Below are 53,483 nucleotides of genomic sequence, written 5' to 3' on the forward strand. Positions count from 1 at the left end.
GCCCCAGACTTCCTTGAGCAACACGTCGCGGGTGATGGTCTTAGGCCCCTGGCGATACAGGTATTTGAGGATCGAGGTTTCCTTGTCGGTCAACCGCACCTTGCCGCCATCATTGGCTTCCATCAGCTTGGCGGCTGGCTGGAAGGCGTAATGGCCGATGGTAAAGACCACGTCCTCGCTCTGATCATGCTGGCGCAACGCCGCATTGATCCGTGCCAGCAACACGGGATAGCGGAATGGCTTGGTCAGATAGTCATTGGCGCCTGATTCGAGGCCCTTGATCTCGTCGGCATCGCTGTCATGGCCAGTCAGCATCAGGATCGGGCTCTTGAAACCCTCTCCACGCAAGACTTTAACCGCCTCGCGGCCGTCCATATCGGGCAGGCCAACGTCGAGAATCATCAGGTCGATGTGGCTGGATCGGACCGCCTTGAGCGCATCATTGGCGCTCCCAGCTTCCACAATCTCGAATTCGCGTTCCTGTTTGAGCTGATCGACCAAGGTCTGGCGCAGGTCGGCATCATCATCGACCAGCAGAATACGACGCTTGTTCATTGTTCTCTCCGGACGCTAGGGCTGCCGTTGTTCCGATCACACTATTGCGACCGGTTTTGGGTTACCCCATCACAACCGCGTTATTGCTTCAGCAACGGAGCAGCGGCGCAGAAAGTTGCATGCGTTCAAACAATTGCGGCGCGCTGACCAAAAATTGCCGACCCAACGCGCACGTCAGTTGCTCCCATGGCGATGGCAGTTTCGTAATCGCCGCTCATCCCCATGGACAAGCGTTCCACACCCGCCTGCTTTGCCAACACTGCCAGCAGCGCAAAGTATGGCCCAGCCGGTTGCCCGTCGGGCGGGATGCACATCAGGCCAACGATATCGAGGCGGTGCTGGTCGCGGCAGTGGTTGACAAAGCTCACCGCTTCACCGATCGCAATACCGCTCTTTTGAGCCTCTCCGCCGATATTGACCTGCACAAAGCAGGGTAGTTCCCGTCCCGCCCTGTCCATCTCGTCGCGCAATACCGCAGCGAGCTTTTCCCGGTCCAGGGTCTGGATGCAGTCGAACAGCGCGATGGCCTCGCGCGCCTTGTTGGTCTGCAATGGTCCGATCAGATGCAGCTCGATGCCGTCGAACTGTTCCCGCAGGCTCGGCCACTTGTCCTTGGCCTCCTGCACCCGGTTTTCTCCGAAGACGCGCTGCCCCGCGACCAGAAATGGCCGCAACGCCTCAGTCGGAACGGTTTTGGAGACGGCCACCAGCCGCACCGCTTCAGCCGGCGGGCCAAACCGCTGCTGCGCCCGCGCGATGCTCTGGCGGACGGCATCGAGGCGTTCTGCTGGCTCGTTTGGCGGCTGCACCACGGTTTTGACCTGTTCCTGTTGACCTTAAAGGGGTTTTCTGATGATGGTCCGGTAACCAAAATCCCGGTAAAAGGCAAGCAAACGCGGCGCTCCGAGCCGCCCGTTCCGCCCCTTATTGCATGGCTTCAAGGAATAAGAGCAGTGAGCGCTGAACGCTACAATCCGCGTGAAATGGAACCGCATTGGCAAAAGGTCTGGGACCAGAACCAGTCCTTCGTCAGCTCCAATGACGATCCGCGCGAGCGCTATTATGTGCTTGAAATGTTTCCCTATCCCTCGGGCCGCATCCATATGGGGCACGTCCGCAATTATTCGATGGGCGACGTCGTGGCGCGCTATCACCGCGCCCGCGGCAAGAATGTGCTGCATCCCATGGGCTGGGACGCCTTCGGCCTGCCCGCTGAAAACGCCGCCATCGAGCGCAAGACCCATCCGGGCACCTGGACCCGCCAGAACATCGGCGCGATGAAGGCCCAGCTCAAATCCATGGGGCTGGCCATCGACTGGACCCGTGAAATCGCCACCTGCGAGCCGGAATATTACCAGCACCAGCAGGCGCTGTTCATCGACATGCTGGCCGCCGACCTGATCACCCGCAAGAAGTCCAAGGTGAACTGGGACCCGGTCGACATGACCGTTCTGGCCAATGAACAGGTCATCGACGGCAAGGGCTGGCGCTCCGGTGCCCCGGTTGAGCAGCGCGAGCTGACCCAATGGTTCTTCAAGATTTCCGACTATGCCGAGGATCTGCTCGACGGGCTGGACGGACTGACCGAATGGCCGGAAAAAGTGCGGCTGATGCAGCGCAACTGGATCGGCAAGTCCGAAGGCATGCGCCTGCTGTTTGAATTGACCGGCGCGCAACAGACCAGCGCGACCAGCATTGATGTGTTCACCACCCGCCCCGATACCATTTTCGGCGCGTCATTCATTGCGCTGTCCCCAGACCATCAATTGACCGGCGAACTGGCGCTGAACAATCCGGCTTTGACCGCCTTCGTTGCCGAATGCCACCAGCTTGGCACCGCCACCGAAGCCCTGGAAAAGGCGGAGAAGAAGGGGCTGTTCACCGGTCTTCACGTGAAACATCCGGTGATCGAGGGCGCGACCCTGCCGGTTTACGTCGCCAACTTCGTGTTGATGGAATACGGCACCGGTGCCATTTTCGGCTGCCCCGCCCATGACCAGCGCGACCTGGATTTTGCCCGCAAGTACGATCTGCCTGTGGTGCCTGTTGTTTTGCCGCCTGGCGTCGATGCCGACACTTTTACCGTGACCAACGACGCCTATGTGGATGGCGGCACCATTTTCAATTCGGGCTTCCTGACCGGCCTCACCATCGACGCCGCCAAACAACAGGTCGCCGAGTATTTCGGTGCACGCCGGGTCGACGGCCAGGCGCAGGGCAAGGTCGAAGTCAACTACCGCCTGCGCGACTGGGGCATTTCGCGCCAGCGCTATTGGGGCTGCCCGATCCCGGTCATCCATTGCGAAGTCTGCGGCACCATTGCCGTGCCCAAGAAAGACTTGCCGGTCGTCCTGCCCGAGGACGTGAGCTTTGATAGGCCCGGCAACGCACTTGACCATCACCCGACCTGGAAGCACGTCAATTGCCATCAGTGCGGCGGCGCCGCGACGCGCGAAACCGACACCATGGATACCTTCGTCGACAGCTCCTGGTATTTCGCTCGCTTTACCGCGCCCAATGCCAAGACCCCGACCGATCCGAAAGCCGCCAATGAATGGCTGCCGGTGGATCAGTATATCGGCGGCGTCGAGCACGCGATTCTGCACCTGCTCTATTCGCGCTTCTTCACCCGCGCCATGAAGGCAACTGGCCATGTTGCCATGAACGAGCCGTTCAAAGGCCTGTTCACCCAAGGCATGGTGACCCACGAGACCTACAAGTCCGCCGAAGGCGACTGGGTGCCGCCAACTGACATCGTGCTGGAGACTTTTGGCGAAGGCCGGCGCGCCAAGCACTTCAAAACCGGCCAGCCGATCACCATCGGCTCGGTCGAAAAGATGAGCAAGTCCAAGAAGAACGTCGTCGATCCGGACGAAATCGTCGCCACTTACGGCGCCGATACCGCCCGCTGGTTCATGCTCTCGGACTCACCCCCGGAACGCGACGTGCAATGGACCGAATCCGGTGTCGAAGGCGCCAGCCGGTTCCAGCAGCGCATCTGGCGGCTGGTCGGTGAAACGATCGAGATTGTCAAACAATCTGCCGCAATTGCGGTTGTTTCAGACGACAGTGAGGCCGTTGCGCTGCGCAAGGTCGCTCACCGCGCGGTACACCAGATTTCCGGCGACATCGAGGGCCTGCGCTTTAACCGTGCCGTAGCCCAGATCTACGAGTTGACCAACGCACTGGTGCGGACGGCCGGGATCGCTGCGGCTGCTCCGGCCTCGCGGATCGCAGCCCTCACCGATGGTGTGGAGCGCCTGATCCAGTTGCTCGCGCCGATGATGCCCCATCTGGCCGAGACCTGCTGGCAGGCGCTGGGCAAATCCGGTCTGGTGGCCGATGCGCCATGGCCTTCGGTTGATCCAGCCATGCTGGTCGATGACGAGGTCATCATCCCCATCCAGGTCAACGGCAAGCGACGCGGCGAGATCACCGTGCCCAAGGGGACACCTGTAGCCGAGATCGAGCGCCAGGTCTTGTCTATGGAGGTGATTGCCCGCATGCTGGACGGCAACCCGCCCAAGAAATTGGTCATCGTTCCGGACAGGATCGTCAATGTCGTTATCTAAGCGCCTGCTGTCATTGAGTTTTCGGGGTCTGTTCGTTCTTGTTGCCCCGTTGCTGGTGGCCTGCACGCTGACGCCGGTCTATAGTGAAAACAGCGCCGCGAAGGCGAACCTGCAGCTGGCCTATGCCCAACCGGTCAATCGGCTCGAGCAGATTGTCTATCAGGATTTGGCTTTCCGCTTGGGCGGCAGCGATTCGGAAACCGCTGTTTTAGCGTCGGTTTCCGTCGTGAGCAGCATTCGTGCCGTGGCAGCATCGACCACGGTCAATCCCAATAAGCCCTATGACGTCACGCTCACCGGAACATTGACGCTTACCGTCCGTGACGGATCAAACGCTGAGCCCATCACCCTCATCCGCCGCGCCACGGCCAGCTATACCCAGAACGGTCAGGTTGGGGCCGACGCATCCGCTGAAATTGGTGCGACGGAACAGGCGGCGCATGCGCTGGCCGAATCGCTGCGCCTCGCGGTGCTGGCCACGATGTCTCGCTAGGCGATGACAGCGCTGAAAGCCCATGAGGTTGCGCGATTTCTGGCGCATCCAGATCTGGACGAAGGCATTTTCCTCGCCTATGGCACCGATCCTGGCATGGTGCGGGAAACTAGCCAGCGGCTAATCAGGTATTTTTCCGCCGACGATCCGCAAGCGTCTGGCGCCGTGACGCTGGACGGGGCGGAAATCGACGCCGATCCGTCAATTCTGGCTATTGAAGCCAAAACCATCTCGCTGTTTGGCGGCAAGCGCATCATCCGCGTCCGCAATGCTGGCAAAAGCCTGGTGATGACCTTGACCGAGCTGGCCGACGATCCCGCCGGCGCCGTTATTATTCTGGAGGCCGGCAATCTGTTGCCCAAGGACGCGCTGCGGGCCTTTGTCGAGGCGGCCAGACGCGGCCGCGCCCTGCCCTGCTTTCCCGATAGCGACGAAACCCTGTCGGCACTGTTTCGCGAGACCTTCGCCAAGGAGGGCATTCGCGCCGATGCCGACGTTATCCAGACCATGCGTGAGATTTTTGGCAATGATCGCGAGATCACCCGCCGGGAGCTGGAAAAGCTGACGCTGTTCGCGGCGCAAAGCAAAGTTCTGACGCGCGATGACGTGCTCACGCTGTGTTCGGACAATGGCGCGCAGATCACCAATACCATCATTGACGCCGTCGGCACCGGACATCCCGAAAAGCTGGAGCTGGCGCTCAACCGCGCACTGAACTCCGGCATCGATGTTCAACGGGTCTTGCGGGTCGCAGCGCTGCATTTCGCCGAGCTGCGGCAATGGCGTACCCAGGTTGATGCGGGCAAGTCCATCCGCGACGTGCTTGGCGGCGCCCGTCCCAAACCACATTTTTCCAGAACGAGCGTTCTGGAACAGCAGCTTAGGCTATGGTCAGACGGCGCCATCGCAACTGGTTGTGACCGGCTCCATCAGGCGACTTTGGAAACACGCCGTCGCCCCGCTCTCGCCGAAGCGACGACGCGGCGCGTACTGCTGTCACTGTGTATGACGGCAGCGGCGCATTAACTGCGGCGTTTCACGTGAAACGTTATCAGTTATGCCCGGTCAGCTTTACACAGATGCCGTCGAGCTGTTCCAGCGTACGATAGCGAATTTCCAGCTTGCCGCCGTTATCGCCATGCGACAGGACCACTGACAGGCCTAGGGCGTCCGACAGCCGCCGTTCCAGCGCCACAGTATCGGCGTCGCGTTCGGTATCGGCCGCCTTCTTGCGCGGCGCACCGACATCCCGCTGCTGACTCAACGCTTCGGCTTCGCGCACCGACAGGCCACTACCAACGATCTGGCGCGCCAAAGCGCCTGGATCTTCAGCCGTTATCAGCGTGCGCGCATGGCCGGCCGTCAATTCACCACTGGACACCATATCCCGCACATCTTCAGGCAAGCGCAATAGCCGCAAGGTATTGGCCACATGCGAGCGGCTCTTGCCGATCACCTGCGCCAGATCTTGCTGGGTATATTCGAACTGCTCGATGAGCTGGCCATAGCCCATGGCTTCTTCGAGCGGGTTAAGATCAGCGCGCTGGACGTTTTCGATGATGGCCAGCTCAAGCGCTTCCTTGTCGTCCACTTCGCGGACGATCACCGGAACTTCATGCAGGCCCGCCTTTTGCGCGGCGCGCCAGCGGCGTTCGCCAGCGATAATCTCAAAGATATTCGGATCATTGCTTGGCCGCACCAGCAAAGGCTGCATCACGCCCTTCTCGCGGATCGAGCTGGTCAGCTCTTCCAACTGTTCCGCGTTGAACACGCGGCGCGGATTGGCGCGATTGGCAATAATGAACTCGACAGGCAGGCGCTTGAGCCCGTTGCTGTTCTCGGCGAACCGGGCGCCGTCCATCGTCGCCATGTCACCAATCAGTGCCGCCAGGCCTCGCCCCAAACGGGATGGTTTTTCATTCATCGTTCAGTCCTCACGCCGCTGCCAATTGCCGCTCGCGGCGAATTACTTCGGTTGCCAGACGCAAATACGCCTGGCTTCCGGCACTTTTAAGATCGTAGAGCAAAGCCGGCTTGCCATAGGACGGCGCCTCGGCCAGCCGCACATTGCGCGGGATCACGGTTTCATAAACCAGATCGCCCATTTCATTGCGCACATCCTGCAACACCTGTTCGCTGAGGCTGTTGCGCTTGTCGAACATGGTCATCACCACGCCCTGGATGGATAGCCGCGGATTCAATGTCGAGCGAATTTGCTCAATGGTTTGAAGAAGTTGGCTCAAACCTTCGAGCGCAAAAAACTCGCATTGCAGCGGCACCAGCACGGCATCGGCCGCCACCAGCGAGTTGACCGTCAGCAGGTTCAAAGATGGCGGGCAGTCGATCAGCACGTAGCTGACCGGCTTTTCATTGATGGTCAGCTCATTGATTGCCTTGAAGGCATTGCGCAGCTTGAAGGCACGATCGGCCTGGTTGGCAATGGTCAGCTCAACCCCAAGCAAATCCATGGTCGATGGGACAATCGCCACGTTGGGCACGCTGGTCATCACCGCAGCCTGCGCCACCCGGGCTTCACCCAGCAACAGGTCATAGGCCGAAATCTCGCGATCGTGGCGCGAAATGCCCAGCCCGGTGGATGCGTTACCCTGCGGGTCCAGGTCGATGATCAATACTCGTTCACCCACCGCAGCAAGAGCAGTGGCCAGGTTGATCGCAGTAGTGGTTTTGCCCACGCCACCCTTTTGGTTGGCGAGCGTCAAGATGCGCGGAGCCAAATTGGCCTCCAAGGGTGTTTGCCGCTAACGAACTGTTTTCGAGCGCAAATTCCTGAGCTCGATCAGCACACCATCTTCGCTGGTGTCGCTTGATGTTAATAGCACGTCGTAGTCCCATTGCGCACGGCTTTCCGCCAGTTCTTCAACATGTTCCCGACCTTTGTGCAGCAAAGCCCGGGTTTTCGGCCGAAAAAAAGGCGCCAACATGCCGCACAGGTCGGGCAGACTCGCCAGGGCGCGGGAGGTAATGACATCGACAGCCAGTGTTTCACGTGAATCAATCTGGTCGCTGCGCACGCCTTCAACGGTGACCGCAAGCCCAATTTCACGCGCCACAGTCCGAAGGAAGCTGACCTTGCGGCTGTTTGGCTCCACCAGCACAAAACGTGCCGGTGAACCTTTGAGCGCTATGGCCAAAGGCAGTGCTGGAAATCCCCCGCCGCTACCCAGATCAAGAAAGAGCACGTCGGCCGCGTTGGTTAGTTTCAAAATCTGCAGGCTATCGGCGAAATGCCTTGTCCACAGCGAATCCAATGTTTCACGTGAAACAAGATTCTGCACCCGCTGCCACCTCTTGAGCAGCACAGAAAATGATTCCAGATCGGCTGCAACGGCCTCAACAGGCCGGGCCATCCATTGCGCATACGGCGCTATAGAGCTCAACTGGCTGGATTGGGCCATCAACTGGCCTTGCGCAACCCGCCACGGCGGATCACTGCGAGCAGTAGGGTAATTGCCGCCGGTGTCATCCCCTCGATCGACTGGGCCTGGGCGATGGTCTGTGGTGCTCGCGCTTTGAGCTTAAGGCGTAGTTCCATGGACAGGCCAGGAATAATGTCGAAGTCCAACCATTCCGGAATGTCTTTGGCTTCATCACGGCGCACCGCTTCAATATCGGCCTTCTGGCGGTCGAGATAGACAGCGTATTGTGCGTCCACCACAAGCTGCTCCAGGACTGGCGGGTCGATCTCGCCAATTTCCGGCCAGATCTTGATCACCGAGGCCGGCTCCATGCCGGGATAAGAGAGAAGCTCAAACGCCGTGCGGCGCTTGCCGTCTTCATTGATCGCCAGACCGCGCTTGTTTGCCCCGTTGGGTGTGATGCTTAGATGGGTCAAGAGCGAGCGACCTTCGGAAAGCTTTCGGGCCTTGGAAGCAAACAGATCGGCTCGGCGATCACCAACAAGGCCAGTGTCCACACCGACAGCGGTCAACCGTTGGTCCGCATTGTCGGCACGCAGATGCAGGCGAAACTCCGCACGCGACGTGAACATGCGATATGGTTCGCTGATGCCGCGCGTCACCAGGTCATCCACCATCACACCCAGATAGCTCTCGGTGCGCGACAGGACCAGTGGCGCAGCGCCCCTGGCGCGCAAGGCAGCATTGGCGCCAGCGAGAAGGCCTTGGGCTGCGGCCTCCTCATAGCCAGTGGTGCCGTTAATCTGCCCGGCAAAGAACATGCCCGGCAGACTCTTCAGTTCCAACGTGGCACGCAGCTCCCGAGGGTCGACGTGATCATACTCGATCGCATAGCCCGGTCGAATGATCTGAACATTTTCCAGGCCAGGCATAGACCGCAAAAAGGCTTCCTGCACATCGGCTGGCAGCGAAGTCGACAGTCCGTTCGGGTAGATGGTCGGATCATCAAGCCCTTCGGGCTCAAGAAAGATCTGGTGACTATCCCGATCTGCGAAGCGGACGATCTTGTCCTCGATCGAGGGGCAATATCGTGGACCGCGGCTCTGGATACGGCCCGAATACATTGCCGAACGATGGATATTATCGGCAATGATCTTGTGAGTCTCGGCAGTGGTGCGCGTCACAAAGCAGCTGATCTGCGGCGTGGTGATCGTCGCCGTCAAAGCCGAGAACGGCTCGGGCGGCGTCTCGCCCGCCTGCTCCTCCAGAGTCGAGAAATCAATCGTACGACCATCAAGCCGTGCGGGGGTGCCAGTCTTGAGACGGCCAAGCCGCAACCCCATGGCTTCAAGCCGGGTCGACAGACCAAGCACTGGCTTTTCGCCAACGCGCCCAGCCGGCGTCGTCTCTTCGCCGCGATGAATAAGTCCGCGAAGAAAAGTCCCAGTGGTCAGGACGACAGATTGCGCGCCGAAGGCACGGCCATCCAGCAGTACCACGCCGCAGACCTGGCCACCGACCACCGTGATGTCGTCAACCTCACCTTCAATCACATCAAGGTTGGGCTGGGCGGTGATCGCCGCCTGCATGGCCTGACGATAGAGCTTGCGATCGGCCTGGGCGCGGGGTCCGCGAACAGCAGGGCCTTTCCGGCGGTTGAGGACGCGGAACTGGATTCCAGCAGCATCGGCGACCACGCCCATCAGGCCATCGAGCGCGTCGATCTCACGCACTAGGTGACCCTTGCCCAGACCACCGATCGCCGGGTTGCAGCTCATTTCACCAATGGTCGCAAACTTGTGCGTAATCAACGCCGTCGGCACACCCAGGCGCGCTGATGCGGCCGCGGCCTCGCAACCGGCATGGCCTCCGCCAACGACAATAACAGCATAATCGCTCATGGCAATTTCCTATGATCGGCTCGTTTAGGCCAATGTTTCACGTGAATCAACCTCGGGCAGGCCCGACCGTGTTTCACGTGAATCATTTTCCGATGCAGAAGCTCGCAAACAGCCGGTCAAGAACGCGCTCCGCATCGATACGCCCGATCAGCCGCTCAAGCGACTGCGAGGCGATGCGCAACGCTTCCGCCGCAAGCTCGGGGCTATCCACCTGAGCCAGAGCCGCCTCGGTAGCCTTGACCGCATGCGACAGAGCGACCCGGTCCCGTTCCCGACTAAGCAAAACTGGTTCGCCGGCGCCAATGATGCTCGCCGCAAACTCAGCGAGACGCTCGGTGAGTTGTGCAATGCCTTGCCCGGTGGTTACAGAGATCGCCAGATCTACCCCGTCTGGCACTACACCCAGGTCAGACTTGGTGCCGACGAGCCAGATCGGCGTTTCTCCCGGAAGCGGTTTGGCGCCCTCGCCATCGATCGCCGACAACCACAACACCAGATCGGCGCGTTCGATTTCCTGCAGGGCGCGCCGAACTCCCTCGGCCTCGGCTTTGCTTTCGGTCTCACGGATGCCTGCCAGATCGAGCAGCGTAATCAACTGCCCGCCGATATCGATCGGAACCTCCCGCACGTCGCGGGTCGTCCCTGGCTCATCGGTTACAATGGCAATATCCGACTTGGCCAGCGCGTTGAGGAGGCTGGACTTCCCGGCATTGGGCGCACCGGCCAATGCAACACGGAGGCCCTCGCGGGTAATGCGCCCTCGCTCCACCGAGGTGAGCGCATCCAATAATTCAGCATGCAGCGACAAGACGCCGTCGGCAAAGCTGTCGGGCAGTTCCCCAACGTCGCCTTCATCGGAAAAGTCCAGCTGCGCTTCGATTTCGGCCCGCAAATCGAGCAATTGATCGCGCCAGCCGTCCACTTGCGCAGTCAGCCGACCTTCAAAGCGTGACAAGGCCTGCCGGTGCTGATTTTCGGTTTCAGCTTCGAGCAGATCCCCAAGCCCTTCGATTTCGACCAGGTCAAGCTTGCCATTGATGAACGCGCGGCGGGTAAACTCGCCGGCTTCAGCTAGGCGCGCGCCTTGTGCTGTGATCATCCGCAAGATCGCGCGGACGCCGGCCGGGGACCCATGAACCTGCAACTCAGCGCAGTCTTCGCCGGTAAAGCTATTGGGTGCGGGGAAGTAGGCAACCAAGCCGCGATCGAGCAGGCTATCGGTGCCAATGGGCCGGAGCGTCAGGCGGCGGGGCTCGGGAACCCCGCCAGCAACATTGTCCACAATCGCGCGAACCTGCGGCCCTGAAATCCGGACTACCGCCACGCCGGACGGCAAGGCGCCCGAAGAGAGCGCGACGATGGTGTCGCCGTCGCGCATCTGCGATTTAGGTATTCATGGAATCGAAGAAGTCGGAATTCGTTTTGGTCTGACGGATCTTGTCGGTCAGGAATTCCATCGCGTCGATCGTGCCCATTGGGGTCAGGATGCGGCGCAGGACGTACATCTTCTTTAAGATATCAGGTTCGACCAGCAGTTCTTCCTTGCGGGTACCAGACTTGGTGATGTCGAGGGCTGGGAAGATGCGTTTGTCCGCAACCTTGCGATCAAGAATGATTTCCGAGTTACCGGTGCCCTTGAATTCTTCAAAGATCACTTCGTCCATACGCGAGCCGGTATCGATCAGTGCAGTCGAAATGATCGTCAGCGACCCACCATCCTCGATATTGCGGGCCGCACCGAAGAAGCGTTTCGGCCGCTGCAGCGCATTGGCGTCCACGCCGCCGGTCAAAACTTTGCCCGACGAGGGCACGACAGTGTTGTAAGCGCGACCGAGACGGGTAATCGAATCGAGCAGGATCACCACGTCACGCTTGTGTTCGACCAGGCGCTTGGCCTTTTCGATCACCATTTCGGCGACCTGGACGTGGCGCGATGCTGGCTCATCAAAGGTCGAAGAGATGACTTCGCCCTTCACCGAGCGTTGCATGTCCGTCACTTCTTCTGGACGTTCATCGATCAGCAGCACGATGAGGTAGCATTCGGGATGGTTGGTGGCGATCGATTGTGCGATATTCTGCAACAGTACCGTTTTACCGGTACGTGGAGGTGCAACAATCAAGGCGCGCTGGCCCTTGCCGAGTGGGGTCACCAGATCAAGAATACGCGCTGAGCGATCCTTGATGGTGGGATCGGGCAATTCCATCCGGAGCCGTTCTTCGGGATAAAGCGGCGTCAGGTTATCGAAGTTGATCTTGTGACGCACATTCTCGGGGTCTTCGAAATTGATCGTATTGACCTTGAGCAGCGCAAAGTAGCGTTCGCCTTCCTTGGGAGAGCGAATCTGGCCCTCAACCGTATCGCCGGTGCGCAGCGAAAACCGCCGGATCTGCGACGGCGAAACATAGATGTCGTCGGGGCCTGGAAGATAGTTTGCGTCGGGCGAGCGCAGGAAACCAAAACCGTCCGGCAGGACTTCAACGACGCCTTCGCCGGTAATGTCCACGTCCTTGGCGGCAAGTTCTTTCAAAATGGCAAACATCAATTCCTGTTTGCGCATGGTCGAGGCGTTCTCGACCTCGTGTTCTTCGGCGAACACCAAAAGCTCTGCTGGAGTTTTGGCCTTGAGCTCGCTGAGCTTCATATTCTGCATGTGGAGGATGACCCTTTAGGGAAATCAGAGAGGCGGGAGGGAAATTTGGGGAGGGACGCACCGCGGCGGCGACCAGCTTGGTCGAACTCAGTGGATGCGATGGCTTCAAATAGCGCGAACCCGGCCCAGTTTCAAGATTGAAACGGTTAGGCACAGGCCAGACAGAACAGATTCACGTGAAACAGCCCATTAGAACGGCTTCACGATCACCATGATGACAATGACGATCATCACCACAGTGGGAATTTCGTTGATCATCCGGAAATATTTAGACGACTTGTCGTTCGAATCGCTGGCAAACGCCTTGAAGTGCCGAGTCAGCACGCCATGAAAACCAAGCAAAACGATGACAAACGCCGCCTTGATCCAGGGCCAGGCCTGATGCCAGTCGACCACACCCATGCTCAGCATGCCGATACCAAAGATCAGGGTCCCGATCATTGCCGGATTGATGATCCCACGCAGCAGCCGACGCTCCATCACCTTGAAGGTTTCCGACTGCACCGAGCCCTTTTCAGCATCAGCGTGATACACGAACAGCCGCGGCAGATAGAGCATTCCGGCCATCCAGGCGATAACCGAAATCACATGCAGCGCCTTGATCCATTCCAGCATGATCAGCCCTCCTTCACCAGCTCGACGAGGCGCGCCACATGCTCGATCGGCGTTTGCGGCACGATGCCGTGCCCCAGATTGAAAACATGCGGCCGATCGGCAAAAGCCGCGATGATGTCTCGCGCCCGGTCTTCCATCTGCTCGCCCCCTGCCACCAACCGCAATGGGTCAAGATTACCTTGGACCCCAAGCAATGGGGATAGGTTAGATTTGGCAAAATTCAGCGGAGTTGCATAATCGAGGCCAACCATGTTGACCTGGGTCGCATCGGCATAGGCCCGGATCATTCCAGCGGCGCCGCGTGGAAAACCGATGACCGGCGCATTCGGGACCTTTTTACGCAGACCTTCAACGATCCGCCGATTGGGTTCGATCACCTGGGCGGCAAAGGCCACCTCGTCCAAATTCAATGCCCAGCTTTCAAACAGCTGCACCACATCGGCGCCCGCCGCAAACTGGGCGGCCAGATAATCAATGCTGGTTTCAACCAGAATATCGATCAAGGCCGAAAAGGCCTGCGGGTGCTGCAAGGCGAACAGACGGGCCGCAGCCTGGTCCGACGATCCCTTGCCGCCCAGCATATAGGTCGCCACTGTCCAGGGAGACCCACAGAAGCCGATCAGCGCCTGTTCTGGCGCAATGGCTGCTCGCAACCGCTTGAGCGTCTCGAACACCGGTGCCAGATGATCTAAAGCCCGTTCCGGTTTCAGCGTCGCGATGGTTTGGACGGTCAACGGCTCCAGCACTGGACCTTCGCCTTCGGTAAAGCGCACCGACTGGCCCAGAGCGTCCGGTATCACCAGGATGTCCGAGAATAGGATCGCTGCATCGAGCTCGAAGCGGCGCAGGGGCTGCAGGCTGACTTCGACGGCCAAATCTGGGGTGTAGCACAGATCGAGGAAACCTTTGGAGCGAGCGCGCGTTTCTCGATACTCGGGCAAATAGCGGCCGGCCTGGCGCATGATCCAGATCGGCGGTCGCTCCTGGCGTTGGCCCAGCACGGTTGCCAGCAAGGGTTTGTGAGCGCTCATCGCGCCTGCTCTTTCCAACCCAAAAGGACTCTTAGTCTTAGTATCTTCTTTATCATGGCAGTGTTTTGCCCCAATTCATGGCCGTCCACAATCGGCCTGCTTCGCGGCACAACGGCGCAGCATCATGGTAAATAGGGTGTTAACAGGCGGCGCTCGTGATGTGCATACGGCCGCCGGATTGACGGACATTAACGAAGTGTTAACGGCAATTTCTCGTCCAATGCGGGAGTCGACAAGCCTGTGCATAATCGCCTTCAGCTTGAACCCGCGCCGGGACACTTATCCCCAGAGCTGTCCCAGCCAAATCGAACGACCCCCATCGGGCTCAATTGTTAACGAATTATGAAGCTGGTCGAACAAGTCTGCACCAAAGCCAAATCCATGCCCGTTACGCACAATCTGGCCTTGAGCTGGGGATGACAGTGTGGAAAACCTGTCGTCATGTTGATCCTTGCCTCGCAAAGCGCCACGCGAAAAACCCTGCTGCAACAGGCCGGTCTGGTCTTTTCCACCGCGCCCGCCAGCGTCGACGAACGCGCGCTGGAAACCCAAGCTTTGGCCAATGGCGCCGATGCCCGGGATATCGCCGCGCTGCTGGCAAAATCCAAGGCCGCCGCTATCGCTGCCATCCATCCTGGCGCTTTGGTAATCGGCGCCGACCAGACTTTGGCCCTTGGCACGGAGCTTTTACACAAGCCCACCGATCGCGCCGATGCTGCGCTGCAGCTCGACCGCCTCGCTGGCAAAACCCATCGCCTGCATGCCGGCATTGCCCTGGTGCGCGACGATCTGCTGGTCTGGTCCAGTGTTGAGACCGCCGAACTGACGATGCGCAGCTTTGATGCTGGCGAACGCGATGCCGTGCTCGACCTCGAAGGCGAAGCCGTGTTGGGCTCGGTGGGTGGGTATCGGCTCGAAGGGCCGTCGATACGGCTGTTTGAAACCGTCATCGGCGACTATTTTACCATTCTGGGCCTGCCGTTGCTGCCTTTGTTGGCAGCGTTGCGACAGTTCGCTCCCGAACTTTTAGCCGGAGTGCGTCAGGTTTGACCCGCAAAGCCTTCGTCATCGGCCATCCGATCAACCATTCACGCTCGCCGCTGATCCATGGCGACTGGCTTAGCGAGCATCAGATCGACGGCAGCTACACTGCCATTGACGTCGCGCCCGTAGAGCTGCCGCAATTTTTCGACCGGCTGCGCTCGGGCGAATTTGCCGGCGGCAATGTGACGATCCCGCATAAGGAAGCCGTGTTTGCCCTCTGCGACAGCGTCGATCCGCTGGCGCGCAGCATTGGTGCGGTCAATACCCTGGTGGTCGACGACAATCGTGTTCACGGCACCAATACCGACTACCTGGGATTTCTGGGCAATCTTGATGCGCTGGCGCCGGGTTGGTCGGATAACCTACCCCAGGCTATCGTTCTGGGTGCCGGTGGCGCGGCGCGGGCGGTGCTGGTCGCGCTCGCCAGTCGTGGCATCGGCACCGTGCATCTGCTCAATCGCACCCTGCCCAACGCGCAAAAACTGGTCGCCGAAATTCCTGGTCCATTCCAGACCCATGAAATGAGCGCCTTCGCCCGGTTGGCCCCGGGCGCCGGTCTGGTGGTCAATACCACCTCGATCGGCATGCACGGCACCCGTTTTGACGATCTCGATCTGTCGTTGCTGCCCAAAACCGCGCTGGTCACCGATATCGTCTATACTCCGCAATTGACCCCGCTATTGGCCGATGCGCAGGCGCTGGGGCTTAAAACCGTCGATGGCTTGGGCATGTTGCTGCATCAGGCGGTCCCTGGCTTTGAAGCCTGGTTTGGCGTACGTCCGACCGTCACGGCGGCGCTGCGCGCCAGGATCGAAGCGACGCTGGAGCATTGAGCATGTGGCGGATCGGCATGACCGGATCAATTGCCACCGGCAAATCTACGGTGCTTGATGCCTTCAAGGCTCTTGGTGTGCCAGTGTTTTCCGCTGACGCGGCCGTTGCGGAACTCTATGCGGGTGAGGCTGTAGCGCCAGTGGAAGCGGCGTTTCCGGGCAGTTCCGTCAATGGCGCCATAGATAAAGTCCTGCTGTCCCAAAAGCTCGCGGCAAATCCTGCAGGCTTTCAGCGTCTTGAAGCCATTGTGCATCCGCTGGTGCGGGCGCGGATCAGCAATTTCATGGATGAAGCCCAACAGTCTGGCGCGGCGCTGGCGGTGGTCGAGGTGCCGCTATTGTTCGAGAGCGGGTATGACTATGGCTTTGATGCCATCGGCGTCACCGTCGTCGACGATGCCATTCAGCGTCAGCGGGCGCTGGCCCGTCCGGGCATGACCGTGGAAAAACTTAACGCCATCCTTGCCCGCCAGCTGCCACAGGCCGAAAAGAGGGCGCGCGCCACCTATCTGTTCGATACCGGCCATGGCCTCAAGCCAACCCTTGAAATGGTGGCGGCCCTGGTGGACGGGATCAAGGTGCGACAGGGAAGCTGATGAACCGCGAAATCGTCCTCGATACCGAAACCACTGGCCTGTCACCGACAACGGGTGACCGGCTGGTTGAAATCGGCTGCGTCGAGCTGGTCAATCACCTGCCCACCGGGCGCACCTATCACCAATATATCAATCCGCAGCGCGACATGCCCGAAGAGGCGTTTCGCGTCCATGGCCTGTCGGCGGATTTTTTATCGGACAAACCGCTGTTTGCCGAAGTGGCCAATGAGTTTCTGAGCTTTATCGGTGATGGCACGCTGGTGATCCACAATGCCCCGTTTGACATGGGATTTCTCAATGCCGAGCTGGAGCGGGTCAAGCGCCCGAAGCTGACCAATACGGTGATCGATACTGTCATGCTGGCTCGCCAGGTCCACCCCGGCGCCCGCGTCAGTCTCGATGCGCTGTGCAAGCATTATGGCATCGACAACGCGCGCCGAACCCTGCATGGGGCGCTGCTCGATAGCGAGATTCTGGCCGAGGTCTATCTCGAGCTCAAGGGTGGGCGGCAGGTCGGCTTCGCGCTGGTTGCTGAAAACCGGGTTTCAGCCGCCGAAGCTGTCGCCAATATCGCCGTAGCCGCCCAACGCCCGGCGGCACTGGCATCGCGGTTGAGCGAGGCAGAAAAAGCAGCGCACCAGGCGCTGGTCAAGGCGCTCGGTGCGGATGCGGTGTGGAATCAATATCTGTCGTAAGGCTTTAGTTCGGTCTGGCGGCCTCGGCCTGCTGCGCGGCGAGCTGGGCCAGGTTCTGGCGATAGATGGCGGCAAAATCCACTGGTTCCATCATCAGCGGCGGGAAGCCGCCCTGCTGGGTCACATTGGCCAGCACCTGCCGAGCAAACGGGAAAATCAGCCGCGGGCATTCGATCATCAACAGCTGGGTGAGCTGGGCTTCGGGAATGTTCTGCAGCCGGAACACGCCGCCATAGATCAGCTCGACATTGAACAGGATCTTGGTTTCGCGGGTCGCTTTGGCGATCAGGGTCAACTCGACCGCATAGATTTCCTCGGACTGCTTGCGCACGCCCACATTGATCGAGACGTTGAAGGCAGGCTGAGTGCCGCCAAGCATGATCGAGCCGGGCGCATCCGGGTTTTCAAACGAAAGATCGCGCGTGTACTGCCCGACCATGTTCATCGATGGGGCATTGGCTGCGGTGGCGGCCTGGTTATCGTCAGCCATTGTCTTGTCCTTTGCGCAAAAGCTGGGGCGCTGGCTAGCACCTTTGCGATCACGCGACAAGATTGTCGGCAGTGCCAGGCTTAACGGGCTTCGTAGTCGTCCTTGTCCAGATCAATGGTTCCCGGTGGCGTCACGCGTGGGCTTTCCCGCTCCATCGTCCCGCCGCCGCTGGTGGTGCGAACCACCACCCGGCTGGCCAGTCCCTGATAGATCCAGCCGCGCACCGGCGGCAGCAGCAGCAGGATGGCCACCGCATCCGAAAAGAACCCCGGCAGCACCAGGAACAGCGCCGCCAACCCGATCATCATCGCGTCGGCGACCGTGCGCGCCGGCATGCGGCCGCTGTTGACGTTGGAGCGGAGCTGGTTGAGCACTGCCAGCCCCTGATGGCGCAGCAGCATCGCACCGGCGACAGCCGCCAGGATCACCAGCGCCAGCGTCGGGAACAGACCAATGGCCTGTCCAACCTTGATGAACAGGGCAATCTCGAAGATCGGCAGCAGCAAAAATCCCAAAATGACGAAGCGGACCACGGTTCAATCCAATTTATTAGCCAGTTCAGCGGACAACAGTGACAATTCGCCCAATCGTGAACTGGTTTCAGGGTGAAGCATTGCCTATATATACGAACACATAGCTGCGCTGCGAGCGCCCTGCGGCAATTGCCGCATTCTGACAGGTATCAGGCCAATGGACGAATTTTTCGACATCCCCACTCTTATCGTCATCGGGCTGGCGATTGTCATTCTGTTCCGTCTGCGTTCGGTGCTCGGCACCCGCACCGGCAATGAACGCCCGCCCGTGGAACGCAGCAAAGCGCCCGTCGCCGAAACACCGGTTGAGGACACAGTCGTGCCGATGCGCCCGCGCGGCGCGGGCAACCCGGATCTGGATGACGAGCGCCGCTCCCGCAAGATCGATGCCGAAATCGAGCAGATGACCAAGGGCAATCCAGATCTGGCCGCCGGCCTCAAGGCCGTGGCCGAGGCCGACCCGACCTTTACCCCGAAGTCCTTCCTTGAAGGGGCCAAGCAGGCCTACGAGATGATCGTCACCGGCTTTGCCGCTGGCGACCGTGCCACGCTGCGCAATCTGATCGAAAAGGACGTGTTCGAGGGCTTCCAGACCGCCATTGCCGAACGTGAGGCACTCAAGCACAAGGTGGATTTCACCTTTGTCGGCCTGCCCAAGATTGAGATATCGGACGCTGAATACGACAAGAAGAACGTCACGGTCACCGTCCGCTTCCATGCCGAAGTGGTTTCGGCCACCCGCGACAAGGATGGCAATCTCGTCGAAGGCAATGCCGATCAGGTGCAGTCGATCGCCGATGAATGGACCTTCGCCCGCAGCCCCAAGTCGCGCGATCCGAACTGGAAAGTGGTGGCCACTAGCCAACTGAGCTGATCGTCGCGGCAGGTTCCGGTCATGTCCAAGCGCGACCCCAGGCGCCTGCACGATTTTCACTTGTGGACGGCGGTCGCAGAAACCGTTGATCCGCTGCGTCCCAAACGGTTGATGAAGCTGGCCATTGGCCCGCTGCCACTGCCCGAGCCAGTGGACAAACGACCATCGCCTCCGGCGCCGTTGAAGAAAAAGGCCGCCAAGCCGGCCTCGACCATGCCGTCCTACCAGGCCAGGCACAATGGCAAGGCAGAGCCCGGACATGGCATCGAGCCGCGCCTTAACCGCAAGGTGGCGCGCGGCCGTATCGAGATCGATGGCACCATTGATCTGCACGGCATGCGCCAGGCCGAAGCCCATCAGGCGCTGCATCGCTTCATCAATGCCCGCGTCGCGCGGGGCGATCGGACCCTGCTGGTGATCACCGGCAAAGGTGGTCGGGCCAAGCTGGACGATTTTGAAACCAGCTTTCTCGAACGCGGCATTCTGCGCGCCATGCTGCCGACGTGGCTGTCCGAGCCCGGCATTGCGCCGATGATCGCGGGCTGGAATTTTGCGGCGCAGGGCCATGGTGGCGAAGGCGCCTATTATGTGAGGTTGCGCCGGCTATGACCCCTCTCGGCGCGAAATTGCGGGCGATGCGTGACGAACGCGGCATTTCGCTCAAGCAAATGGCAGCGGCGTTGAATGTTTCGAGCGCTTATCTTTCGGCGCTTGAGCACGGTCGCCGCGGCACGCCGACCGGCTTTCTGCTGCATCGTATCATCGCCTATTTCAACGTCATCTGGGACGAGGCTGAAGAGCTGCAACGCCTTGCCGAAATGAGTGATCCCAAGGTGAGTATCGACACCGGCGGCCTGGCGCCCGAGGCGACGGAACTGACCAATCGACTGGCTGCCGACATCGCCAAGCTCGAGGTCGAAGATCTGGTCTTCCTGCGCAACGAAGTGATGCGCCGTTCGGGCAAGACCAAACCCTGAAAAGATACCGCCCGGCGGGAGGGACACCGGACGGCTTGATCAGCATAACCCCCGGCCAATGGTCCGGGGATAAGTTGGATTGGGGTTATAGCACGAACCGGCTGAGATCGACGTCGGCCGCCAGCACGCCGACCTTTTCGGCAACGAACGCCCGGTTGATCTCGATGGTCTGCCCCTGCTTGTCCGGGGCTTCGAACGAAATGTCCTCGACCAGCCGTTCCAGCACGGTCTGCAACCGGCGCGCGCCGATATTTTCGACGCTGGAATTGACCTTCACCGCCGCGTCGGCAATAGCCTCGATGGCGTCGGCGGTGAAGTTCAGGATCACCCCCTCAGTGCCCATCAGCGCCACATACTGCTTGACCAGGCTATTGTCGGTGTCGCTGAGGATGCGGATGAAATCCTCACGGGTCAGGGCTTTCAGTTCTACCCGGATCGGCAGGCGGCCCTGCAATTCCGGCAGCAGATCCGAAGGCTTTGAAACGTGGAAAGCACCCGAAGCGATGAACAGGATATGGTCGGTTTTGACCGGGCCATACTTGGTCGACACTGTGGTGCCTTCGATCAGCGGCAACAGATCGCGCTGCACGCCTTCGCGCGATGGACCGCCCGAGACGCCACCCTCGCGGGCCGCGACCTTGTCGATCTCGTCGATAAAGACAATGCCGTGGTTCTCTACCAGATCGATGGCCTCGGTCTTGAGCTGTTCCTGGTCGAGCAGCTTGTCGGCCTCTTCGGCGATCAGCGGCTCATAGGCGTCCTTGACCCGCAGCTTGCGCTTGACGCCGCGCCCGCCCATCGCCGATTTGAACATGTCGGAAAGGTTGATCATGCCGATGCCGCCATTGGGCATGCCGGGAATTTCAAAGCCGCCGGTGTTCGGCGAGGGCTGCATTTCGATCTCGATTTCCTTGTCGTCGAGCTCGTTGTCGCGCAGCTTCTTGCGGAACGTGTCGCGGGTCGACGGCGTCGATGAGGTGCCCACCAGCGCGTCGAGCACGCGCTCTTCGGCATTGTGATGGGCCTGCGCCTGCACATCGGCACGGCGCTTGTCGCGTAGCAGCGAGATACCCGCCTCCACCAGATCGCGCACGATCTGTTCGACGTCACGACCGACATAGCCCACTTCGGTGAACTTGGTGGCTTCCACCTTGATGAACGGCGCCTGGGCCAGACGTGCCAGACGGCGCGCGATCTCGGTCTTGCCGACGCCGGTCGGTCCGATCATCAAAATATTCTTCGGCGTCACCTCGCGGCGCATGTCCGGCGACAGCTGCTGGCGCCGCCAGCGATTGCGCAGGGCCACGGCAACGGCGCGCTTGGCGTCATGCTGGCCCACGATATTGCGGTCGAGCTCGGAAACGATCTCGCGGGGGGAAAAATTAGTCTCGGTCATGGTCTGTCTTTCCTGGTGCCTCATCGAGGTAGCGCACCATCAAATGATCGCCATAAAACCGCCCGTCCAAATGATAGGCCCGGGGGTCGCTGGCATAGATTGTAAAGCCCGCCTTTTGGTAAAAGCGGATGGCGACCGGGTTTTCATCCCAGACGCCGAGGTGCACCTGCAGGACCTTGCCCTGCGCGTGTGCCAGAACGGTTTGAACCAGCGCCAGCGCACAGCCGGTGCCGCGCATTTGTGGCTGCACATACATCTGGATCAGCCAGCCGCGATGACGGTCCTTGTCACCAGTGCTCGGCATAAACCCGACCAGCCCCACCATCTCACCGTCCGCGTCAAACGCTCCGAACATGGTCAGTGCGCTTAACGTATCGGCCCAATCCTTATCGGGCCGGCGCACCGCATTGTCATACGTGGCGCCAAACGACTCGGGATGGTTCTGCAGGGCTTCCAGCCGCACCGCGCGATAGACCGCGGCGTCGGTCGGGGTCAGGGTGCGGATCGAGTAGCTCAACTTTCGATGCTTTCCAGCGTCACATTGCCATTGGTGTAGATACAGATCTCTTCGGCGATTTTCATCGCCTTGCGGGCAATGTCCTCGGCGTCCAGGTCGGTATTCTGTGCCAGCGCCAAAGCCGCCGACTGCGCATAATTGCCGCCCGAGCCAATGGCGATGACGCCATGGTCGGGGGTCAGCACATCGCCGGTGCCGGTCAGCACCAGCGTATCGCTCTTGTCGGCGACGATCATCATGGCTTCGAGCTTGCGCAGGTAGCGATCGGTGCGCCAGTCCTTGGCCAATTCGACCGAGGCCCGCATCAGCTGATCGGGATATTGCTCGAGCTTGGCTTCGAGCCGCTCGAACAGCGTAAAGGCATCGGCGGTAGCGCCAGCAAAACCGCCGATCACCTTGCCACCGGCCAGCCGCCGCACTTTTTTGGCGTGGTGCTTCATCACCGTGGCGCCGACCGAAACCTGGCCATCACCGGCAATCACCACCTTGTTGCCCTTGCGGACGGCAACGATCGTCGTGCCGTGCCAGCCGGGGAATGCACTATCACTCATGGGGAGATACTCCAGAATTGTTGAGTGATATTTAGGTGGGGCTGGCCCGAATGCAATGCGCCGCACCTCACTGCGCGGTTCGGCGGGCCATCCCTCAACCCAATCTTTATCCAAACCGCGCTACATGCTAGGGAACCCGCGCATTCCGGAGACTGCCATGCGTACCGCCACCATTTCCCGCAAGACCAACGAGACTGAAATCGGCGTCACGCTGAACCTCGACGGCACCGGCGCGCACGCCATGTCCACCGGCATCGGTTTTTTTGATCACATGCTGGACCAGCTGTCTCGCCACTCGCTGATCGATATGGATGTGAGCGCCAGGGGCGACCTGCACATCGATTTTCACCACACCGCCGAAGATGTCGGTATTGCCATCGGCCAGGCCATCAGCAAGGCGCTGGGCGATAAGAAGGGCATCCGCCGCTATGCCAGTTGCGACCTGCCGATGGACGGCACGCTGACCCGCGCCGCGTTGGACGTGTCCGGCCGGCCATTCCTCGTCTGGAAGGCGCAGTTCTCCGCCCCCAAGGTCGGCGAAATGGATACCGAACTGTTCCGCGAATTCTTCCAGGCGCTGGCCATGAATGCTGGCATCACCCTGCACATCGAAAACTTCTACACCGACAATAACCACCATCTGGCGGAGTCGATGTTCAAGGCCGTCGCGCGCGCCCTGCGCGACGCGGTAGAGATCGATCCGCGTCAGGCCGACCGGGTGCCATCGACCAAGGGCACGCTGTAAGGCTTTCGCTTTCAGGGCTTTTGCACTAAATCACCCCGAAACGCGGTGTCACCCCGGCCGGGGCCCAGCCTGAAATCTCAAGATGGATTCCGGCCTTCCCCGGAATGACATCGGGATTGTGGAGTGTCTGATGACCCTTTTTGCGATCTTCGAACGCCCCACCAACTCGGTTCCCATCGCCGTGCCCGAAACCTTTTCGTGGTTTGCCTTCCTGCTGCCGCCAGTTTTCGCACTGCGCCATGGCCTGTGGCTGGAGCTTGGCGCCTATGCGCTGACGCTCGTGGCGCTGGGGTTGCTCAAACCCTATATCGGCGGCAGCGCCGCGTTCTGGCTTTACGCGGTCCTGGCCCTGTGGCTCGGTTTCGCCGCGCCGGGCGTGCTGCGGGCCAAGTTGACCCGCACGGGCTGGCGACACCGCGACGATATCATCGCTCCCAATGCCGACCTTGCCGCACTGACCTTTCTGGACCGTCCATGACCCTGGTTACCATCATCGATTACGGCTCGGGCAATCTGCGCTCCGCCGCCAAGGCCTTCGAGCACCAGGCGGGCCTGCTCGATCATCCCCCTGAAATCGTTGTCACTGCCGATCCGGAAGTCGTGCGGCGCGCCGACCGCGTCGTGCTGCCGGGCGTCGGCGCTTTTGCCGATTGCCGCTCCGGGCTCGATGCCGTCACCGGCATGGTCGAAGTGCTCAACGAACGGGTGCTCAAGGGCGGCACGCCGTTCCTCGGCATCTGCGTCGGCATGCAATTGCTCGCCACCGAAGGCCGCGAAAAGGCGATTACCCAGGGTCTGGGCTGGATTCCCGGCGCGGTCGTCAAGCTGGCGGTCAATGACCCGGCGCTCAAGATTCCCCATATGGGCTGGAACACGCTATCGATCATCAAGCCGCACAAGCTGCTGGCCAATATCCCCGATGGCGACAACGGCCTGCACGCCTATTTCGTCCACTCCTATCATCTCAAGACCGATGCGCCCGACACAATGATCGCCACCGCCCAGTACGGCGGCACGGTCACCGCTGCGGTCGGCCGCGACAACATCTTCGGCACCCAGTTCCACCCCGAAAAGAGCCAGGCGCTCGGCCTGACCCTGATCGGCAATTTCCTGCAGTGGGCGCCGTGAAACAGGTCCAACCCTTCTGTCTTCCTTTTCCCCTTGTGGGAGAAGGTGCCCCGCAGGGGCGGATGAGGGGGTTTTTCTCCCCGTACGTCGGTGGTATTCACCCCTCCCCCGTGTCGGGCTTTGCCCGATCCACCCTCTCCCACAAGGGGAGAGGGAAAGAAGGTAAGACGACATGATCCTCTTCCCCGCCATCGACCTCAAGGACGGCCAATGCGTGCGCCTCAAGCTGGGCGACATGAACCAGGCCACCGTATTCAACGACAGTCCGGCCAATCAGGCCAAGGCCTTCGAGGATCAGGGCTTTGAATACCTGCACGTCGTCGACCTCAACGGCGCCTTTGCCGGCGAGAGCGTCAATGGCGAGGCGGTCGAGGATATCCTGCGTACCGTAAAGTTTCCGGTGCAGCTGGGCGGCGGCATCCGCACACTCGATCATATCTCGGCCTGGCTCGACAAGGGCCTCGCCCGTGTCATCCTCGGCACCGTGGCGGTGCGCGATCCGGCGCTGGTCAAGGCTGCGGCCAAAAAGTATCCCGGCCAGATCGCCGTCGGCATCGATGCGCGCGGCGGCAAGGTGGCGGTCGAGGGCTGGGCCGAAACTTCGGAACTCGATGTGATCGAGCTAGCCCGGCGCTTCGAGGGCGCTGGCGTGGCGGCGATCATCTATACCGATATCGACCGCGATGGCGTGCTGGCCGGCATCAACTGGCCCTCGACCATCGCGCTGGCCAATGCCACGTCGATCCCCGTGATTGCCTCTGGCGGCCTCGCATCGATGGACGATATCGAACGGATGACCCAAGCCGACACCCAGGTGCTCGAAGGCGCCATTTCCGGCCGCGCACTCTATGATGGGCGAATTGATTCACGTGAAGCATTGGCGCGCTTGAAGGCGATCGCGGCGTGAGCGCGGAGGTCGCAGCGCTCAGGAAGTTCCCGTCCAAACTCTATGCATGGAGCTTTGCCGCGATCGTGCTGCTGGGCATTTGGCCGCTGCTTTCGGTGCTGGTGACGTCGAGCCTTGCCGAGGCCCATGGGTGCTTGGTCGATGAGGGGAGCGTGCATCCATGCATCATCATGGGGTCAGATTGGGGTGAGGCGCTTTACGCGATGGGCGTTATGGGCTGGTTCATGCTCCTGACCTTTCCACTGGCGGCGGGGCTCTCGATGATCTGGGCCATCGCATTGATCATTCATCACAGTGTCTGGCTCAGGCGCCAGCGGAGTTCGGCATGACCAATCAGCCCAAGCGCATTCTGCTCTCGCAGGTCAACCTGCTCTGGTACGTGCCAGCGCTGGTCGTGATCGTCGCTTTGTTCTATCTCGGCGGCAGCGGCGTGTTTCCGTCCTGGGTTGCGGTGATCTCGTTTTTTGCCTTCTTCATGTGGCTGTTTTCGCTGCTTTTCGCGCTGATCGCGCTGGCCCGGACGAACAAGGATGCTGGGCAATGACCCCAATGCCGGGCAAGTTTCCGGGCCGTTCCTATTGGTTTGTGCTGGCAGGCGTGGTTGTTTTCGCGGTGTTGCAGCTTGTCGCTATCGGGCTGCTGGGCACCTTGATGGCGCCTAGCGGTCTGCCGATCGATACCGCTGACATAAATCCCTGCATGATCTGGGCTTGCGAGTGGAGCCAGATGCCCCATTTCGGAGGCATATTGGACTGGTTCCTGCTGTTGACCCTGCCCTTCCTTGGTGGCGCCGCAGCGCTGTTGATGATCGTTCTGGCTATTCACTATGCCATCTGGACCAAGCGGCACCGGAGTTCCCGCAAATGACCCTCAAAACCCGCCTGATCCCCTGCCTCGACGTCAAGGATGGCCGTGTGGTCAAGGGCGTGCAGTTCGTCGATCTGCGCGATGCCGGCGATCCGGTGGAAGCCGCTATCGCCTATGACGCCGCCGGCGCCGATGAATTGTGCTTCCTGGACATCACTGCCAGCCATGAAGGCCGCGACACCATTTTCGATGTCGTCGCCCGCACGGCCGAACATTGTTTCATGCCGGTCACAGTCGGAGGCGGTATCCGCAGCATCGAAGATATCCGCAAGCTGCTGCTCTCGGGCGCTGACAAGGTCTCGATCAATTCGGCAGCGGTGAACGATCCAGATTTCATCTCCCGCGCTGCCGACAAGTTCGGTGACCAGTGCATCGTGGTTTCGGTCGATGCCCGCCAGCGCCTGACCCAGACAGTGGGTGGCGACAATCGCTCGGAGTGGGAAATCTTCACCCATGGCGGCCGCAATGCCACCGGGTTAGACGCAGTAGAGTTTGCCGCCCGTATGGTCGAGCGCGGCGCCGGCGAATTGCTGGTGACCTCGATGGACCGCGATGGCACCAAGTCCGGGTTCGATCTGAAGCTGGTCCGCGCCATCACCGATGCCGTCAATGTACCGGTGGTTGCCTCCGGCGGCGTCGGCACGCTCGATCATCTTGTCGAAGGCGTCACCGAGGGCCATGCCAGCGCCGTGCTGGCGGCCTCGATTTTCCACTTTGGCACCTTCACCATTCCCCAGGCCAAGCAATATCTGCACGATCATGGTATTGCCGTGCGCATGGATCGCGCCGCGCCATAGTTCCTCCCGGTGATAAAAACATGAGCTTTACCCTCGAAGACCTCGACGCCCGCGTTGCCAGCCGGGCTGCTGCTTCGCCTGACGAAAGCTACACCGCCAAGCTGCTGTCGCGCGGCGTGGAAAAGTGCGCGCAAAAGCTGGGCGAAGAAGCCACCGAAGCGGTGATCGCCGCTGTGGCGCGCGACAAGACCGAACTGGCCAAGGAGGCCGGCGACGTGCTGTTCCACCTGCTGGTGTTGCTGCGCGCCGCCGATGTGCCGCTGCTGGCGGTGATGATGGAGCTCGAAGCGCGGCAGGTCCAATCCGGTCTTGCCGAAAAAGCCGGGCGGAAGCCCGACTGATGAGCAAGCGCAACAAGCCCAGCGCCCCCTACCATCACTTCACCAAGACCCAGTGGTCGGCCCTGCGCGCGGACGAACCGATGACGCTGACCCGTGAGGACATCAAGCGCCTGCGCACACTTTCCGATCCGATCTCACTCGAAGAAGCGGAGGAAATCTATCTGCCGCTGACCCGTCTGCTGTCGTTTTATGTCGAAGCGGTGCAGGGCCTGCACAACGTCTCGACGCGGTTTCTCGATACGCCGGACCAGAAGGTGCCGTTCATCATCGGCGTCGCCGGGTCGGTGGCGGTGGGTAAATCCACGACCGCCCGTATCCTGCGGGCGCTGCTGCAGCGTTGGAAATCCAGCCCCAAGGTCGATCTGGTGACCACCGATGGCTTCCTCCATCCTAATGCGGTGCTCAAGGAACGCGGCCTGATGGAGCGCAAGGGCTTTCCCGAAAGCTATGACCGCAGCCGCTTTGTGTCCTTCCTGTCCGACATCAAATCAGGCAAGGCGCACGTTGCGGTGCCGGTCTATTCGCATCTGGTCTATGACGTGGTGCCGGGCGAAGAGGTGGTCATCGACCGCCCCGATATCCTGATCGTGGAGGGTCTCAACATCCTGCAGCCGGGCGAATTGCCGCGCACCGGCAAGCCGATCCTGTTCGCCTCGGATTTTCTGGATTTCTCGATCTATATCGACGCCGATGAGGCCGACCTGCGCGACTGGTTCATGGAGCGCTTCTTCCGCCTGCGCGAAACCGCATTCCAGGACCCAACCTCGTTCTTCCATCGCTTCAGCCAGATGAGCGAGGCGCAAGCCGGTGCACTGGGCAAGATGGTCTGGGAAACTATCAACCTGCCCAACCTTTTGGACAATGTGTTGCCGACGCGAGGCCGCGCCGACCTGATCCTCAAGAAGGGTCAAAGCCACATGATCGAGGAAGTTCGCCTGCGGCGGGTCTAGGCTGCCACGTCCCGGTGCTCAACGCTTGCAGGTCTTCTGCACGTCCTTGATGCGCTTGCCCGCGTCGGTCAGCTCGAAGAAGGTGGTATATTCGAACTCGGCGTCCACGGTTTCCCAATTGGCCCAGTCGCCTGGCTTGGCCGCGACCATGGCGGCAAGGAACCTGGGATGACTGGCGAGATCGATGGTGCTTTCGCCATGGCCCATGTGATCGAACATGATTTTTTCCGCATAGCCGTTGCCGATGGTGACGTTCATGCCATGCACCTTGTCTGCATCCATGTCGGGCTGGAAGACGAAGACTAGTTGGCCGGCGTCGCAGCGCACCATGTAGCAATCAAAGTCGGTATCACTGCCATCGAGCCCCGCACAGGTGCCGGCCGCGCCGGCGTTCTTGCCAGTCATCTGCGCCCACGGCGCGGGTGGCTCCACTTCCTGGGCGACGCTAGGCGCCACCAGAGTGATGGCGGCGAGCAAGGGCAGCGCGCGTTTTGCAAACATCGGTCTTCCTCCCAGAACGCGCCTATCTAGACGCGGATCAGATCGCCAATGCCAGTCGAATCTAGCCGACCAGTCCGTGGTGCTGCGCCATCGCCTGCAGATCCAGCACCGGGCGCGCGCCAATATGCGAAATCACCTCGGACGCTGCCAGGCACCCGGTCTTGAGCGCCGATTCCAGCGTCTGTCCGCGGGCGATGGCCAACAGGAACCCCGAGGCAAACAGGTCACCGGCACCGGTGGCGTCCTCGACCTTGGCGACCGGGAACGCCGGCACCGAAACGATCTCGCCATTGTGGATCGCCATGGCGCCTTCGGCACCCATGGTGATCGCCGCCATTTCCGCATCCTTGGCGATTTCGCGCACCGCACTGGCAAGATCGTCGGTTTGATACAGCGACTTCAGTTCGTGCACATTGGCAAACACATAGTCGATGGTCTTGGATTTGATCAGGTCCAAAAATTCATCGCGGAAGCGGTCGACGCAGAATGGATCGCTCAGCGTAAAGGCAGCGGCACGCTCATGCTTGTGCGCATAGTGGGCGGCGAGGACAAAGGCTTTCTTGGCTTCCTGCGGGTCCCACAGGAAACCTTCCATATAGGTCACCGCCGCGCCGCCGATTTCGTCTTCCTTGATATCGGCTTCGGTCAGCTGATGGCAGGCGCCCAGATAGGTGTTCATGGTGCGCTCGCCATCGGGCGACAGGAAGATCATCGAGCGCGCGGTGAGCGCGCCATGGATTAGCCGGCTGGTGTCGTAATGCACGCCGATCGATTTCAGGTCGGTTTCGAAAACGTCGCCCAGCGGATCGTTGGCGACCTTGCCCACGAAGGCGGCGCGTCCGCCGAGCGAAGCCACGCCCGCCGCTGTATTGGCAGCGCTGCCGCCGGAAATCTGCCGCTTGTCGGCGGGCATCTTGCCATAAAGGTAGGCGGCCCGATCGGTATCGATCAGATGCATGATGCCTTCGCTCATCCCCTCGGCGTCGAGAAATCCTGGCGCCAGTGGCGCGATGACATCGACAATGGCGTTGCCGATGGTAAGGACGTCGAAGCGGGTCTGGGCCATGGGTCCGAGCTCTTTGAGAATGACCCAAGCGATGTAGAGGATGTAAAGCTCAGGCGCAATCTTTGGCATGGGGCGCTTCCAGCAAAAGTGGCCACCACTTTTGCGTTCCGGAAGCGCGACCAAACGAGAGCGCTACGGATTGCGCCCAAGGATTTCCACGATCAGCGCTTCGGTATCGTCGCCGGCACGGATGGCGATCTGGCCATCCAGTAGCAACACGGCCAGTCCATGCACCTTGGCCCAGGCCGCCAGCGCCGCGACCCGCCCGCCGCTGCCTTCGCCCGAAACCAGTTGCAGCGTCTCAAAGGCGGCATCGGCGGCCATTTTCAACCCCGGCCGCCCTTCGCGCTTGAGTTGGGCCGAAAACATCAGCCGGAACAGATTGGCGTTATCCAGCGCAAACAGCACATAGGCTCGCCCCATGGCGCTCAGCTTCTGGTCGGGTGTTGTCTCCTGCAGCGATGCCATCATCCGCGTGAACTTTTGAAAGCCGATCACCGCCAGTGTTTCCAGCAGGGCAATCCGGCTGTCGAAGTGCCGGTATGGCGCTGCCGGGGAAACGCCGACCGCCCGCGCCAGATCGCGAAGACCCAGGCCGGCCTCGCCCTCACGCTCGAGCATGACCAGCGCTGCATCGACCAGGGCACGGCGCAGATCGCCATGATGATAGGGCGGCGAGTTCGTCGATGTTGACATTGTTTACTTTGTCCTGCACGTATGTGAGCATTGTTAACATAGCCTGATCCGGGAGCAAAGCTATGGATATCGATTTGCTATTGGCCTGCTTGCATCACTTAGCGGTGTTTACATTGGTCGGCATTGTAGCCGCCGAATTCGCTCTGCTGCGGCCCGGCATTGCCGGTGCGCAGTTGTCGCGCCTCGGCATGATCGATGGCGCCTATGGCGCAGTTGCCGGCCTGGTGCTGGTGGCCGGGGTGCTCCGGGTGTTCTTCGGCGCCTCTGGCATAAACTATTACGCGCACAACTGGGTGTTTGGGCTCAAGATGGCAGCCTTCCTTGGTGTGGGGCTGCTATCGATCCAGCCGACGCTTGCCATCCTGCGCTGGCGTAAGACGCTCAAAACCAATCCCGGCTTCGTGCCGACGGATGCCGAAGTGAAACGCTCGCGCAATTTTCTGCACGGTGAAATCGCGCTGCTGGTGTTTATCCCGCTGTTCGCCGCCGCCATGGCGCGGGGTTATGGAGTCTGATCTACCTGACCTTGGGCAATGGCGTCTTGGGTTCAAACCGGCACCACTCGGCGATGATACAGCGATAGCATTCCGGCGTGCGGGCCTTGCAGACATAGCGGCCATGCAGGATCAGCCAGTGATGGGCATGCAGCATGTAACGCTCCGGCACCGCCTTGAGCAGTTTGAGCTCCACCGCCAGCGGCGTGGCGCCACTGGCCATCCCGGTGCGATTGCCGACGCGGAACAGATGGGTGTCTACCGCAATGGTCGGCTGCTTGAAGAAAATATTGAGCACCACATTGGCGGTCTTGCGCCCGACGCCAGGCAGCGCTTCCAAGGCCTCGCGATTGTCCGGCACCTGTGAGTCATGCCGCTCGATCAGCAATTGGCTCAGCGCCAGCACGTTCTTGGCTTTGGTGCGATAAAGCCCGATGGTTTTGACATCGGCCTCAATCTGCTCCAGCCCCAGGGCGACCATTGCCTCCGGCGTTGAGGCGGCCGCGAACAGGGCCTTGGTGGCCTTGTTGACGCTGACGTCTGTCGCTTGCGCTGACAGCACGACGGCAACCAGCAGCGTATAGGCGTTCACATAATCCAGTTCGCCCTTCGGCTCGGGGTCCATCGCCTCGAACCGGGCAAAGATCGCCTCGATATCGGCCTTGGGCAGGCTCTTCACTTTTCTCGATCCGGGCATTCTCTCGTCCGTGTTTCTGGGTTTATACTCGTCGGGCGAGTCGAAACCCAATGCAAGACACAACCACAAAACCGCTGTTTTCCGCCGACCTGACCCCACACCGCTTGATGGGCGCGCGGGAGCGCTGGGCTGTGGTTGGATTGGCCAGCCTGCTTGGCGCCATTCCGGGCCTGATTTCGCTGTCTGCAGGCGCCTGGCCGATTGCGGTTTTCATTGCCATTGCGGTCGCCGGCATGGCCATCGCATTGAAATTTTCTAATGCCGAAGGCAAGCGTCACGAGCGGATCACCTTGTGGTCGGATCGGCTCGATGTGGATCAGTTCGACATCAAGGGCGCCGTGCGCCGACGCCAGTTCAATCCCCGGGCCGTACGATTGATCATCGATCGTGATTTCGACGAACAGACCACTCGCCTGCGGCTGCGCAGCGGCGATGGCGATCTGGAGATCGGCGAATTCCTCAACAATGACGACAAGTCCAGCTTCGGCAAAGTGTTCGGCACTGCGCTGAAAAAGGCCCGCATTACCCCCGTCAAAACCGGGTCGTAAATCCCACATCGCGGGCCTATTGCTATGGCCATGAACACACACGCTCTGCCCACCACTCAAAACGATTACGAAACCATCCAGTCGGCAATTCGCTATCTGAGCGAAAACGGCCCGGATGAACTCGATTTGCCCTGTTTTGCGCGCGCCCTGGGGCTGAACGAGCGGCAGTTGAGCGATCTGTTCCGGCGCTGGTGCGGGCTCAGCCCCAAATCCTTTGCCCAGGCCGTGGCGCTCGATCATGCCAAGTCATTGCTGCGGGAAAAAGCCAGCGTCCTCGACACCACCTATGAAGTGGGCATGTCCTCGACTTCGCGGCTACACGACCTATTCGTCGCCTATGAAGCCATGCCGCCCGGCGCGTTCCGCGCCAAGGGCGAAGGCATGGACATGATCTGGGGCGTCGCACCCTCCCCATTCGGCACCGCGGTAATCACCGCTACCGATTACGGCATTTCCGGCCTTGGCTTCGCCGATGGGTCCGTGACCGTGGAGCAGGCGTTTCAGGATCTGGCGCAGCGTTGGCCCAATGCCCGCTTCAGCCGAGACGATGCGCGGGTCGCGCCGCTCTCGGCGGAAGTGTTCGATCCAACCCGCTGGGCCGCCGATCGGCCAGTGCGGGTGGTGCTGATCGGCACCGATTTCGAGGTCAAGGTCTGGGAAACATTGCTCAAGATCCCGGTTGGCTGCGCCACCACCTATGGTGAAGTCGCCAGCCATATCGGCCGGCCGTCAGCCTCGCGCGCCGTCGGCGCCGCAGTAGGCAAGAACCCGATTTCCTTCGTGGTGCCCTGCCATCGCGTCGTCGGTACATCCGGCGCGTTGACCGGCTACCACTGGGGCGTTCCCCGCAAACGAGCCATCATGGGCTGGGAAGTCGGAGTGGTTTCGGGGCGCTAGGCTCCGTCTTCCTTCTCCCTCGAGGGAGAAGGGGCCCGAAGGGCGGATGGGGGGTTCTTTTCTCGTCACCAGGCATGGGAGCGCGCACAACCCCTCACCCTGCAATTCTGCTGAACGCGGAATTGCGGTGCCTCTCTCTTGAGGGAGAGGATAGAAAGGGATTCACGTGAAACTTAAATCTCTACCCGATGATCGAGCGAACCATCATCTTTCAGCTGATAAATCGTCGGCTGGCCGGTGGCGATTTCGCGTTTCAGGATCTGCTCTGGCGTCAGGCCCTCAATGGCCATCACCAGCGCCCGCAGCGAATTGCCGTGGGCGGCGATCAGCACCGATTTGCCGGCAGCGACCTTGGGTCGAATTTCCGCCGCAAAGTAGGGCAGCGTCCGCGCTGCAGTATCCTTCAGGCTCTCGCCGCCAGGCGGGGGCACATCGAACGACCGGCGCCAGATCAGCACCTGCTCCTCGCCCCACTTGGCGCGGGCATCGTCCTTGTTGAGACCCGACAGATCACCATAGTCGCGCTCGTTGAGCGCGGTATTGCGGGTGATGGTCAGGTTCAGGATGCCCATTTCCTCAAGCATCAGGTCCAGCGTATGCTGGGCGCGGCGCAGGCTGGAAGTATAATAGAGGTCCGGCACAAAGCCCTTGGCCTTGAGCAGCTTGCCGGTGCCGCGGGCTTCGCCCTGGCCCTTCTCGGTCAAATCCGGATTGCGCCAGCCGGTGAACAGGTTTTTGAGGTTCCACTCGCTCTCGCCGTGGCGCACGAGGATCAGGGTGCCGGTCATAACTCTCTCCAAAATTGCGTTGGTCTATTTCAGGCCAAGCACGTCGTTCATGTCGTAAAGCCCTGGCGCCTGTCCCGCAGCCCACAGCGCCGCGCGTGCGGCACCATCGGCGAACATCGAGCGGTCCTGGGCCTTATGGCTCAATTCGATCCGTTCGGCCGGGCCGGCAAACATCACCGTATGATCGCCCACCACTGCGCCACCACGCAGCGTGGCAAAACCAATACTGCCCGGCTCGCGTGCGCCGGTATGGCCATCCCGCACGCGCACGGCCTTGTCGGCCAGCGCTACGTCGCGGCCATCGGCAGCGGCCTTGCCCAGCATCAATGCTGTGCCTGAAGGCGCATCGACCTTCTTGTTATGGTGCATTTCGAGCACCTCGATATCGTAGTCCGCCAGTAGCGCTGCGGCCTGCCGCACCAGGCTGGCGAGCACCGCGATGCCCATCGAGTAATTGCCGGATTTGACGATTTTTGCGCCGGCCTTGGCGGCGGCGGCGATTTCAGCGTCTTCCGCGACCGAGCAGCCCGTAGTGCCAATGACATGGACCAGGCCGAGCGCGGCGGCGCGCTTGGCCAGCGCCACGCTGGCAGCGGGAGCGGTGAAATCGATGACTGCGTCAGCCCCCTTGAGCGCCACTTCCAGATCGTCGGTGATGATGACGCCCAGTGCGCCGATGCCAGCGAAAATCCCCGCATCCTGGCCGATGGCCGGTGTGCCCGGACGATCGACGGCGGCGTGCAGCGTGAGGCCGGTGCCGGCAACGGCGCCATGCAGTTTGAGGCCCGAAAGCGCCGCGACGGACCGAATATTGGCCGCGCCCATGCGCCCGCCTGCCCCGGCAATCACCACCTTCAAATCGGCCATCTGCTCAACTCCCCGTCTGCATCTGCTCTAGCAGCGCCAGCCCCTTACGCCAATCGCGTTCCACCAGCCATTTCGGCAAGGATCACCCGAGCAGCCGCCGCCGGATCCGGTGCCTGCACGATCGGGCGGGCCACCACCAGATGGGTCGAACCGGCATCAAGGGCTTCGCGCGGGCTCATCACCCGCTTCTGGTCACCATGGGCGGCGCCCGATGGTCGAATGCCGGGGGTGACGATGGCCATTGTCGAGCCGATGATCTGCCGGACCATCGTCGCTTCATGCGGGGCGCAGACCAGGCCGCCGATCCCGGCGTCATGCGCTTGCTGGGCGCGCAGCGCCACCAGCCCGGCAGTGTCGCGGGCAAAGCCGGCCTCGGCCACGTCGGTGTCGTCCATCGAGGTCAAAACCGAAACGCCCAGCACGATCAGGCCCGAGCCAGCCGCGCCCCGCACGGCGGCGCGCATGCACTGCGGATAGGCATGGACAGTGAGCATGGCAGCGCCGGTCGCGGCAATCGCGGCAACGCCCTTTTCGACGGTGTTGTCGATATCGAGTAGCTTGAGGTCAAAAAACACCTGCTTGCCCGCGGCGATCAGCGCCTTGCCCAGCGCGTAGCCATCGGCGCCGTAAAAGCACTGGTAGCCGATCTTGTAGAAATTGACGGTATCGCCCAGTGCCTCGATGATGGCCTCAGCTTCACCGCGCGTGTCGACATCGAGGCCAACGATCAGTTGTCCGCTCATGGCTTGATTCTCCGGGGTTCAACGGTTCAATCGCACAACCGGGACAGCGAGGCAATGTGGCGCTAGCTGCTCACGCGCGCCAGTTGCTCCATCGGGGTCCATTCGCCCAACAGTCTGCGCCCCTCGAAATCAAAGGCAAAGCCATTGCCACCGCCCGTCAGGCCCGCGCCAATCTGGTCTTCCGTGCGGGCCACCGGCCGTCGCCCCAGATAGCATTTGAGCAGCGTGCCAACCGCGCCATGGCCGCAGAACACCACGCGCTGGCTGGGCGGGACCTGTTTCAGGCCATCACGCACCGCAGCGACAATGCGTGCCAGCGCCGCATTGGCAGTTTCCCAACCGCCAACGCTCTGGTCGGGCTGGGCAAAGAATGCGTCGGCGTGTCGTTCAAACTCTTCCGGCGGTAGAAAGCCGGTAGCCGAACGGTCATTCTCGCCAAAGCTCTCATGGGTGATAATCGGCGAGCGCGAGACTTTTGCCAGTTCGGCGGCAAACTGCTTGGCCTTGGGTTCAGCGCTGGTAAAGATCGGCGTGCCCCGGCCGATCAGGTCACGTGCCGCAAAGGCTTTGGCCCGGGCCAGCCCTTCGGCCGACAAATCCCATTGCGGCACGGGCACGCCCGGATCGATCTTGACCTGGGGATGGCTGAGATAGAGGCACAGTCTCATTTGCCGGCTCCACGCGAAAAATGCGTCAGTTCTTCGACAATCGTGTCGACCTTGCGGACGATCGCCGGTTCGGAAAAATTGCCCTCGGCATCAAAGGCTTCGGCCGCAGGGCCAATCCCCAACAGCGTCGGCACCACCAGGGCACCGATCTTGGTCAGCGATTCGCGCAGATGGCTGAGCCCCCAGATAGTGCCGTATTTGCCCGAGCTGATGCCGCCAATGCCAAACACCGCGTGGCGGAACGGGCTGGGCTTCTGCCGGCTGAGCCAGGCAACGGTATTGACGGTGAGCGGAGTTAGTCCGCCATTATATTCCGGGCTGGCGATGAACACGATGTCATGGTTGCGAAACAGCCCTGCCAACCGCGCCGCAGCTTCGGGCACATTGTCCGGCTCCAGATCTTCGTTGAACAGCGGCATATCGAAATCGGCGAGGCTGATTTCGGTGACGGTCACGCCCGCCTGCGCCAGCTTGCGCCCGACGATTTGTTGCAGTTTGCGGTTTTCCGATCCGGCCCGGATCGAACCGGAAAGCGTGAGAGCGGTAGTCATCAATGATCGTTCCTGCTTGATCTGCGGCGTGACAATGCCCGTGACGTGTCAGCGCCGCAAGCAGTCCCAGCATCGCAGTGCCATGCCCTCGAACCACCCTCATCCTGAGCTTGTCGAAGGAGGCGCGATGAAAGCTTAAGCCTCAAACATCTTCTTGAGCTTGGAGAAGAACCCGTCCGAGGTCGGATTGGTCTCGCGCGTCGTCAGGTTCTGGAACTCTTCCAGCAATTCACGCTGACGCTTGGAGAGGTTTTGAGGCGTTTCGATATCGAGCTGCACATAGAGGTCGCCCATATCCTTGGCGCGCAGCACCGGCATGCCCTTGCCCTTGAGCCGCACTTGCTGGCCCGGCTGGGTGCCGGCGACGACCTTGACCTTGGCGCGCGTGCCTTCGAGCGTCGGTACTTCGAATTCACCGCCCAAAGCTGCCGTGGCCATGGCAATTGGCACGCGGGCATAAAGATCGGCCCCGTCGCGCTGGAACAGCTCATGGGGCCGAATCGAGATAAAGATATACAGATCGCCCGGCGGGCCACCGCGCAGCCCGGCTTCGCCCTCATTGGCCAGGCGAATGCGGGTGCCGTCCTCAATGCCCTTGGGAATGGAAACGCTGAGCTTGCGGTTTTCCTGGCGGCGCCCCTGGCCACCGCAATCGGTGCAGGGTTCGTCCATCATTTCGCCGCGCCCCTGGCAGACCGGGCAGGTGCGTTCAATGGTAAAAAAGCCCTGTGCCGCCCGCACCTTGCCATGGCCATTGCACTGGCGGCAGGTATGCTTGCCGGTGCCCGGCTTGGCGCCCGAGCCCTCGCAGGTGGTACAGCCAACCAAAGTGGGAACGTCGATCTCGACAGTGCGGCCGAGGAAGCTTTCCTCGAGCGAAATTTCAAGGTTATAGCGCAGGTCCGAGCCGCGCAGCTTGGCCGCTCCACCGCCGGTACCGCGCCGCTGGCCGCCAACGAAATCGCCAAAGATGTCTTCAAAAATATCGGACATCGAGGACGCAAAATCCGGTCCGAAACCGGCGCCCGGGCGCTGCCCACCGCCGCCATTTTCAAACGCGGCATGGCCAAACCGGTCATAGGCGGCGCGCTTCTGGCCGTCCTTGAGCGTATCATAGGCCTCGCTGATTTCCTTGAACTTGGCTTCCGATTCCGAATTGCCCGGGTTCTTGTCCGGGTGGTGCTGCATGGCAAGCTTGCGGTAGGCACTTTTCAGCGCCGCTTCGTCGGCGCCCTTTTGAACGCCCAGCACTTCATAGAAATCACGTTTGGCCAAGTAACCGGTCTCCGGGCGCTCCAGCCGAATCACGGCGCGCCTATGAGGTCAAATCAAACAACAGCGCCGAGGCGCCAAAACTCTGTCCCCTAGATGGCAATCAACCCCACGTTCCGCAAGGGAAGATGGGGTTTGCGCATCCGCAAAGCTTATTGAACCGCTCATAGCAAGGTGAAGCGGCTGGATCAATGCTCTGCGCGGGCTGGACAGCCATGCCACCACGGCAAGAAAAAGCCCGGCGCGAAGGCCGGGCGGGTGATTCACGTGAAACTCTGACCCTGCCCTTTGGGCAAATCGCTCCAGTGGAGCGATTTAGGGTCAGAGGCCACGAGAGCTAGTCTCGAATGGCACGAACGTTCAGGCTTTAGGCCCCGACGCCCTCGGCGCTATTGACGCCATGCTCCATCAGCTTCTTGCGCGCGGCATTGACTTCGTCCACCGAGAACTCGTCCTCGTTGCGCAGCACGATGGCTTCGCCGGTCAGATCGCTGCGGCCGTGCGCCACCAGCACGTCAAAACCTTCGGAAACGGTTGGCTCCATGGCCATGTCGCCCAGCATCCGCTGCGCGCCGACGCGCTTGTGCTTGGTGCGCAGCTTGGCCAGACGCGTGGTCTTGCCATTGGCGGCAGTCTTGAATTCTTCGGCAGCGGCGAGCGCGGTCCAGAACTCGCGTTCGAGCCCCTTTTCGTGGCCGGCGCCAACCAGCTGGGCAATGCGCAGCTGGCAATTGAAAGCGAGGTCCGGATGGCCCAGGCGGACAGCATTAGCCATCAACTTGCGCAGCTTTTCGGGATCGGTGAATGTCTGGGGGTCTGGAATGTTCATGGGCCATCATAGGACAGTTTGGCCCAAAGACCTAGGACAAAGGCGGAATTCGCGAATCGGTGTGATGTCAAGGCGATGACGGGACCGGCCATCTGGCGCCATGGCAAACAAAAGGGCCCGGTGTTGCCACCGGGCCCTCCTGAATTCACTCAACCAGGCTTAGGCGCGCTTTTCGTCGTCCTTGACCTCTTCGAAGTCGGCGTCGACGACGTCATCGTCTTCATCCTCGTCGGCGCTGCCATTGGCCTTGGCTTCAGCTTCGGCCTGCGATGCCTTGTACATGGCCTCGCCCAGCTTCATCGAGGCTTCGGCCAGCGCGCTGGTCTTTTCCTTGATCAGGTCGGCATCGTCGCCATCAAGCACGGCCTTGAGGGCGGTGATCGCCGTTTCGATCGCCGCAAGTTCGCCAGCGCCGACCTTGTCGCCATATTCCTTGACCGACTTCTCGGTCGAGTGGATCAGGCTTTCGCCCTGGTTCTTGGCTTCGACGGCTTCGCGCTTCTTCTTGTCGGCGTCTGCGTTCTGCTCGGCTTCCTTGACCATCTTTTCGATATCGGCGTCAGACAGACCGCCCGAGGCCTGGATGCGGATCACCTGCTCCTTGCCGGTGCCCTTGTCCTTGGCCGAAACGTTGACGATGCCGTTGGCGTCGATATCGAAGGTCACTTCGATCTGCGGCACGCCGCGAGGTGCGGGCGGAATACCGGAGAGGTCGAAATTGCCCAGCAGCTTGTTGTTCGCGGCCATTTCGCGTTCGCCCTGGAACACGCGAATGGTCACCGCAGACTGGCTGTCTTCCGCGGTCGAGAACGTCTGGCTCTTCTTGGTCGGAATGGTCGTGTTGCGATCAATAAGCCGGGTAAACACGCCACCAAGGGTCTCAATACCCAGCGACAACGGGGTGACGTCGAGCAGCAGCACGTCCTTGACGTCGCCCTGCAGCACGCCGGCCTGAATGGCAGCACCCAAAGCCACCACTTCGTCCGGGTTCACACCCTTGTGGGGTTCCTTGCCGAACAGTTGCTTGACGACTTCCTGCACCTTGGGCATGCGGCTCATGCCGCCGACCAAGACCACTTCGTCGATCTGCGCGGCAGTAACGCCGGCATCCTTGAGCGCCTGCTTGCAGGGCTCGATGGTCTTCTGGACCAGATCGTCGACCAGCGATTCGAACTTGGAGCGGCTCAGCTTCAAGGTCAGGTGCTTCGGACCAGACGCATCAGCGGTGATGAACGGCAGGTTGATTTCGGTCTGGGTCGAGGCCGACAGTTCGATCTTGGCCTTTTCGGCAGCTTCCTTGAGGCGCTGCAGGGCCAGCTTGTCGCTGCGCAGGTCGATGCCCTGTTCTTTCTTGAACTCGTCGGCAAAATAATCGACCAGACGCATGTCGAAGTCTTCGCCACCCAGGAACGTATCGCCATTGGTGGATTTGACTTCAAACACGCCGTCGCCGATTTCCAGCACCGACACGTCAAAGGTCCCGCCGCCAAGGTCGTACACGGCAATGGTGCCAGCGGCCTTCTTGTCGAGGCCATAAGCCAGCGCCGCAGCGGTTGGCTCGTTGATGATGCGCAGCACTTCCAGACCGGCGATCTTGCCCGCATCCTTGGTTGCCTGGCGCTGGCTGTCATTGAAGTAGGCCGGAACAGTGATCACCGCCTGGGTGATGGTCTCGCCGAGGTAGCTCTCGGCGGTTTCCTTCATCTTCTGCAGGATCATGGCCGAAACCTGCGAGGGCGAATACTTTTCACCCGAGGCTTCCACCCATGCATCGCCATTGTCGGCCGGGACGATCTTGAACGGAACCAGGTTCTTGTCCTTGCCCACCACCTTGTCGTCGTAACGGCGCCCGATCAGGCGCTTGACGGCAAACAGCGTGCCTTCGGGGTTGGTCACGGCCTGACGCTTGGCCGGCTGGCCCACGAGGCGCTCACCATCCTTGGAAAATGCCACCATCGACGGCGTGGTGCGCGCGCCTTCGGCGTTTTCGATCACTTTGGGATTGGAGCCATCCATCACTGCAACGCAGCTATTGGTGGTGCCAAGGTCGATACCGATAACTTTAGCCATTACTATGCCTCTCTTTTAGCAAACCCGTTCGAAACCCCTCTGTGGAAGCAGTCTCTTGGCCAGCGTGTGGCCGGGTTCCTATTCCTAGATTGTGCCCTGCTCAAGGGCTTGGGGGCTATATAAGGACGCCTGCACATCGCTTCAAGCAGTCTTGTCGCACAATCGCCGCGTCTGCCGGGGCTTTGGGGTCGCGTCCGGCGCAGAATCTGGGTGTGTTTGGGCCCGGTTCAAGGGGCCGGTCGCGCAATTCGCTCGCCCGCCCGGAAAGGCGGCTATCGGATCGCCGCCAGCAGCGCCAACAGCCGGTCCCGCCCGTCGAGCAGGCCCTTATAGGCCAGCTCAGTGTCCGAAAGCGCACCGATCTGTTCTCCAAGGCCGGCGGCCAGTTCGCCTCCGTTGGGTTGTTGGGCCAGCAGTGTCAGCGCGTTCAGGTGAATGCGGATCGAAAACACGATATCGCCGCTGACCGGCAGCTTGCGCAGGGTCTGCCGCTCGACGCGGATGAATATGTCCGCCTCGTCGCCAAACCGGCGCATATCCTCGCTCGAAGCCGGGTGATACAGCGCCGCGTCTTCGTAAATGCCCCAGTTCCAGCGCAGCACCGAATGATCGGGGCGCAGATTGTCGAACATCCGATCGATCAGCTGCGCATTGCGGCTGCCTTCGCCAAAACCGGGCACCGGGGCGTGGATGTCGTGCATCACCTTGCCGAACTTTTCCGTCAGCCGCCACGACGACGGAAACGACAGCGAACCGGCGCCCAGCCGCCAGCCAGCCTCGCCCCCGCGCATCAGCACCAGGTCTTCCTGCACCAGCCCGGCTGCAATCTGCAAAGGCGGGGTATTGGGACCATCAAGGGCCACTGAGCGACCCAGCGGCAGGATTTCGATGCTTTGTCCGACCCGTCGATAAATCTGCGGAAACCGCGCCGGCAGATGCTCGGCCAGCAGTTTGAGCAGTTCAGCCTGAGCTTTTGCGCTGTCCGGCTCCGCCATGAACACCCTGTCGGCAAACGCGGCCGTCACCCGGTCCTTTTCAGCCAGATAGACCCCGAGCAGATCATCCACCTCGATCCAGTCTCGCGGTTCGAGTTTGGACAGACCGATGGTGAACGGGCGTGCTGTGCCGACGGCGTTGCTGCTGACATAGGGCGTGTGCAGAACAGGCTGATCCATGCATCTCTCAAAACAACCAGGCGCCACACAACAGGTGCGGCGCCTGACAGGATAATGCGAACGGGCGCGGCTGCCTAATCGTTCAGCGTGTAGCTGTTGAGCTGGCAGATATTGACCTGGTTGATCACCGTTTCGGCGCCGCCATCGACGACGAACTTGAAGTCATAGACGCACTGGTCGCTGCCATCGCCGATGGTCACCGTGCCCTGCGTGCCCGAGCTCAGAATGCCATCGGAGCCCAGCAGGTCGCCGCCCCAGCTGGTTTCGTTGGAGGGCGTAGTGTAAAAATACTGCACGTCATAGGAGCTGTTGTTGATCAGTGTGAACTGTACGGTTTCGGCCATTGCCGGCGCCGCCGAGATCGCCAGACCGAGGGCGGCGATGCCACCCATGATGAATTTGTGCATTGTTGATTGTCCCCCAATGGCCGGATGCGTCCTGCTCCGACATGTAAGCGCCGACACATTATCGCCACGGGTCTGAACGAATTCTGAACGCGGTTTCGGCGCCCTTCTCATTCTTTCCAATGCCCGCGGCGCATACTAGAACAGCGCCATGATTGCCCCCGGCACAGTGCTGCTCCACGACACCATCGATCCGGACGGACAAAACCTGCTGTTCGTCGAGCCGGTCCGGGTACTGGTTGCCTACACGGCCCAAGAGGCAAAAGCGGCCCTGGCAGAGCTTGAGGCGGCGCAGGCCGAGGGCCTGTGGGCGGCGGGGTTCCTCAGTTACGAGCTGGGTTTGGTCTTCGAAGAACGACTGTTCCATCTGCTGCCGGGCCGCTCGGAGATCCCCTTGCTGTGGCTGGGGCTGTATGATGGTCCGCAGCATCTCACCGCGCCCGATGTTCAACGATATATCGAGGCGCTGGCCAATGGCGGTACCGCCGAAGCGGTGGACGTGGAACCGGTGATCGACCGAGCGACCTATGGCCAGGCGTTCGATGCCATAAAATCCTATATCGCAGCAGGCGACGTCTATCAGGTCAATCTGACGTTCAAGGCGCGGTTTGCGCTCAAGGGCGAACCGGCGGCGCTGTATCGCGATCTGGTCGCCAAGCAGCCGGTGTCCTATGGCGCGCTGCTGGCCACCGGCGAGCACACCGTGCTGTCGCGCTCGCCGGAGCTGTTCGTGCGCAATGTCAAAGGCCAGCTATCGGCGCGACCAATGAAGGGCACGCTGAAGCGCGGCCGCACCCTGGCCGAGGACGCGACCGGACGCGCAGCTTTGGCGGCGGACGCCAAGAACCGCGCCGAAAATCTGATGATCACCGACCTGCTGCGCAACGACCTCGGCCGCATCGCCGAAATCGGCTCAGTCAAGGTCACCGACCTGTTTTCAGTGGAAACCTATCGCAGCCTGCACACCATGACCTCGGGCATCACCGCCCGGCTCAAACCGGGTCTAAGCACCACCGATATCATCCAAAACCTGTTCCCCTGCGGCTCGATCACCGGCGCGCCAAAACTCCGCGCCATGGAAATCATCCATCAAGTCGAAGCCGCGCCGCGCGGACTTTACACCGGCGCCATCGGCTATTTCGCCCCCGGCGGCGATTTCTGCCTCAACGTCGCCATCCGCACCGCCGTCATCGATCCGTACGGCAATGGCGAAATCGGTATTGGCGGCGGCATCGTTGCTGATAGCCTTGTCGATGCTGAGTATGACGAGGCCCTGCTCAAAATGAAATTCTTTACCGACCCGGCGACGCCCGTGGCGCTGATCGAAACCCTGCAGTGGAAACGCCAGGGCGGCTATGTGCTGCTCGATCGGCATCTGGACCGGATGGCAGCATCGGCCTCTTACTTCCAGATCCCGTTCGATCGGGCCCAGATCGAGGACCTGCTCGATCAGCAGCCTGCCGGTTTCACCGTGCCCGAAATGCGGGTCCGCCTGCTGCTCGATGAGCGCGAAGGTGCTTCAATCACTGCAGCGGCGCTCACCGCCAATCCGCCAGTGTTCAAGTTCATGATCGCGCCGGAGCGGGTGGATTCTTCCAGCATCTGGCTGGCGCACAAAACCACCAACCGCGCCTTCTACGACGAGCCGCGCGAGGCAGCCGTCAAAAACTTCGGCGTCGATGAAGTGGTGTTTCTCAACGAAAAGGGCGAGCTGACCGAAGGCTCGATCACCAACCTGTTCGTGGAACGCAATGGTATCCTGCTGACGCCGTGGCTTGAATCGGGCCTGCTGCCCGGTACCTTGCGCGCCGACCTGATTGCGCGCGGCATCACCGTCGAAGCGCGGCTGACGCTTGAAGATTTGCAGCAGACCTCGAAAATCTACCTTGGCAACTCGGTCCGCGGCCTGATGCGGGCGCGCTGGGTGCGGACGGAATAGGACAGATCATGACCCTGACGATCACTCCCACCGATGTGCTGATCGTGGTGGACGTGCAATACGATTTCCTGCCCGGCGGCAGCCTTGCCGTGGTCGATGGCGATGCCATCATCCCACTGATCAATCGGCTGGCGCAAAAATTCACCAATGTGGTGCTGACCCAGGACTGGCACCCCGCCGACCACATCTCCTTTGCCAGCAATCATCCGGGCCGGGCGCCGTTCGAGGTCATCGACCTGCCCTATGGCCAGCAGGTGCTGTGGCCCGATCATTGCGTATGGGACAGCGAAGGCGCCGAACTTTCCGCCGACCTTGCAATCCCGCACGGCCAGCTGATCATCCGCAAAGGCTATCACCAGTCGGTCGACAGCTATTCCGGGTTTCAGGAAGCCGATCGCCACACCAGGACCGGTCTAACCGGCTATTTGCGCGAACGCGGCTTGGGCCGGTTGTTCGTGGTTGGCCTCGCCACCGACTATTGTGTCGGCTGGACCGCCCTCGACGGCGTTGCAGCCGGATTCGACGTTACGGTGATCGAAGACGCGACAGGCGCCATCGACAATGCCGGCAGTCTGGCGCGGGCCTGGGCCGATATGGCCGAAGCGGGGGTGAAGCGGGTGATGAGCAAGGATATTTTGGGATGATCGAGGGCGCGTGTCACTGTGGCCAGGTGCGCTGGCGTTTCGAGAGCGAACCGGACGCCGCCACCGCCTGCAACTGCACCGCGTGCCGGCGCTATGGCGCCCTCTGGATCTACGGCTGGCAGGACGAAGATGTTTTCGTTTCCGGCGAGACCCAAGCCTATCGCCGCGGCCACATGGTGCTGGGCTTTCATTTTTGCCCCAATTGCGGTGGCATGGCCTATTGGCGCGCCGTGGATACGGGACCGGATGGCCGTCGTCGCCTCGCCGTCAATGTGCGCCTCGCCGAGCCTGAGGCCGTTGCCACCATTCCCGTCCAGCAATTCGACGGCCTGCACAGCTTCGACGACTTGCCGCGTGATGGAAGACGGGTTGCGGACCTCTGGTTCTGATCGGCATCTGCAGCCGCCAAGAAAAGGGCGCCCGCAGGCGCCCTTCGCATGGGGAAGCCGGGCCAGCTCAGACGCTCTTGTCCACCGCCTCTGCACCCCCGACATGGCTCGGGCCACCCTTGGCCACCCCCACCATCGCGGGACGCAATACCCGGTCACCAATGGCAAAGCCCGCCTGCACCACCTGCACCACGGTGCCTTCGGGGCGCGTCGGATCGGGCACTTCGAACATGGCCTGATGGCGATGTGGATCGAACTTCTGCCCTTCCGCTTCGATCGGCTTGACGCCATGCTTGGCCAGCAGGCGCTGCATTTCGCGCTCAGTCATTTCGATGCCGTCGATCAAGGACTTGGTGGTGGCGTCGCCATTGTTGCGCGCTTCCGCCGGCAGCACCATCAGCGCCCGGCTCAGTGCATCGGTGGCGCTCAGCATGTCGCGGGCAAAGCCGGCAATGGCATAGCTGCGCGTATCGGCAACTTCACGCTCGGTGCGTTTGCGCAGGTTTTCCATTTCGGCGTGCACCCGTAGCACCCGATCCTTGAGGTCGGCGTTCTCGGCGCGCAGCGCGTCCGCCGGATCGATTTCCGGCGTTACCGCCTCGATCTCAGGGTCCTGCTCTGGCGTCGGATTTTCGTCGATCATGGTTTTGATCCGCAAATTGAAAGATTTGCCCCGCATATCGGCCAATGCGGCGCCGATTTCAAGCCTAACAGTGCAACGCCCTCGCTACGGATCGCAAACTGGCATTAGCCCTACCGTCGCCTTGCAAGCGTTAGTTGCTGTGTTGATATAGACCCGCAAATAGCGCTGCGTATGGTCCCAGCATGCTGCGAAAATCCCCTTTTCTTCCATAAGCATCCAACCCTGAACACCGCTATTGTTGGTTTTTTCACTACCAGCCTTGTCCAGCGCGTCTGCATCGAAATCGTTGCAAATTTTCTCGGTCACATCCCGCTTGGTCCAGCCAAGTTGCCTATTGGATAAATCCGCAGTTCGAATTGCATTCTGAAATCGATCTTCGCCCCCGAAACGCGGCAGCGATCCGCTAAAGAAAAGTCCAAGTCCGCCCAAAAGCGCGAGATACAGGAGGCCCAGAACGAACCTCTGTCTCATGGTTATTTCCGTGCCAGCATCGCGCTGATCACGTGGGCGGTGTAATCCACAACGGGCACTATGCGCGCATAGTTCAATCGCGTCGGCCCGATCACCCCCAGCACTCCGACCACCTTGTCGTTGGCGTCCTTGTACGGCGACAAGATCACCGATGATCCCGAAAGCGAAAACAGCTTGTTTTCCGAGCCGATAAAGATGCGCACGCCCTGCGCGCTTTCGGCGTCGCCGAGCAGTTCGAGCAGTCCGTCCTTGCTTTCCAGTTCATCGAACAATTGCCGCATCCGCGCCAGATCGTCCGAGGCCATGGCGTCGTTGATCAAATTGGCCCGGCCGCGCACGATCACTGTCGGTTGCCCGCCCCCGATCGGGGTGGCCAAAGTCGCCAGCCCGTCATCGACCAGCTTTTGTGTCAATTCGTCCAGTTCCGCCCGCTGCTCGGCGCGCAATTCGCCCAGATGGCGCCGCGCTTCGGCAATGGTGCGACCCACCACATGATGGGCCAGGTAATTACTGGCCTGCTGCAGCGCACTGGCGGTCAACCCCGGCGGTAGCGGCACGATGCGGTTTTCCACCTGCCCGTCCTGCCCTACCATCACCGCCATGGCGCGTTCGGGATCGAGCCGGACAAATTCGAGATGCTTCATCACCATGTCGGACTTGGTGGCAATCACCACGCCGGCACCCTGGCTCAGGCCTGACAGCAGGGTGGACGCCTCAGTGAGAAAGTCCTCGACCTTGCCCTGTCGTGCCTGGCCCTCGATATGCTGGGTAATCTGGCTGCGTTCGCGCTCGTCGACCGAGCCGATTTCCAGCATCGCATCGACAAAAAACCGCAAGCCGTCCTGGGTCGGCGCCCGCCCGGCCGAGGTATGGGGGGCCGCGATCAGCCCAAGATCTTCGAGATCCGCCATCACATTGCGCACCGAGGCGGGCGACAGGCCGACCTGCAGCATGCGGCTGAGGTCGCGCGACCCCACCGGCATGCCGGTATCGAGATACCGCTCGACGATCTTCTTGAATATCTCCTGGCTGCGCGTGTTGAGCACGGACAGGAACTCTTCGGGGGCCTTGGGCATGGGTTCGGTAAAACTGTCCGCTTTAACGCTAGTGCCTCATTTAAGCGCAAAGCAGCTCCGCGCCAAGCTCCGCCGTCTTGTGAGCGAAGGCAATGAGGGTTAAGAGGCGGTTAATTGAGAAATCTGCAAAGGCGATTTGATCCATGCGGCCATCGGGACGCCAGACCAACCAGATGCGCGCGGTCACCATCGAGCGCAACGTCTCCCTCAAGGCTGAAGGCTCCTGCCTCGTCTCATTCGGTTCCACCAAGGTGTTGGTCACCGCCTCGGTCGAAACCAGCCTGCCGGGCTGGCTGCGCGGCAAGGGCCAGGGCTGGGTCACCGCCGAATATGGCATGCTGCCCCGTGCCACCGGCTCGCGCAATCGCCGCGAAGCCACCGCCGGCAAGCAGTCGGGCCGCACTCAGGAAATCCAGCGCCTGATCGGCCGCTCCTTGCGCGCCGTGGTCGATATGACCGCTCTGGGCGAAGCCCAGATCACGCTCGATTGCGATGTGCTCGAAGCCGATGGCGGCACCCGAACCGCCTCGATCACCGGCGCCTATGTGGCGCTCGCCGATGCGATCAGGTGGATGGACGAGCGCAAGCTGACCAAGGGTCAGGTGCTGCGCGACAGCGTCGCCGCGATTTCCTGCGGCATCTATCGCGGCACGCCGGTGCTGGATCTCGATTATCTCGAAGATGTCGAAGCCCATACCGACGCCAATTTCGTTATGACTGGCTCGGGCAAGTTCGTCGAAATCCAGGGCACGGCCGAACAGGCGCCGTTTTCGCGCGATGAGTTGAACGCTTTGATGGAGCTGGCCGAGCAAGGCATCGGCGAACTGACGGCATTGCAACTGGCGGCTTTGGCAGCATGAAAATGTTCGGCTTTTCCAAACGCACTAGCACTCCTGCCGCGGCCCAGCAGCATGACTGCGCCTCCTCGGCGATCTGGCAGGATATTGCCCGCGCCCTGAGCCAGACCCCGCGCAATGCGCCCCCCAAGGGCAAAGGGGCGGCAACGAAATGAACCCGATTCCAAAACTCCGCTCCGGCGACAAGTTGGTGCTGGCTTCCCACAATGCGGGCAAGCTGCGGGAGTTTCAGGAACTGTTCGAGCCGTTCGGCCTGATCGTCATTTCCGCTGCTTCGTTAGGCCTGCCCGAGCCGGATGAAACCGGCACCACCTTTGCCGAAAACGCCCGCATCAAGGCCCATGCGGCCGCCCAGGCCTCGGGCATGCTGGCGCTGAGCGATGATTCGGGCCTCTGCGTTGACGCGCTGGGCGGCGATCCCGGCGTCTATACCGCCGACTGGGCCGGCGTACCGCGCAATTTCGATCATGCCATGAAGCGCGTCGAAGATGCGCTGCAGGCCGCCAACGCGACCACGCCGGCACAGCGGCATGGCTCGTTCCACGCCACTTTGTGCCTGGCTCATCCCGATGGGCGCGACGTGATTTATGAGGGCAAAGTCGAGGGCACCCTGGTGTGGCCGCCGCGCGGCGATCTCGGCCATGGCTACGATCCGGTGTTTATGCCCACCGGCTTTGACATCACCTTCGGGGAAATGAACCCGTTGGACAAACACTCCTGGGCTCCCGGCCAGGTCGGGCTGTCGCACCGGGCCAAGGCGTTTGGCAAATTCGTCGAGGGTGCAATTGAGCGCGAATGATCTTTTCGGGATTTACGTGCATTGGCCGTTCTGCGCGTCCAAGTGCCCCTATTGCGATTTCAATTCCCACGTTCACCGTGGCCCGTTCGATGAACAGGGCTATGTGGCAGCCTATGAGCGCGAAATCGCCTATCAGGCCGCGCTGACGCCCGGTCGTGTCGTCCAGTCGATCTTTTTCGGCGGTGGTACTCCCTCGCTGATGAGTCCGTGGGCAGTCGAAGCCATTATCAAGGCGATCGGCAAGCATTGGCATGTCGAAAGCCGCGCCGAAATCACCCTCGAAGCCAATCCCACCAGCGTCGAAGTCGACCGTTTCCGGGGCTTCCGCGCCGCCGGCATCAACCGGGTCTCGCTGGGCGTGCAGTCTTTGCGCGAAAAGCCGTTGGCCGATCTCGGGCGCCGCCACAGCGTCGAGGAAGCCGTCGCCGCCGTGCGTATCGCCCAATCGGTGTTCGAACGCTCCAGCTTTGATCTGATCTATGCCCGTCCGCACCAGACACTGGAAGACTGGGAAGATGAGCTCAAGGAAGCGCTGTGGATGGCCAAGGGCCATATCTCGCTCTACCAGCTGACCATCGAGCAGGGCACGCGCTATTTCGACCTGCATCAGGCCGGCAAGCTGATCATGCCCGACGAAGACCTGTCGGCGGATTTTTATGAGCTGACCCAGGAATTGACCGCTGCCGCCGGCATGCCGGCCTATGAGATTTCCAACCACGCCCGGCCCGGCCAGGAAAGCCAGCACAACCTGCTGTATTGGCGCTATGGCGAATATGTCGGCATCGGCCCAGGCGCCCATGGACGGCTGCTGATCAACAATCAGCGCCACACCACCGCCACCGAAAAGCTGCCATTCGACTGGCAGAAAAAGGTCATCAATGCCGGCCACGGCATGGTGGTGGACGACGTTTTGACCTGGGAAGAACAGGGCGACGAGTTCCTTTTGATGGGCCTGCGCCTGCGCGAAGGCATTTCTCCGCAGCGCTTCCAGTCGATCTCGGGTCGCAAGATCAACCAGCGCCAGATCGATGACCTCAAGGGCTACGGCTTTGTCGAAACCCTGCCCAACGGCAACCTGCGCGTCACCGATCGCGGCTGGCCAGTGCTGGATGCCGTCGTGGCCGATCTGGCGGCTTAGCTGCTTTCTTCTCCCCATCGTGGGAGCAAGAGCTACATCCGCGGCCCATCCACCAGTTGCGCCCCGCCGGGCGCGACCTGTTTGACCACCAGCGCGTAATCGGCGCGGCCATTGGGGTTGAAGCGAAACACCCCGTCGCGGCCATTAAAGCCAGAGGGCGCGGTCAGGGTTTCGCGATCATATTTCGGGTTGCTCATCGACAGCGCTGAAACATTTGCCAGGATCGTGGCGGTATAGGCGATGGTCGCCAGCGGATGCGGGTTGCCGCCGAACTGGCGCTGATAGTCGGCCACGATGGCGTTGTAGCCGGCCGGATCGACCGCCGGATAGACCGCGCCGCCCAGGAATGGCGTGGCTAGAATCGCTGGATCGCCCTCCCAGTCAGCCGAGCCGATAATGGTCAGCGCCGGACGGGCCACGCCGGTCTGTTCGAGCATGGTGGCAAAGCTGGGCGCCGTGCCGCGATCCGGCAGGAACAGCGCATCCACCTGCCCTGCGCTGATTTGCGGACCAAGCTGGGTGACGATGCCGCGCGCCTCCGTCTCATTGCCGAAATGATAGATCGCTGCCGGCGAAATCCCCAGCGCCGCAGCGATTTCGCCAAAGGCCCGCTCCTGCACGCGGCCATAGTCGGTATTTGGGAACACGGCGGCAAATTTGGTGCGGCCCTGCGCCTGCACCAGCGTCAGGCTGCGGCGCACCTCGTTTTCCGGCAAAACGCTCAGCAGATAAACGCCCGGTCCGGCGGCGCTGGCATTGTTGGAAAACCCGATCAGCGGAATGCCCGCCGACCGCGCCACCCCGCCCGCCGCTGTCACCTGATCAGCCTTGAGCGGGCCTAAAATGATGCTGGCCCCCTCCGCCACCGCTTCGCTGGCCGCCTGCGCCGCGCCGCCCGGCGAGGTGCCGGTATCCTTGAGGATCACGGTGATGTTGTCAGCAATATTGGAATTGGATTCGATATAGGACACCGCCAGTCGGGAGGCATTGGCCAGCGAACTGCCAACCCCCGATAGCGCCGGATCGCCGCTCAGCGGCAGCAGCAGCGCCACCCTGACCGGCCCCTGCCCGAAGGATTGCCCGACGGCGATGGCGCCCGGCGCGATGGTATTGGGAATGGGCCCGGCCTGCGCCTGCATGTTGGGGATCGCCTGCGGCGGCGGGGTCTGTGGCGCGCCGAAACTGAAGCTGCGCGACCCGATGGAATAGTCGCCCGGCGCGCAGGCAACCAGCGCGCCAAGACACAGAGCGGCGAGGACAACGCGCAGCCGGTGGCGAACTGCCCATTGCTGGTGCGACATGCTCACGCCCAACGTCCTTTAGTGACCGCAACGTGGCTGAGTCTGTGCCCATTCGGTTAACCGATTCTATACAAATGCTAACCGGCTGCTAAAAGGACAGACCAGCATGGGGCAGCGCGTGACGCAGAATCGGGAAAAATCGGGCGCCTATTTCATCGCTGGCGTGAGCTTTGCCGCACCGCCGCTGGCGCCGGGGCTTTATGCCGTCGCCACCCCGATCGGCAACCTGCGCGATATCACCATAAGAGCGCTGGAAACCTTGGCTGGCGCCGATCTGGTGCTGTGCGAAGACACTCGCCTTTCAGCCCGTCTTCTGGATCATTATGGCATCAAGGGGCCGCGTATGGCCCTGCACGAACACAATGAGCGCGCGCGCATCGACGATATCGCGGCACGTCTGCGGGCTGGTGAAGCCATTGCCCTGATCTCCGATGCCGGTACACCGCTGCTGTCCGATCCTGGTTTTCCGCTGATCCGCGCACTGGGCGAAATGGAATTACCGGTGTTTGCCATCCCCGGTCCTTCAGCTTTGCTGTCGGCGCTGGTGGTGGCGGGCCTGCCCACCGACGCTTTCGCCTTTCATGGATTTTTGCCAACAAAATCAGTCGCCCGGCTCAAAATCCTGCAGGGTCTGGCTGATTCACGTGAAACTTTGGTGTTTTACGAAAGCCCGCGCCGCCTCGACGATACGCTGGCGGCAATGGCGCAAGCCTTCGGCGCCGACCGGCAGGCCGCCGTGGCGCTGGAATTGACCAAACGCTTCGAGCGCGTGCATCGCGGGGCGCTGGGCGATCTGGCAACCGAATTTGCCGATGCCGAAACCAAGGGCGAAGCAGTGATCGTCGTCGGCGGGGCCGCAGAAGCTGCCATTGCCGCCGCCGCAGACTGGAAGGCCGTCTTAGCCGATGCGCTTGCCGATCAGCCGCTGCGCGCCGCTGTCGATGAAGTCGCCGAAAATTTTGGGCTCAAGCGCAAGGATGTCTATGATGCCGCCCTCGCCCTCAAAGCCCAAAAGTAAGGCCCGGCTCAAGGCCTATCGCGGCGGCCATTGGGGCGAGACGCTGGCGGCGCTATTCCTGCAGGCCAAGCTCTACCGCATCATCGACCGGCGCTTCAAAAGCCCGGTGGGTGAAATCGACCTGGTGGCCCAGCGCTTCGGCATCACGGTGTTTGTCGAGGTCAAGGCGCGCACCCATGCCTCCGGCGAAGCCGAAGCGCTCGCCGCAGTCAACCAACAGCGCATTATCCGCGCCGCGCAATACTACATTGCGCGGCATCCCCACCTGGCGCAAACGCCTTTGCGGTTCGACGTAATTTTCCTTGCACGCCGAGCATGGCCGCGCCATGTCATCAACGCCTTCGACGCAAGCCGACCGTGAAACCTCATGGTGAGCTTGTCGAACCACGAGGTCGGATTTAACCGATCTCGCCACGACCTCGTCCTTCGACAGGCTCAGGATGAGGTCTGCTGAGAAGTCAGGCTCTCGAGAGAAAAATGGCAAAAAAACTCAAAGTCGCCGTGCA

The 53,483-nt window shown here is 61.2% G+C and carries 66 protein-coding genes (2 of these 66 running past the window's edge); 33 read left to right on the top strand and 33 right to left on the bottom strand.

Features of this window, described 5'->3' with window-relative positions; genetic code table 11:
- Together ABIT12_RS14600 and ABIT12_RS14605 are read right to left on the bottom strand one after the other, a co-directional pair.
- Positions 1-555, bottom strand: partial view of a response regulator transcription factor gene (locus ABIT12_RS14600; protein ID WP_348041004.1) — the 5' portion only. It extends 129 nt beyond the left edge of the window; the window shows 555 of its 684 coding nt (coding positions 1-555); the start codon lies at positions 553-555; its stop codon lies beyond the left edge, outside the window.
- A gap of 125 nt (positions 556-680) precedes the next feature.
- Positions 681-1,364: a YggS family pyridoxal phosphate-dependent enzyme gene (locus ABIT12_RS14605; protein ID WP_348041200.1), complete on the bottom strand. Its 684-nt coding sequence runs from the start codon at positions 1,362-1,364 to the stop codon at positions 681-683.
- A 144-nt stretch (positions 1,365-1,508) separates the two neighbouring features.
- On the opposite strand from ABIT12_RS14605, the gene leuS reads away from it, so the two are divergent.
- From leuS to holA, 3 genes are read left to right on the top strand one after another with little or no spacing between them, the layout of a single operon-like run.
- A complete protein-coding gene (gene leuS, locus ABIT12_RS14610; RefSeq protein WP_348041006.1) occupies positions 1,509-4,127 on the top strand; it encodes a leucine--tRNA ligase in 2,619 nt (872 codons plus the stop codon).
- The gene (locus ABIT12_RS14615; RefSeq protein ID WP_348041011.1) at positions 4,114-4,620 is read left to right on the top strand and encodes a hypothetical protein; all 507 of its coding nucleotides are present in this window, start codon (positions 4,114-4,116) and stop codon (positions 4,618-4,620) included. The genes leuS and ABIT12_RS14615 overlap by 14 nt, the downstream gene beginning before the upstream one ends.
- A gap of 3 nt (positions 4,621-4,623) precedes the next feature.
- Positions 4,624-5,646 (top strand): DNA polymerase III subunit delta, encoded by a 1,023-nt coding sequence (holA, locus tag ABIT12_RS14620; RefSeq protein WP_348041013.1) that lies wholly within the window; start codon positions 4,624-4,626, stop codon positions 5,644-5,646.
- A 25-nt stretch (positions 5,647-5,671) separates the two neighbouring features.
- Here holA and ABIT12_RS14625 read toward each other — a convergent pair whose 3' ends face one another.
- The 8 genes from ABIT12_RS14625 to hemE all read right to left on the bottom strand — a co-directional run bounded on the left by ABIT12_RS14625 (position 5,672) and on the right by hemE (position 14,195).
- On the bottom strand, positions 5,672-6,544 hold the full coding sequence (locus ABIT12_RS14625) for a ParB/RepB/Spo0J family partition protein (RefSeq protein ID WP_348041015.1): 873 nt from the start codon (positions 6,542-6,544) through the stop codon (positions 5,672-5,674).
- Between the two features lie 10 nt (positions 6,545-6,554).
- Positions 6,555-7,355 (bottom strand): ParA family protein, encoded by an 801-nt coding sequence (locus tag ABIT12_RS14630; protein WP_348041017.1) that lies wholly within the window; start codon positions 7,353-7,355, stop codon positions 6,555-6,557.
- A gap of 24 nt (positions 7,356-7,379) precedes the next feature.
- Complete coding sequence (gene rsmG, locus ABIT12_RS14635) at positions 7,380-8,036, bottom strand: 16S rRNA (guanine(527)-N(7))-methyltransferase RsmG (protein ID WP_348041019.1); 657 nt, start codon at positions 8,034-8,036, stop codon at positions 7,380-7,382.
- Positions 8,036-9,898, bottom strand: a complete 1,863-nt coding sequence (gene mnmG, locus ABIT12_RS14640; protein WP_348041021.1) for a tRNA uridine-5-carboxymethylaminomethyl(34) synthesis enzyme MnmG — start codon at positions 9,896-9,898, stop codon at positions 8,036-8,038. Before mnmG ends, rsmG begins: the two co-directional genes overlap by 1 nt.
- An 82-nt stretch (positions 9,899-9,980) precedes the next feature.
- Positions 9,981-11,276 carry a tRNA uridine-5-carboxymethylaminomethyl(34) synthesis GTPase MnmE gene (gene mnmE / locus ABIT12_RS14645; protein ID WP_348041023.1) on the bottom strand — a complete coding sequence of 432 codons (1,296 nt, stop codon included), beginning with the start codon at positions 11,274-11,276 and terminating at the stop codon, positions 9,981-9,983.
- A 7-nt stretch (positions 11,277-11,283) separates the two neighbouring features.
- Complete coding sequence (rho, locus tag ABIT12_RS14650) at positions 11,284-12,549, bottom strand: transcription termination factor Rho (protein ID WP_348041025.1); 1,266 nt, start codon at positions 12,547-12,549, stop codon at positions 11,284-11,286.
- 189 nt (positions 12,550-12,738) lie between these two features.
- Positions 12,739-13,164: a protoporphyrinogen oxidase HemJ gene (gene hemJ / locus ABIT12_RS14655; RefSeq protein ID WP_348041027.1), complete on the bottom strand. Its 426-nt coding sequence runs from the start codon at positions 13,162-13,164 to the stop codon at positions 12,739-12,741.
- 2 nt (positions 13,165-13,166) lie between these two features.
- Positions 13,167-14,195, bottom strand: coding sequence for a uroporphyrinogen decarboxylase (gene hemE, locus ABIT12_RS14660; protein WP_348041029.1), 1,029 nt, complete (start codon positions 14,193-14,195; stop codon positions 13,167-13,169).
- A 441-nt stretch (positions 14,196-14,636) separates the two neighbouring features.
- Between hemE and ABIT12_RS14665 the strand changes: the two genes are divergently transcribed.
- Genes ABIT12_RS14665 through dnaQ form a run of 4 tightly spaced genes read left to right on the top strand, consistent with a single transcriptional unit; the run spans position 14,637 to position 17,363 of the window.
- Positions 14,637-15,245 carry a Maf family protein gene (locus ABIT12_RS14665; protein ID WP_348041031.1) on the top strand — a complete coding sequence of 203 codons (609 nt, stop codon included), beginning with the start codon at positions 14,637-14,639 and terminating at the stop codon, positions 15,243-15,245.
- Positions 15,242-16,072 (top strand): shikimate dehydrogenase, encoded by an 831-nt coding sequence (locus ABIT12_RS14670; protein ID WP_348041033.1) that lies wholly within the window; start codon positions 15,242-15,244, stop codon positions 16,070-16,072. Before ABIT12_RS14665 ends, ABIT12_RS14670 begins: the two co-directional genes overlap by 4 nt.
- Before the next feature lie 2 nt (positions 16,073-16,074).
- Positions 16,075-16,668 (top strand): dephospho-CoA kinase, encoded by a 594-nt coding sequence (gene coaE / locus ABIT12_RS14675; protein WP_407065627.1) that lies wholly within the window; start codon positions 16,075-16,077, stop codon positions 16,666-16,668.
- The gene (gene dnaQ / locus ABIT12_RS14680) at positions 16,668-17,363 is read left to right on the top strand and encodes a DNA polymerase III subunit epsilon (RefSeq protein ID WP_348041037.1); all 696 of its coding nucleotides are present in this window, start codon (positions 16,668-16,670) and stop codon (positions 17,361-17,363) included. Before coaE ends, dnaQ begins: the two co-directional genes overlap by 1 nt.
- Before the next feature lie 4 nt (positions 17,364-17,367).
- On the opposite strand, the gene secB is transcribed toward dnaQ, so the two are convergent.
- Both secB and ABIT12_RS14690 read right to left on the bottom strand, forming a co-directional pair.
- A complete protein-coding gene (gene secB, locus ABIT12_RS14685; RefSeq protein ID WP_348041039.1) occupies positions 17,368-17,853 on the bottom strand; it encodes a protein-export chaperone SecB in 486 nt (161 codons plus the stop codon).
- Between the two features lie 80 nt (positions 17,854-17,933).
- Entirely contained in the window at positions 17,934-18,386 is a 453-nt protein-coding gene (locus ABIT12_RS14690; protein ID WP_348041041.1) for an FxsA family protein, read from the bottom strand.
- A gap of 157 nt (positions 18,387-18,543) precedes the next feature.
- Between ABIT12_RS14690 and ABIT12_RS14695 the strand changes: the two genes are divergently transcribed.
- Genes ABIT12_RS14695 through ABIT12_RS14705 form a run of 3 tightly spaced genes read left to right on the top strand, consistent with a single transcriptional unit; the run spans position 18,544 to position 20,237 of the window.
- A complete protein-coding gene (locus ABIT12_RS14695; RefSeq protein WP_348041043.1) occupies positions 18,544-19,260 on the top strand; it encodes a Tim44/TimA family putative adaptor protein in 717 nt (238 codons plus the stop codon).
- Between the two features lie 21 nt (positions 19,261-19,281).
- Entirely contained in the window at positions 19,282-19,869 is a 588-nt protein-coding gene (locus tag ABIT12_RS14700) for a Smr/MutS family protein (protein WP_348041045.1), read from the top strand.
- Positions 19,866-20,237, top strand: coding sequence for a helix-turn-helix transcriptional regulator (locus ABIT12_RS14705; protein ID WP_348041047.1), 372 nt, complete (start codon positions 19,866-19,868; stop codon positions 20,235-20,237). The genes ABIT12_RS14700 and ABIT12_RS14705 overlap by 4 nt, the downstream gene beginning before the upstream one ends.
- 85 nt (positions 20,238-20,322) lie before the next feature.
- Here ABIT12_RS14705 and hslU read toward each other — a convergent pair whose 3' ends face one another.
- The 3 genes from hslU to hslV are packed head-to-tail and all read right to left on the bottom strand — an operon-like array spanning position 20,323 to position 22,701.
- Complete coding sequence (hslU, locus tag ABIT12_RS14710; protein ID WP_348041049.1) at positions 20,323-21,633, bottom strand: ATP-dependent protease ATPase subunit HslU; 1,311 nt, start codon at positions 21,631-21,633, stop codon at positions 20,323-20,325.
- Positions 21,620-22,150, bottom strand: a complete 531-nt coding sequence (locus ABIT12_RS14715; protein WP_348041051.1) for a GNAT family N-acetyltransferase — start codon at positions 22,148-22,150, stop codon at positions 21,620-21,622. The genes hslU and ABIT12_RS14715 overlap by 14 nt, the downstream gene beginning before the upstream one ends.
- The gene (gene hslV / locus ABIT12_RS14720) at positions 22,147-22,701 is read right to left on the bottom strand and encodes an ATP-dependent protease subunit HslV (protein ID WP_348041053.1); all 555 of its coding nucleotides are present in this window, start codon (positions 22,699-22,701) and stop codon (positions 22,147-22,149) included. Before hslV ends, ABIT12_RS14715 begins: the two co-directional genes overlap by 4 nt.
- Positions 22,702-22,843: 142 nt before the next feature.
- Between hslV and hisB the strand changes: the two genes are divergently transcribed.
- The 10 genes from hisB (at position 22,844) to coaA (ending at position 28,436) form a co-directional block, all read left to right on the top strand.
- Positions 22,844-23,446 carry an imidazoleglycerol-phosphate dehydratase HisB gene (gene hisB, locus ABIT12_RS14725; RefSeq protein ID WP_348041202.1) on the top strand — a complete coding sequence of 201 codons (603 nt, stop codon included), beginning with the start codon at positions 22,844-22,846 and terminating at the stop codon, positions 23,444-23,446.
- A 130-nt stretch (positions 23,447-23,576) separates the two neighbouring features.
- Complete coding sequence (locus tag ABIT12_RS14730) at positions 23,577-23,924, top strand: DUF2628 domain-containing protein (protein WP_348041055.1); 348 nt, start codon at positions 23,577-23,579, stop codon at positions 23,922-23,924.
- Positions 23,921-24,574 carry an imidazole glycerol phosphate synthase subunit HisH gene (hisH, locus tag ABIT12_RS14735; RefSeq protein ID WP_348041057.1) on the top strand — a complete coding sequence of 218 codons (654 nt, stop codon included), beginning with the start codon at positions 23,921-23,923 and terminating at the stop codon, positions 24,572-24,574. Before ABIT12_RS14730 ends, hisH begins: the two co-directional genes overlap by 4 nt.
- A 172-nt stretch (positions 24,575-24,746) precedes the next feature.
- Positions 24,747-25,481, top strand: coding sequence for a 1-(5-phosphoribosyl)-5-[(5-phosphoribosylamino)methylideneamino]imidazole-4-carboxamide isomerase (gene hisA, locus ABIT12_RS14740; RefSeq protein WP_348041059.1), 735 nt, complete (start codon positions 24,747-24,749; stop codon positions 25,479-25,481).
- Positions 25,478-25,810 carry a hypothetical protein gene (locus ABIT12_RS14745; RefSeq protein ID WP_348041061.1) on the top strand — a complete coding sequence of 111 codons (333 nt, stop codon included), beginning with the start codon at positions 25,478-25,480 and terminating at the stop codon, positions 25,808-25,810. The genes hisA and ABIT12_RS14745 overlap by 4 nt, the downstream gene beginning before the upstream one ends.
- Entirely contained in the window at positions 25,807-26,025 is a 219-nt protein-coding gene (locus ABIT12_RS14750) for a hypothetical protein (protein WP_348041063.1), read from the top strand. The genes ABIT12_RS14745 and ABIT12_RS14750 overlap by 4 nt, the downstream gene beginning before the upstream one ends.
- Positions 26,022-26,348 carry a hypothetical protein gene (locus tag ABIT12_RS14755; RefSeq protein WP_348041065.1) on the top strand — a complete coding sequence of 109 codons (327 nt, stop codon included), beginning with the start codon at positions 26,022-26,024 and terminating at the stop codon, positions 26,346-26,348. Before ABIT12_RS14750 ends, ABIT12_RS14755 begins: the two co-directional genes overlap by 4 nt.
- Complete coding sequence (gene hisF / locus ABIT12_RS14760) at positions 26,345-27,145, top strand: imidazole glycerol phosphate synthase subunit HisF (RefSeq protein ID WP_348041067.1); 801 nt, start codon at positions 26,345-26,347, stop codon at positions 27,143-27,145. Before ABIT12_RS14755 ends, hisF begins: the two co-directional genes overlap by 4 nt.
- 20 nt (positions 27,146-27,165) lie before the next feature.
- A complete protein-coding gene (locus ABIT12_RS14765) occupies positions 27,166-27,486 on the top strand; it encodes a phosphoribosyl-ATP diphosphatase (RefSeq protein ID WP_348041069.1) in 321 nt (106 codons plus the stop codon).
- On the top strand, positions 27,486-28,436 hold the full coding sequence (gene coaA, locus ABIT12_RS14770) for a type I pantothenate kinase (protein ID WP_348041071.1): 951 nt from the start codon (positions 27,486-27,488) through the stop codon (positions 28,434-28,436). Before ABIT12_RS14765 ends, coaA begins: the two co-directional genes overlap by 1 nt.
- An 18-nt stretch (positions 28,437-28,454) precedes the next feature.
- On the opposite strand, the gene ABIT12_RS14775 is transcribed toward coaA, so the two are convergent.
- The 3 genes from ABIT12_RS14775 to ABIT12_RS14785 all read right to left on the bottom strand — a co-directional run bounded on the left by ABIT12_RS14775 (position 28,455) and on the right by ABIT12_RS14785 (position 30,699).
- Positions 28,455-28,937 carry a hypothetical protein gene (locus tag ABIT12_RS14775; RefSeq protein WP_348041073.1) on the bottom strand — a complete coding sequence of 161 codons (483 nt, stop codon included), beginning with the start codon at positions 28,935-28,937 and terminating at the stop codon, positions 28,455-28,457.
- A gap of 61 nt (positions 28,938-28,998) precedes the next feature.
- Complete coding sequence (locus tag ABIT12_RS14780) at positions 28,999-30,072, bottom strand: adenosine kinase (RefSeq protein ID WP_348041075.1); 1,074 nt, start codon at positions 30,070-30,072, stop codon at positions 28,999-29,001.
- 63 nt (positions 30,073-30,135) lie between these two features.
- On the bottom strand, positions 30,136-30,699 hold the full coding sequence (locus ABIT12_RS14785; protein ID WP_348041077.1) for a TetR/AcrR family transcriptional regulator: 564 nt from the start codon (positions 30,697-30,699) through the stop codon (positions 30,136-30,138).
- 62 nt (positions 30,700-30,761) lie between these two features.
- Here ABIT12_RS14785 and ABIT12_RS14790 point away from each other — a divergent pair, with 62 nt between their 5' ends.
- Complete coding sequence (locus tag ABIT12_RS14790) at positions 30,762-31,214, top strand: DUF2214 family protein (RefSeq protein WP_348041079.1); 453 nt, start codon at positions 30,762-30,764, stop codon at positions 31,212-31,214.
- A 1-nt stretch (position 31,215) separates the two neighbouring features.
- On the opposite strand, the gene nth is transcribed toward ABIT12_RS14790, so the two are convergent.
- Complete coding sequence (nth, locus tag ABIT12_RS14795; RefSeq protein ID WP_348041081.1) at positions 31,216-31,890, bottom strand: endonuclease III; 675 nt, start codon at positions 31,888-31,890, stop codon at positions 31,216-31,218.
- Between the two features lie 50 nt (positions 31,891-31,940).
- Here nth and ABIT12_RS14800 point away from each other — a divergent pair, with 50 nt between their 5' ends.
- The gene (locus tag ABIT12_RS14800; protein ID WP_348041083.1) at positions 31,941-32,438 is read left to right on the top strand and encodes a DUF2244 domain-containing protein; all 498 of its coding nucleotides are present in this window, start codon (positions 31,941-31,943) and stop codon (positions 32,436-32,438) included.
- Positions 32,439-32,468: 30 nt separating this feature from the next.
- Positions 32,469-33,335 carry a methylated-DNA--[protein]-cysteine S-methyltransferase gene (locus ABIT12_RS14805; protein WP_407065628.1) on the top strand — a complete coding sequence of 289 codons (867 nt, stop codon included), beginning with the start codon at positions 32,469-32,471 and terminating at the stop codon, positions 33,333-33,335.
- 173 nt (positions 33,336-33,508) lie between these two features.
- On the opposite strand, the gene ABIT12_RS14810 is transcribed toward ABIT12_RS14805, so the two are convergent.
- From ABIT12_RS14810 to ABIT12_RS14855, 10 genes are all read right to left on the bottom strand, one after another.
- A complete protein-coding gene (locus tag ABIT12_RS14810; protein ID WP_348041087.1) occupies positions 33,509-34,123 on the bottom strand; it encodes a 2,3-bisphosphoglycerate-dependent phosphoglycerate mutase in 615 nt (204 codons plus the stop codon).
- A gap of 24 nt (positions 34,124-34,147) precedes the next feature.
- Complete coding sequence (gene dapB / locus ABIT12_RS14815; protein ID WP_348041089.1) at positions 34,148-34,990, bottom strand: 4-hydroxy-tetrahydrodipicolinate reductase; 843 nt, start codon at positions 34,988-34,990, stop codon at positions 34,148-34,150.
- Between the two features lie 44 nt (positions 34,991-35,034).
- Positions 35,035-35,733: an orotidine-5'-phosphate decarboxylase gene (gene pyrF / locus ABIT12_RS14820; RefSeq protein ID WP_348041091.1), complete on the bottom strand. Its 699-nt coding sequence runs from the start codon at positions 35,731-35,733 to the stop codon at positions 35,035-35,037.
- A 62-nt stretch (positions 35,734-35,795) separates the two neighbouring features.
- Complete coding sequence (locus tag ABIT12_RS14825; protein ID WP_348041093.1) at positions 35,796-36,401, bottom strand: histidine phosphatase family protein; 606 nt, start codon at positions 36,399-36,401, stop codon at positions 35,796-35,798.
- Complete coding sequence (locus tag ABIT12_RS14830; RefSeq protein ID WP_348041095.1) at positions 36,398-36,952, bottom strand: NADPH-dependent FMN reductase; 555 nt, start codon at positions 36,950-36,952, stop codon at positions 36,398-36,400. Before ABIT12_RS14830 ends, ABIT12_RS14825 begins: the two co-directional genes overlap by 4 nt.
- Before the next feature lie 135 nt (positions 36,953-37,087).
- Positions 37,088-38,227, bottom strand: a complete 1,140-nt coding sequence (gene dnaJ, locus ABIT12_RS14835) for a molecular chaperone DnaJ (RefSeq protein ID WP_348041097.1) — start codon at positions 38,225-38,227, stop codon at positions 37,088-37,090.
- 364 nt (positions 38,228-38,591) lie between these two features.
- A complete protein-coding gene (locus ABIT12_RS14840) occupies positions 38,592-39,053 on the bottom strand; it encodes a hypothetical protein (RefSeq protein WP_348041099.1) in 462 nt (153 codons plus the stop codon).
- Positions 39,054-39,212: 159 nt separating this feature from the next.
- Positions 39,213-41,123: a molecular chaperone DnaK gene (dnaK, locus tag ABIT12_RS14845; protein ID WP_348041101.1), complete on the bottom strand. Its 1,911-nt coding sequence runs from the start codon at positions 41,121-41,123 to the stop codon at positions 39,213-39,215.
- A 272-nt stretch (positions 41,124-41,395) separates the two neighbouring features.
- Complete coding sequence (locus ABIT12_RS14850) at positions 41,396-42,298, bottom strand: DUF3445 domain-containing protein (protein WP_348041103.1); 903 nt, start codon at positions 42,296-42,298, stop codon at positions 41,396-41,398.
- Positions 42,299-42,372: 74 nt separating this feature from the next.
- Entirely contained in the window at positions 42,373-42,705 is a 333-nt protein-coding gene (locus tag ABIT12_RS14855; RefSeq protein ID WP_348041107.1) for a hypothetical protein, read from the bottom strand.
- A gap of 148 nt (positions 42,706-42,853) precedes the next feature.
- Between ABIT12_RS14855 and pabB the strand changes: the two genes are divergently transcribed.
- The 3 genes from pabB to ABIT12_RS14870 are packed head-to-tail and all read left to right on the top strand — an operon-like array spanning position 42,854 to position 45,674.
- Positions 42,854-44,641: an aminodeoxychorismate synthase component I gene (gene pabB, locus ABIT12_RS14860; protein WP_348041109.1), complete on the top strand. Its 1,788-nt coding sequence runs from the start codon at positions 42,854-42,856 to the stop codon at positions 44,639-44,641.
- 8 nt (positions 44,642-44,649) lie between these two features.
- Positions 44,650-45,285 (top strand): bifunctional nicotinamidase/pyrazinamidase, encoded by a 636-nt coding sequence (gene pncA, locus ABIT12_RS14865; protein WP_348041111.1) that lies wholly within the window; start codon positions 44,650-44,652, stop codon positions 45,283-45,285.
- Positions 45,282-45,674, top strand: a complete 393-nt coding sequence (locus tag ABIT12_RS14870) for a GFA family protein (RefSeq protein WP_348041113.1) — start codon at positions 45,282-45,284, stop codon at positions 45,672-45,674. The genes pncA and ABIT12_RS14870 overlap by 4 nt, the downstream gene beginning before the upstream one ends.
- Positions 45,675-45,741: 67 nt before the next feature.
- Here the strand turns inward: ABIT12_RS14870 and grpE are convergent, their stop codons facing one another.
- The 3 genes from grpE to hrcA form a co-directional block, all read right to left on the bottom strand.
- Positions 45,742-46,317, bottom strand: coding sequence for a nucleotide exchange factor GrpE (grpE, locus tag ABIT12_RS14875; protein ID WP_348041115.1), 576 nt, complete (start codon positions 46,315-46,317; stop codon positions 45,742-45,744).
- Between the two features lie 84 nt (positions 46,318-46,401).
- Positions 46,402-46,788 (bottom strand): hypothetical protein, encoded by a 387-nt coding sequence (locus ABIT12_RS14880; protein WP_348041117.1) that lies wholly within the window; start codon positions 46,786-46,788, stop codon positions 46,402-46,404.
- Positions 46,789-46,790: 2 nt separating this feature from the next.
- Positions 46,791-47,864, bottom strand: coding sequence for a heat-inducible transcriptional repressor HrcA (hrcA, locus tag ABIT12_RS14885; protein WP_348041119.1), 1,074 nt, complete (start codon positions 47,862-47,864; stop codon positions 46,791-46,793).
- 143 nt (positions 47,865-48,007) lie between these two features.
- On the opposite strand from hrcA, the gene rph reads away from it, so the two are divergent.
- The 4 genes from rph to hemW are packed head-to-tail and all read left to right on the top strand — an operon-like array spanning position 48,008 to position 50,658.
- The gene (gene rph, locus ABIT12_RS14890; protein WP_348041121.1) at positions 48,008-48,724 is read left to right on the top strand and encodes a ribonuclease PH; all 717 of its coding nucleotides are present in this window, start codon (positions 48,008-48,010) and stop codon (positions 48,722-48,724) included.
- Positions 48,721-48,876, top strand: coding sequence for a hypothetical protein (locus ABIT12_RS14895; RefSeq protein WP_348063367.1), 156 nt, complete (start codon positions 48,721-48,723; stop codon positions 48,874-48,876). The genes rph and ABIT12_RS14895 overlap by 4 nt, the downstream gene beginning before the upstream one ends.
- Complete coding sequence (locus tag ABIT12_RS14900; RefSeq protein ID WP_348041123.1) at positions 48,873-49,520, top strand: non-canonical purine NTP pyrophosphatase; 648 nt, start codon at positions 48,873-48,875, stop codon at positions 49,518-49,520. The genes ABIT12_RS14895 and ABIT12_RS14900 overlap by 4 nt, the downstream gene beginning before the upstream one ends.
- Positions 49,501-50,658 carry a radical SAM family heme chaperone HemW gene (gene hemW, locus ABIT12_RS14905; RefSeq protein WP_348041125.1) on the top strand — a complete coding sequence of 386 codons (1,158 nt, stop codon included), beginning with the start codon at positions 49,501-49,503 and terminating at the stop codon, positions 50,656-50,658. The genes ABIT12_RS14900 and hemW overlap by 20 nt, the downstream gene beginning before the upstream one ends.
- 32 nt (positions 50,659-50,690) lie before the next feature.
- On the opposite strand, the gene ABIT12_RS14910 is transcribed toward hemW, so the two are convergent.
- Positions 50,691-51,959: a penicillin-binding protein activator gene (locus ABIT12_RS14910; protein ID WP_348041204.1), complete on the bottom strand. Its 1,269-nt coding sequence runs from the start codon at positions 51,957-51,959 to the stop codon at positions 50,691-50,693.
- A gap of 118 nt (positions 51,960-52,077) precedes the next feature.
- On the opposite strand from ABIT12_RS14910, the gene rsmI reads away from it, so the two are divergent.
- From rsmI to gshB, 3 genes are all read left to right on the top strand, one after another.
- The gene (gene rsmI / locus ABIT12_RS14915; RefSeq protein WP_348041127.1) at positions 52,078-52,977 is read left to right on the top strand and encodes a 16S rRNA (cytidine(1402)-2'-O)-methyltransferase; all 900 of its coding nucleotides are present in this window, start codon (positions 52,078-52,080) and stop codon (positions 52,975-52,977) included.
- Positions 52,946-53,338 (top strand): YraN family protein, encoded by a 393-nt coding sequence (locus ABIT12_RS14920; RefSeq protein WP_348041129.1) that lies wholly within the window; start codon positions 52,946-52,948, stop codon positions 53,336-53,338. The genes rsmI and ABIT12_RS14920 overlap by 32 nt, the downstream gene beginning before the upstream one ends.
- Before the next feature lie 116 nt (positions 53,339-53,454).
- Positions 53,455-53,483: the 5' portion of a glutathione synthase gene (gene gshB, locus ABIT12_RS14925; RefSeq protein WP_348041131.1), read on the top strand. The gene runs 922 nt beyond the window's last position; the window shows 29 of its 951 coding nt (coding positions 1-29); its start codon is at positions 53,455-53,457; the stop codon falls past the right edge of the window.

Source organism: Devosia sp. (assembly GCF_039927955.1).
GTDB lineage: Bacteria > Pseudomonadota > Alphaproteobacteria > Rhizobiales > Devosiaceae > Devosia.

Coding starts and splice junctions, on each gene's coding strand:
- ABIT12_RS14615 (WP_348041011.1), top strand. CDS start 4,114: ATGTCGTTATCTAAGCGCCTGCTGTCATTGAGTTTTCGGGGTCTGTTC.
- holA (WP_348041013.1), top strand. CDS start 4,624: ATGACAGCGCTGAAAGCCCATGAGGTTGCGCGATTTCTGGCGCATCCA.
- ABIT12_RS14625 (WP_348041015.1), bottom strand. CDS start 6,544: ATGAATGAAAAACCATCCCGTTTGGGGCGAGGCCTGGCGGCACTGATT.
- rsmG (WP_348041019.1), bottom strand. CDS start 8,036: ATGGCCCAATCCAGCCAGTTGAGCTCTATAGCGCCGTATGCGCAATGG.
- mnmG (WP_348041021.1), bottom strand. CDS start 9,898: ATGAGCGATTATGCTGTTATTGTCGTTGGCGGAGGCCATGCCGGTTGC.
- mnmE (WP_348041023.1), bottom strand. CDS start 11,276: ATGCGCGACGGCGACACCATCGTCGCGCTCTCTTCGGGCGCCTTGCCG.
- rho (WP_348041025.1), bottom strand. CDS start 12,549: ATGCAGAATATGAAGCTCAGCGAGCTCAAGGCCAAAACTCCAGCAGAG.
- hemJ (WP_348041027.1), bottom strand. CDS start 13,164: ATGCTGGAATGGATCAAGGCGCTGCATGTGATTTCGGTTATCGCCTGG.
- hemE (WP_348041029.1), bottom strand. CDS start 14,195: ATGAGCGCTCACAAACCCTTGCTGGCAACCGTGCTGGGCCAACGCCAG.
- ABIT12_RS14665 (WP_348041031.1), top strand. CDS start 14,637: ATGTTGATCCTTGCCTCGCAAAGCGCCACGCGAAAAACCCTGCTGCAA.
- coaE (WP_407065627.1), top strand. CDS start 16,075: ATGTGGCGGATCGGCATGACCGGATCAATTGCCACCGGCAAATCTACG.
- dnaQ (WP_348041037.1), top strand. CDS start 16,668: ATGAACCGCGAAATCGTCCTCGATACCGAAACCACTGGCCTGTCACCG.
- secB (WP_348041039.1), bottom strand. CDS start 17,853: ATGGCTGACGATAACCAGGCCGCCACCGCAGCCAATGCCCCATCGATG.
- ABIT12_RS14695 (WP_348041043.1), top strand. CDS start 18,544: ATGGACGAATTTTTCGACATCCCCACTCTTATCGTCATCGGGCTGGCG.
- ABIT12_RS14700 (WP_348041045.1), top strand. CDS start 19,282: ATGTCCAAGCGCGACCCCAGGCGCCTGCACGATTTTCACTTGTGGACG.
- ABIT12_RS14705 (WP_348041047.1), top strand. CDS start 19,866: ATGACCCCTCTCGGCGCGAAATTGCGGGCGATGCGTGACGAACGCGGC.
- hslU (WP_348041049.1), bottom strand. CDS start 21,633: ATGACCGAGACTAATTTTTCCCCCCGCGAGATCGTTTCCGAGCTCGAC.
- hslV (WP_348041053.1), bottom strand. CDS start 22,701: ATGAGTGATAGTGCATTCCCCGGCTGGCACGGCACGACGATCGTTGCC.
- ABIT12_RS14730 (WP_348041055.1), top strand. CDS start 23,577: ATGACCCTTTTTGCGATCTTCGAACGCCCCACCAACTCGGTTCCCATC.
- hisH (WP_348041057.1), top strand. CDS start 23,921: ATGACCCTGGTTACCATCATCGATTACGGCTCGGGCAATCTGCGCTCC.
- hisA (WP_348041059.1), top strand. CDS start 24,747: ATGATCCTCTTCCCCGCCATCGACCTCAAGGACGGCCAATGCGTGCGC.
- ABIT12_RS14750 (WP_348041063.1), top strand. CDS start 25,807: ATGACCAATCAGCCCAAGCGCATTCTGCTCTCGCAGGTCAACCTGCTC.
- ABIT12_RS14755 (WP_348041065.1), top strand. CDS start 26,022: ATGACCCCAATGCCGGGCAAGTTTCCGGGCCGTTCCTATTGGTTTGTG.
- hisF (WP_348041067.1), top strand. CDS start 26,345: ATGACCCTCAAAACCCGCCTGATCCCCTGCCTCGACGTCAAGGATGGC.
- ABIT12_RS14765 (WP_348041069.1), top strand. CDS start 27,166: ATGAGCTTTACCCTCGAAGACCTCGACGCCCGCGTTGCCAGCCGGGCT.
- coaA (WP_348041071.1), top strand. CDS start 27,486: ATGAGCAAGCGCAACAAGCCCAGCGCCCCCTACCATCACTTCACCAAG.
- ABIT12_RS14775 (WP_348041073.1), bottom strand. CDS start 28,937: ATGTTTGCAAAACGCGCGCTGCCCTTGCTCGCCGCCATCACTCTGGTG.
- ABIT12_RS14780 (WP_348041075.1), bottom strand. CDS start 30,072: ATGCCAAAGATTGCGCCTGAGCTTTACATCCTCTACATCGCTTGGGTC.
- ABIT12_RS14785 (WP_348041077.1), bottom strand. CDS start 30,699: ATGTCAACATCGACGAACTCGCCGCCCTATCATCATGGCGATCTGCGC.
- ABIT12_RS14790 (WP_348041079.1), top strand. CDS start 30,762: ATGGATATCGATTTGCTATTGGCCTGCTTGCATCACTTAGCGGTGTTT.
- nth (WP_348041081.1), bottom strand. CDS start 31,890: ATGCCCGGATCGAGAAAAGTGAAGAGCCTGCCCAAGGCCGATATCGAG.
- ABIT12_RS14800 (WP_348041083.1), top strand. CDS start 31,941: ATGCAAGACACAACCACAAAACCGCTGTTTTCCGCCGACCTGACCCCA.
- ABIT12_RS14805 (WP_407065628.1), top strand. CDS start 32,469: ATGAACACACACGCTCTGCCCACCACTCAAAACGATTACGAAACCATC.
- ABIT12_RS14810 (WP_348041087.1), bottom strand. CDS start 34,123: ATGACCGGCACCCTGATCCTCGTGCGCCACGGCGAGAGCGAGTGGAAC.
- dapB (WP_348041089.1), bottom strand. CDS start 34,990: ATGGCCGATTTGAAGGTGGTGATTGCCGGGGCAGGCGGGCGCATGGGC.
- pyrF (WP_348041091.1), bottom strand. CDS start 35,733: ATGAGCGGACAACTGATCGTTGGCCTCGATGTCGACACGCGCGGTGAA.
- ABIT12_RS14825 (WP_348041093.1), bottom strand. CDS start 36,401: ATGAGACTGTGCCTCTATCTCAGCCATCCCCAGGTCAAGATCGATCCG.
- ABIT12_RS14830 (WP_348041095.1), bottom strand. CDS start 36,952: ATGACTACCGCTCTCACGCTTTCCGGTTCGATCCGGGCCGGATCGGAA.
- ABIT12_RS14840 (WP_348041099.1), bottom strand. CDS start 39,053: ATGAACATTCCAGACCCCCAGACATTCACCGATCCCGAAAAGCTGCGC.
- dnaK (WP_348041101.1), bottom strand. CDS start 41,123: ATGGCTAAAGTTATCGGTATCGACCTTGGCACCACCAATAGCTGCGTT.
- ABIT12_RS14850 (WP_348041103.1), bottom strand. CDS start 42,298: ATGGATCAGCCTGTTCTGCACACGCCCTATGTCAGCAGCAACGCCGTC.
- ABIT12_RS14855 (WP_348041107.1), bottom strand. CDS start 42,705: ATGCACAAATTCATCATGGGTGGCATCGCCGCCCTCGGTCTGGCGATC.
- pabB (WP_348041109.1), top strand. CDS start 42,854: ATGATTGCCCCCGGCACAGTGCTGCTCCACGACACCATCGATCCGGAC.
- pncA (WP_348041111.1), top strand. CDS start 44,650: ATGACCCTGACGATCACTCCCACCGATGTGCTGATCGTGGTGGACGTG.
- ABIT12_RS14870 (WP_348041113.1), top strand. CDS start 45,282: ATGATCGAGGGCGCGTGTCACTGTGGCCAGGTGCGCTGGCGTTTCGAG.
- grpE (WP_348041115.1), bottom strand. CDS start 46,317: ATGATCGACGAAAATCCGACGCCAGAGCAGGACCCTGAGATCGAGGCG.
- ABIT12_RS14880 (WP_348041117.1), bottom strand. CDS start 46,788: ATGAGACAGAGGTTCGTTCTGGGCCTCCTGTATCTCGCGCTTTTGGGC.
- hrcA (WP_348041119.1), bottom strand. CDS start 47,864: ATGCCCAAGGCCCCCGAAGAGTTCCTGTCCGTGCTCAACACGCGCAGC.
- rph (WP_348041121.1), top strand. CDS start 48,008: ATGCGGCCATCGGGACGCCAGACCAACCAGATGCGCGCGGTCACCATC.
- ABIT12_RS14895 (WP_348063367.1), top strand. CDS start 48,721: ATGAAAATGTTCGGCTTTTCCAAACGCACTAGCACTCCTGCCGCGGCC.
- ABIT12_RS14900 (WP_348041123.1), top strand. CDS start 48,873: ATGAACCCGATTCCAAAACTCCGCTCCGGCGACAAGTTGGTGCTGGCT.
- ABIT12_RS14910 (WP_348041204.1), bottom strand. CDS start 51,959: ATGTCGCACCAGCAATGGGCAGTTCGCCACCGGCTGCGCGTTGTCCTC.
- ABIT12_RS14920 (WP_348041129.1), top strand. CDS start 52,946: ATGCCGCCCTCGCCCTCAAAGCCCAAAAGTAAGGCCCGGCTCAAGGCC.